The sequence below is a fragment of the Sphingomonas sp. CCH5-D11 genome, from assembly GCF_001557395.1.
In the GTDB taxonomy this organism is placed as follows: Bacteria; Pseudomonadota; Alphaproteobacteria; order Sphingomonadales; family Sphingomonadaceae; genus Sphingomonas.
Map to the genome: position 1 here is coordinate 1 of NZ_LSKH01000108.1, position 56215 is coordinate 56215.

Annotated in this window: 53 protein-coding genes, 4 tRNA genes and 1 pseudogene (1 of these 58 cut by a window edge); 36 read left to right on the forward strand and 22 right to left on the reverse strand. The window is 66.3% G+C overall.

What is annotated here, in order from left to right; all coding sequences use genetic code 11:
• The first annotated feature begins 138 nt into the window (after window positions 1-138).
• From AX702_RS06940 to AX702_RS06955, 4 genes are read left to right on the forward strand one after another with little or no spacing between them, the layout of a single operon-like run.
• Complete coding sequence (locus AX702_RS06940; RefSeq protein ID WP_066778039.1) at window positions 139-897, forward strand: sulfite exporter TauE/SafE family protein; 759 nt, start codon at window positions 139-141, stop codon at window positions 895-897.
• Between the two features lie 54 nt (window positions 898-951).
• The gene (locus AX702_RS06945) at window positions 952-1650 is read left to right on the forward strand and encodes a cytochrome b/b6 domain-containing protein (protein ID WP_066777896.1); all 699 of its coding nucleotides are present in this window, start codon (window positions 952-954) and stop codon (window positions 1648-1650) included.
• Window positions 1647-2393 (forward strand): molybdopterin-dependent oxidoreductase, encoded by a 747-nt coding sequence (locus AX702_RS06950; RefSeq protein WP_066777899.1) that lies wholly within the window; start codon window positions 1647-1649, stop codon window positions 2391-2393. The genes AX702_RS06945 and AX702_RS06950 overlap by 4 nt, the downstream gene beginning before the upstream one ends.
• 18 nt (window positions 2394-2411) lie before the next feature.
• Window positions 2412-3641, forward strand: coding sequence for an SAM-dependent methyltransferase (locus tag AX702_RS06955; protein WP_066777901.1), 1230 nt, complete (start codon window positions 2412-2414; stop codon window positions 3639-3641).
• 394 nt (window positions 3642-4035) lie between these two features.
• Here AX702_RS06955 and AX702_RS06960 read toward each other — a convergent pair whose 3' ends face one another.
• Window positions 4036-4821 carry an SDR family NAD(P)-dependent oxidoreductase gene (locus AX702_RS06960; protein WP_066777903.1) on the reverse strand — a complete coding sequence of 262 codons (786 nt, stop codon included), beginning with the start codon at window positions 4819-4821 and terminating at the stop codon, window positions 4036-4038.
• The gene (locus AX702_RS06965) at window positions 4818-5645 is read right to left on the reverse strand and encodes an enoyl-CoA hydratase/isomerase family protein (RefSeq protein WP_066777905.1); all 828 of its coding nucleotides are present in this window, start codon (window positions 5643-5645) and stop codon (window positions 4818-4820) included. Before AX702_RS06965 ends, AX702_RS06960 begins: the two co-directional genes overlap by 4 nt.
• 120 nt (window positions 5646-5765) lie before the next feature.
• Here AX702_RS06965 and AX702_RS06970 point away from each other — a divergent pair, with 120 nt between their 5' ends.
• From AX702_RS06970 to AX702_RS06980, 3 genes are all read left to right on the forward strand, one after another.
• Entirely contained in the window at window positions 5766-6554 is a 789-nt protein-coding gene (locus AX702_RS06970) for an SDR family NAD(P)-dependent oxidoreductase (RefSeq protein ID WP_066777908.1), read from the forward strand.
• Between the two features lie 113 nt (window positions 6555-6667).
• The gene (locus tag AX702_RS06975; protein WP_066777911.1) at window positions 6668-7765 is read left to right on the forward strand and encodes an acyl-CoA dehydrogenase family protein; all 1098 of its coding nucleotides are present in this window, start codon (window positions 6668-6670) and stop codon (window positions 7763-7765) included.
• 90 nt (window positions 7766-7855) lie between these two features.
• Window positions 7856-9055, forward strand: coding sequence for an acyl-CoA dehydrogenase family protein (locus tag AX702_RS06980; protein ID WP_066777913.1), 1200 nt, complete (start codon window positions 7856-7858; stop codon window positions 9053-9055).
• A 486-nt stretch (window positions 9056-9541) separates the two neighbouring features.
• Here the strand turns inward: AX702_RS06980 and AX702_RS06985 are convergent, their stop codons facing one another.
• The 4 genes from AX702_RS06985 to AX702_RS07000 all read right to left on the reverse strand — a co-directional run bounded on the left by AX702_RS06985 (window position 9542) and on the right by AX702_RS07000 (window position 11651).
• On the reverse strand, window positions 9542-9727 hold the full coding sequence (locus AX702_RS06985; protein WP_066777917.1) for a hypothetical protein: 186 nt from the start codon (window positions 9725-9727) through the stop codon (window positions 9542-9544).
• A 2-nt stretch (window positions 9728-9729) separates the two neighbouring features.
• Window positions 9730-10866, reverse strand: a complete 1137-nt coding sequence (tgt, locus tag AX702_RS06990; RefSeq protein WP_066777919.1) for a tRNA guanosine(34) transglycosylase Tgt — start codon at window positions 10864-10866, stop codon at window positions 9730-9732.
• A complete protein-coding gene (locus tag AX702_RS06995; protein WP_231731760.1) occupies window positions 10863-11375 on the reverse strand; it encodes an EF-hand domain-containing protein in 513 nt (170 codons plus the stop codon). Before AX702_RS06995 ends, tgt begins: the two co-directional genes overlap by 4 nt.
• Window positions 11376-11577: 202 nt before the next feature.
• Window positions 11578-11651: transfer RNA gene (locus AX702_RS07000), tRNA-Gln, on the reverse strand.
• Window positions 11652-11832: 181 nt separating this feature from the next.
• On the opposite strand from AX702_RS07000, the gene AX702_RS07005 reads away from it, so the two are divergent.
• Both AX702_RS07005 and AX702_RS07010 read left to right on the forward strand, forming a co-directional pair.
• Window positions 11833-12876 (forward strand): Ppx/GppA phosphatase family protein, encoded by a 1044-nt coding sequence (locus AX702_RS07005; protein ID WP_093065080.1) that lies wholly within the window; start codon window positions 11833-11835, stop codon window positions 12874-12876.
• Window positions 12873-13541 carry an RlmE family RNA methyltransferase gene (locus AX702_RS07010; protein ID WP_066777921.1) on the forward strand — a complete coding sequence of 223 codons (669 nt, stop codon included), beginning with the start codon at window positions 12873-12875 and terminating at the stop codon, window positions 13539-13541. The genes AX702_RS07005 and AX702_RS07010 overlap by 4 nt, the downstream gene beginning before the upstream one ends.
• 119 nt (window positions 13542-13660) lie before the next feature.
• Here AX702_RS07010 and rpoZ read toward each other — a convergent pair whose 3' ends face one another.
• Window positions 13661-14005, reverse strand: a complete 345-nt coding sequence (gene rpoZ, locus AX702_RS07015; protein WP_066777924.1) for a DNA-directed RNA polymerase subunit omega — start codon at window positions 14003-14005, stop codon at window positions 13661-13663.
• Between the two features lie 119 nt (window positions 14006-14124).
• Here rpoZ and AX702_RS07020 point away from each other — a divergent pair, with 119 nt between their 5' ends.
• The 20 genes from AX702_RS07020 to AX702_RS07115 all read left to right on the forward strand — a co-directional run bounded on the left by AX702_RS07020 (window position 14125) and on the right by AX702_RS07115 (window position 34770).
• Window positions 14125-15291, forward strand: a complete 1167-nt coding sequence (locus AX702_RS07020) for a phospholipase D-like domain-containing protein (protein ID WP_066778046.1) — start codon at window positions 14125-14127, stop codon at window positions 15289-15291.
• Between the two features lie 195 nt (window positions 15292-15486).
• Window positions 15487-17121 carry a hypothetical protein gene (locus AX702_RS07025; RefSeq protein WP_066777927.1) on the forward strand — a complete coding sequence of 545 codons (1635 nt, stop codon included), beginning with the start codon at window positions 15487-15489 and terminating at the stop codon, window positions 17119-17121.
• Window positions 17122-17214: 93 nt separating this feature from the next.
• Window positions 17215-20055: a TonB-dependent receptor domain-containing protein gene (locus tag AX702_RS07030; RefSeq protein ID WP_066777937.1), complete on the forward strand. Its 2841-nt coding sequence runs from the start codon at window positions 17215-17217 to the stop codon at window positions 20053-20055.
• A 223-nt stretch (window positions 20056-20278) separates the two neighbouring features.
• Window positions 20279-21112, forward strand: a complete 834-nt coding sequence (locus AX702_RS07035) for a type II secretion system protein N (protein WP_066777940.1) — start codon at window positions 20279-20281, stop codon at window positions 21110-21112.
• A complete protein-coding gene (gene gspD, locus AX702_RS07040) occupies window positions 21109-23301 on the forward strand; it encodes a type II secretion system secretin GspD (RefSeq protein ID WP_066777942.1) in 2193 nt (730 codons plus the stop codon). The genes AX702_RS07035 and gspD overlap by 4 nt, the downstream gene beginning before the upstream one ends.
• A gap of 128 nt (window positions 23302-23429) precedes the next feature.
• Window positions 23430-24878, forward strand: a complete 1449-nt coding sequence (locus AX702_RS07045; protein WP_269450379.1) for a GspE/PulE family protein — start codon at window positions 23430-23432, stop codon at window positions 24876-24878.
• A gap of 82 nt (window positions 24879-24960) precedes the next feature.
• Complete coding sequence (gene gspF / locus AX702_RS07050; protein ID WP_066777945.1) at window positions 24961-26184, forward strand: type II secretion system inner membrane protein GspF; 1224 nt, start codon at window positions 24961-24963, stop codon at window positions 26182-26184.
• Between the two features lie 8 nt (window positions 26185-26192).
• A complete protein-coding gene (gene gspG / locus AX702_RS07055) occupies window positions 26193-26633 on the forward strand; it encodes a type II secretion system major pseudopilin GspG (protein WP_066778052.1) in 441 nt (146 codons plus the stop codon).
• A 9-nt stretch (window positions 26634-26642) separates the two neighbouring features.
• Window positions 26643-27131 (forward strand): GspH/FimT family pseudopilin, encoded by a 489-nt coding sequence (locus tag AX702_RS07060; protein WP_269450377.1) that lies wholly within the window; start codon window positions 26643-26645, stop codon window positions 27129-27131.
• Window positions 27124-27555 (forward strand): type II secretion system minor pseudopilin GspI, encoded by a 432-nt coding sequence (gene gspI, locus AX702_RS07065; RefSeq protein WP_082746114.1) that lies wholly within the window; start codon window positions 27124-27126, stop codon window positions 27553-27555. The genes AX702_RS07060 and gspI overlap by 8 nt, the downstream gene beginning before the upstream one ends.
• Window positions 27552-28211: a type II secretion system minor pseudopilin GspJ gene (gspJ, locus tag AX702_RS07070; RefSeq protein ID WP_197420518.1), complete on the forward strand. Its 660-nt coding sequence runs from the start codon at window positions 27552-27554 to the stop codon at window positions 28209-28211. The genes gspI and gspJ overlap by 4 nt, the downstream gene beginning before the upstream one ends.
• Entirely contained in the window at window positions 28201-29175 is a 975-nt protein-coding gene (gene gspK, locus AX702_RS07075; protein ID WP_066777947.1) for a type II secretion system minor pseudopilin GspK, read from the forward strand. The genes gspJ and gspK overlap by 11 nt, the downstream gene beginning before the upstream one ends.
• A complete protein-coding gene (gene gspL, locus AX702_RS07080; RefSeq protein WP_066777948.1) occupies window positions 29172-30254 on the forward strand; it encodes a type II secretion system protein GspL in 1083 nt (360 codons plus the stop codon). The genes gspK and gspL overlap by 4 nt, the downstream gene beginning before the upstream one ends.
• Window positions 30251-30724 (forward strand): type II secretion system protein GspM, encoded by a 474-nt coding sequence (gene gspM, locus AX702_RS07085; protein WP_066777951.1) that lies wholly within the window; start codon window positions 30251-30253, stop codon window positions 30722-30724. The genes gspL and gspM overlap by 4 nt, the downstream gene beginning before the upstream one ends.
• Window positions 30721-31452: a type II secretion system protein N gene (gspN, locus tag AX702_RS07090; protein WP_066777955.1), complete on the forward strand. Its 732-nt coding sequence runs from the start codon at window positions 30721-30723 to the stop codon at window positions 31450-31452. Before gspM ends, gspN begins: the two co-directional genes overlap by 4 nt.
• A 139-nt stretch (window positions 31453-31591) precedes the next feature.
• Window positions 31592-31668: transfer RNA gene (locus AX702_RS07095), tRNA-His, on the forward strand.
• Between the two features lie 20 nt (window positions 31669-31688).
• Window positions 31689-32738 (forward strand): Glu/Leu/Phe/Val family dehydrogenase, encoded by a 1050-nt coding sequence (locus AX702_RS07100; RefSeq protein ID WP_066777957.1) that lies wholly within the window; start codon window positions 31689-31691, stop codon window positions 32736-32738.
• A 130-nt stretch (window positions 32739-32868) separates the two neighbouring features.
• Complete coding sequence (gene ccmC / locus AX702_RS07105; protein WP_066777960.1) at window positions 32869-33594, forward strand: heme ABC transporter permease CcmC; 726 nt, start codon at window positions 32869-32871, stop codon at window positions 33592-33594.
• A gap of 106 nt (window positions 33595-33700) precedes the next feature.
• Window positions 33701-34135 carry a cytochrome c maturation protein CcmE gene (gene ccmE, locus AX702_RS07110; RefSeq protein WP_066778065.1) on the forward strand — a complete coding sequence of 145 codons (435 nt, stop codon included), beginning with the start codon at window positions 33701-33703 and terminating at the stop codon, window positions 34133-34135.
• The gene (locus AX702_RS07115) at window positions 34135-34770 is read left to right on the forward strand and encodes a hypothetical protein (RefSeq protein ID WP_066777963.1); all 636 of its coding nucleotides are present in this window, start codon (window positions 34135-34137) and stop codon (window positions 34768-34770) included. The genes ccmE and AX702_RS07115 overlap by 1 nt, the downstream gene beginning before the upstream one ends.
• A gap of 59 nt (window positions 34771-34829) precedes the next feature.
• Here AX702_RS07115 and AX702_RS07120 read toward each other — a convergent pair whose 3' ends face one another.
• Complete coding sequence (locus AX702_RS07120) at window positions 34830-35045, reverse strand: DUF3072 domain-containing protein (RefSeq protein ID WP_066778072.1); 216 nt, start codon at window positions 35043-35045, stop codon at window positions 34830-34832.
• A gap of 141 nt (window positions 35046-35186) precedes the next feature.
• Between AX702_RS07120 and AX702_RS07125 the strand changes: the two genes are divergently transcribed.
• Together AX702_RS07125 and AX702_RS07130 are read left to right on the forward strand one after the other, a co-directional pair.
• On the forward strand, window positions 35187-37097 hold the full coding sequence (locus AX702_RS07125) for a potassium transporter Kup (RefSeq protein ID WP_066777966.1): 1911 nt from the start codon (window positions 35187-35189) through the stop codon (window positions 37095-37097).
• Window positions 37094-37615: a 2'-5' RNA ligase family protein gene (locus AX702_RS07130; protein ID WP_066777969.1), complete on the forward strand. Its 522-nt coding sequence runs from the start codon at window positions 37094-37096 to the stop codon at window positions 37613-37615. Before AX702_RS07125 ends, AX702_RS07130 begins: the two co-directional genes overlap by 4 nt.
• A 64-nt stretch (window positions 37616-37679) precedes the next feature.
• Here the strand turns inward: AX702_RS07130 and AX702_RS07135 are convergent.
• Together AX702_RS07135 and rimO are read right to left on the reverse strand one after the other, a co-directional pair.
• A tRNA-Met gene (locus tag AX702_RS07135) sits at window positions 37680-37756 on the reverse strand.
• Window positions 37757-37822: 66 nt separating this feature from the next.
• The gene (gene rimO, locus AX702_RS07140) at window positions 37823-39151 is read right to left on the reverse strand and encodes a 30S ribosomal protein S12 methylthiotransferase RimO (RefSeq protein ID WP_066777972.1); all 1329 of its coding nucleotides are present in this window, start codon (window positions 39149-39151) and stop codon (window positions 37823-37825) included.
• 117 nt (window positions 39152-39268) lie between these two features.
• Here rimO and AX702_RS07145 point away from each other — a divergent pair, with 117 nt between their 5' ends.
• On the forward strand, window positions 39269-40372 hold the full coding sequence (locus AX702_RS07145; RefSeq protein ID WP_066777975.1) for an anhydro-N-acetylmuramic acid kinase: 1104 nt from the start codon (window positions 39269-39271) through the stop codon (window positions 40370-40372).
• A 30-nt stretch (window positions 40373-40402) separates the two neighbouring features.
• Here AX702_RS07145 and AX702_RS07150 read toward each other — a convergent pair whose 3' ends face one another.
• The 8 genes and pseudogenes from AX702_RS07150 to AX702_RS07185 form a co-directional block, all read right to left on the reverse strand.
• Window positions 40403-40825 (reverse strand): DUF4112 domain-containing protein, encoded by a 423-nt coding sequence (locus tag AX702_RS07150; RefSeq protein ID WP_066777977.1) that lies wholly within the window; start codon window positions 40823-40825, stop codon window positions 40403-40405.
• Window positions 40826-40830: 5 nt separating this feature from the next.
• Window positions 40831-42267, reverse strand: coding sequence for an ABC transporter substrate-binding protein (locus tag AX702_RS07155; RefSeq protein WP_066778074.1), 1437 nt, complete (start codon window positions 42265-42267; stop codon window positions 40831-40833).
• A gap of 2 nt (window positions 42268-42269) precedes the next feature.
• Window positions 42270-42356 (reverse strand) — tRNA-Leu (locus AX702_RS07160).
• 47 nt (window positions 42357-42403) lie between these two features.
• Entirely contained in the window at window positions 42404-42682 is a 279-nt protein-coding gene (locus AX702_RS07165) for an integration host factor subunit beta (protein ID WP_066777980.1), read from the reverse strand.
• Between the two features lie 181 nt (window positions 42683-42863).
• The gene (gene rpsA, locus AX702_RS07170; protein WP_066777982.1) at window positions 42864-44579 is read right to left on the reverse strand and encodes a 30S ribosomal protein S1; all 1716 of its coding nucleotides are present in this window, start codon (window positions 44577-44579) and stop codon (window positions 42864-42866) included.
• 296 nt (window positions 44580-44875) lie between these two features.
• On the reverse strand, window positions 44876-45502 hold the full coding sequence (cmk, locus tag AX702_RS07175) for a (d)CMP kinase (RefSeq protein WP_066777984.1): 627 nt from the start codon (window positions 45500-45502) through the stop codon (window positions 44876-44878).
• On the reverse strand, window positions 45499-46500 hold the full coding sequence (locus AX702_RS07180) for an alpha/beta fold hydrolase (RefSeq protein ID WP_231731761.1): 1002 nt from the start codon (window positions 46498-46500) through the stop codon (window positions 45499-45501). Before AX702_RS07180 ends, cmk begins: the two co-directional genes overlap by 4 nt.
• Window positions 46491-47153 (reverse strand): annotated as a pseudogene (locus AX702_RS07185) (3-phosphoshikimate 1-carboxyvinyltransferase); the annotation flags it as partial. The gene AX702_RS07180 and the pseudogene AX702_RS07185, both read right to left, overlap by 10 nt.
• Before the next feature lie 10 nt (window positions 47154-47163).
• Here AX702_RS07185 and AX702_RS07190 point away from each other — a divergent pair.
• Window positions 47164-47736 (forward strand): tyrosine-type recombinase/integrase, encoded by a 573-nt coding sequence (locus tag AX702_RS07190; RefSeq protein WP_443026286.1) that lies wholly within the window; start codon window positions 47164-47166, stop codon window positions 47734-47736.
• Here the strand turns inward: AX702_RS07190 and AX702_RS07195 are convergent.
• Window positions 47714-47998 (reverse strand): helix-turn-helix transcriptional regulator, encoded by a 285-nt coding sequence (locus tag AX702_RS07195; protein ID WP_066777986.1) that lies wholly within the window; start codon window positions 47996-47998, stop codon window positions 47714-47716. The two genes, AX702_RS07190 and AX702_RS07195, sit on opposite strands and share 23 nt — an antisense overlap.
• A 158-nt stretch (window positions 47999-48156) precedes the next feature.
• Window positions 48157-48786 carry a hypothetical protein gene (locus AX702_RS07200; protein WP_066777988.1) on the reverse strand — a complete coding sequence of 210 codons (630 nt, stop codon included), beginning with the start codon at window positions 48784-48786 and terminating at the stop codon, window positions 48157-48159.
• A gap of 115 nt (window positions 48787-48901) precedes the next feature.
• On the opposite strand from AX702_RS07200, the gene AX702_RS07205 reads away from it, so the two are divergent.
• The 3 genes from AX702_RS07205 to AX702_RS07215 are packed head-to-tail and all read left to right on the forward strand — an operon-like array spanning window position 48902 to window position 52300.
• Window positions 48902-50470: a recombinase family protein gene (locus tag AX702_RS07205; protein WP_082746118.1), complete on the forward strand. Its 1569-nt coding sequence runs from the start codon at window positions 48902-48904 to the stop codon at window positions 50468-50470.
• Window positions 50470-51372 (forward strand): plasmid partitioning protein RepB C-terminal domain-containing protein, encoded by a 903-nt coding sequence (locus AX702_RS07210; protein WP_066777992.1) that lies wholly within the window; start codon window positions 50470-50472, stop codon window positions 51370-51372. The genes AX702_RS07205 and AX702_RS07210 overlap by 1 nt, the downstream gene beginning before the upstream one ends.
• Window positions 51365-52300 (forward strand): plasmid partitioning protein RepB C-terminal domain-containing protein, encoded by a 936-nt coding sequence (locus tag AX702_RS07215; RefSeq protein WP_066777994.1) that lies wholly within the window; start codon window positions 51365-51367, stop codon window positions 52298-52300. The genes AX702_RS07210 and AX702_RS07215 overlap by 8 nt, the downstream gene beginning before the upstream one ends.
• Window positions 52301-52502: 202 nt before the next feature.
• Here AX702_RS07215 and AX702_RS07220 read toward each other — a convergent pair whose 3' ends face one another.
• Window positions 52503-55511 (reverse strand): helicase, encoded by a 3009-nt coding sequence (locus tag AX702_RS07220; protein ID WP_066777996.1) that lies wholly within the window; start codon window positions 55509-55511, stop codon window positions 52503-52505.
• Window positions 55508-56215: the 3' end of a phospholipase D family protein gene (locus tag AX702_RS07225; RefSeq protein WP_066777998.1), read on the reverse strand. 1098 nt of this gene lie beyond the right edge of the window; 708 of the gene's 1806 nt are visible here — the last part of the coding sequence; its start codon lies beyond the right edge, outside the window; its stop codon occupies window positions 55508-55510. Before AX702_RS07225 ends, AX702_RS07220 begins: the two co-directional genes overlap by 4 nt.

The following is a 56215-nucleotide window of genomic DNA, read 5'->3' on the forward strand; positions in this document are numbered from 1 at the left end:
AGCACGCGCGGCTCATTGCGCCATGCGGCCGAAATGTCGAGTTGCGGGCGCGCGCGGCGCCCGCCACGGGGGCGGCGGAAGGCGATCGCGTCGCGCCCGCAACTCGACATTTCGGCCGCATGGCGCAATGAGCCGCGCGTGCTTGATCTTACCTCAATATCGCTCGTCGCCATCGCCGGTCTGGTAGGGGGCGCGATGAACGCGCTTGCCGGAGGCGGTTCCTTTGCCACCATGCCGGCCCTGCTCGCCATCGGGCAGCCGGCGAATATCGCCAATGCGACCTCGAATTTCGCGCTGCTGCCCGGTGCGGGGATGAGCAGTTGGGCGTTCCGCAAGGAGCTGGCGCCGGTCGGGGGCGTGAGCCTGCGCGTGCTGGCCGGGGTGACATTCGTCGCCGGGCTGGTCGGCAGCCTGCTGCTGGTGGTGACGCCGAGCCGGACCTTCGACGTGATCGTGCCGTGGCTGGTGCTGTACGCCTTTGTCGTGCTGGCGTTCGGCAAGCGTGCCTCCGCCTGGCTTTCCCGCCGCGTGACGATCGGTTCGGGCACGTTGATCGCGGTGCAGGCGCTGCTGGGCGTTTATGGCGGCTATTTCGGCGGCGGGGTCGGGCTGATGATCACGGCCACTTATGGCTTGTTGGCCGGCGTACACCCACGCGCGATGTTCGCGCCGCGAACCCTGATGCTGACCATCGCCAACACGGCGGCGGCGATCATCTTCATCGGCTTTGGCATGATCGCCTGGGCCGCATGCATCCCGATGCTGCTTGGCGGGCTGATCGGCGGCTGGGCAGGGGCGCATATCGGCAAGCGCCTGCCACCGGGCGCGGTGCGCGTGTGGACGCTTCTGGTATCGGGCGGGACCACCATCGTCTTCTTCTGGCGGGCTTATGGATAAGGTCTCGCCCAGAGCAGCGTGCGAAGCGGTCTGATCCATGATAGCCTGTCTACGATGCCAGCTGTTTTCCGACATCGCTTCACGACCCGCTTGTGGCACTGGATCAACGCGGTCGCGATCATCATCCTGATCGGATCGGGGCTGGGCATCTCCAACGCGCATCCGCGCCTTTATTGGGGCAGCTATGGCGCGAACTTCGATCCGGCCTGGCTGGAGCTGCCGCGCTTTCCGGCGTGGCTGACCATCCCCGCCAGCTACAATCTGGCGATCTCGCGGCGCTGGCACCTGTTCTTCGCGCTGGTGCTCGGCTTCGGGCTGCTGGCGTATATGGTCGTGAGCCTACTCAACCGGCATTTCGCCCGCGACCTGCGGGTGCGGCGGCGCGAGCTTTCGCGCGGGCACTTGCTGGCGGACCTGCGCGCGCACCTTTCGCTGCGTTTCCACGATCCGGCGCATCCGACCGCGTACAATATCTTCCAGAAGCTGTCCTATGTGGCGGTAATCTTCGTGCTGCTGCCGCTGGTGATCCTAAGCGGGATCGCGCTTTCGCCAGGAATGAATGCGGGCTTTCCGTGGCTGCTCGACCTGTTCGGCGGGCGGCAGTCGGCGCGGTCGATCCATTTCCTGTGCATGGTCGGGCTGGCGCTGTTCACCCTCGTCCACCTGACGCTGGTCATCCTGGCGGGCGCGATCAACGAGACTCGATCGATGATCACCGGCTGGTGGCGCGTGCCCGAGGAGCCGAAGCCATGATCCTCGGACGACGCGGCCTGATCGCCGGGGGCGCCGCGACGCTGCTGGCGGGATGCGACAAGGTGATCGAGCACCCCGGCGCGCGGCGCATCCTGTTCATGGGCGAGGACATGCATCGCGGGCTGCAGCGCGCGCTGGTGAACCGCAATGCGCTGGCGCCGGAATATGCGCCCGAGGAGCGATCGCCCTTCTTCCGGCCGAACGGGACGCGCGATCCGGGAACGGCGGACTATGCCGCGCTGCGGACGGGCAGGTTTGCGGACTGGCGGCTTCGGATCGATGGGCTGGTGGCCCGGCCGCTGGCGCTGAGCCTCCGTGACCTTGGCGCCTTTCCGCAGCGCGCGCAGATCACGCGGCACGATTGCGTCGAGGGTTGGAGCGCGATCGGCAAGTGGCAGGGGCCGAAGCTGGGCGATGTGCTGAAGGCGGCCGGGGTGCGCGAGGCGGCCCGCTACATCGTCTTCAGCTGCGCGGACTATTATGGCGGCGCGCCTTATTATGAGTCGGTCGACCTGGTGGATGCCTTTCACCCGCAGACGATCCTTGCCTGGGCGCTGAACGACCGGTTCCTGCCGGTGATGAACGGTGCGCCCTGCCGCCTGCGGGTGGAGCGGCAGCTGGGCTACAAACATGCCAAATATCTGATGCGCGCGACCGCCGTGGCGAGCCTGGCCGGAATCGGCAATGGGCGGGGCGGCTATTGGGAGGACAATGTCGATTACGATTGGTATGCCGGCATCTGATTGTTACGGGTGCGGCCGATGGCATTGATCGACTTGTTTCTCTCCCGCGCGGTCAAGCGGGGCACGCTCACGCTACACCGGCCCAAGGCAGCCACCCGCACCTTCGGCACGCCCGATCCCGCCTTTCCCGATGTGACGATCCGCTTTGCCGACAATGGTGTGGCGCTGGCGATCGCGCGCAACCCGGCGCTTGGCGCGGGCGAATGCTACATGGACGGCCGCCTGATCATCGAGCAGGGCGACATCCGCGATCTGGTCGAACTGCTGAAGCGAAACGACGCATGGGAGAAGGGGCAGAAGAACCTGCAACCCGGCCTCGCCGCGCGCACGTTCAACGCGGTGAAATATCGCGCCGACCGGATCAACATGGAGCGTCGCTCCAAGCGCAACGTGGCGCATCATTATGACCTGTCGGGGCGATTGTACGACCTCTTCCTCGATCGCGACAAGCAATATAGCTGCGCCTATTTCACCGATCCGGGCAACAGCCTGGAACAGGCGCAAGAGGACAAGAAGGCGCATATCGCCGCAAAGCTGGCGCCCAAGCCGGGGATGCGCGTGCTCGACATCGGCTGCGGCTGGGGTGGCATGGCGCTGTACCTCCACAAGCATTTCGACGTCGATGTGCTGGGCGTGACACTATCCGAGGAGCAGCTGAAAGTGGCGCGCGATCGGGCCGCGAAGGCGGGCGTGGCGGACCGGGTGAAGTTCGAGCTGATCGATTACCGCCGGGTCGAGGGAAGTTTCGACCGGATCGTCTCGGTGGGTATGTTCGAGCATGTCGGCCCGCCGCAATATCGCACTTTCTTCCGCAAATGCCGTGAGCTGCTGGCCGACGACGGCGTGATGCTGCTGCACACGATCGGGCGGATGGGCGGCCCCGGAATCACCGACGACTGGACCGCGAAATATATCTTCCCTGGCGGCTACAATCCCGCGCTGAGCGAGATCGTGACGGCTTACGAAGGGCTGAAGCTGTTTCCCACCGACATCGAGGTGCTGCGCGTCCATTACGCCTATACGCTCGATCATTGGTACGACCGGACGATGGCGGCGAAGGACGCGATCGTCGCGCTTTACGATGAGCGGTTCTTCCGCATGTGGACCTTCTACCTCGCCGGCGCGGCGGCGGCGTTCCGCAACGGGGGGCTTTGCAATTACCAGGTGCAGCTGACCAAGGGGCGTTATGCCGTGCCGCTGACGCGCGATTACATGATCGAGGGCGAGCGGGCGCTGCGCGAGGGTTGATGCGGTAGGCCGGGATTGTCCTGGCATCCACCGTGCCGCTGGGGCCGCCATTGTTGAGATTGCGGATGGCTGGATGCCGGGACGAGCCCGGCATGACGGTGGCACTTAGCGGATCGCCTTTCGATCAATCCTCGTCATCCCGACTCGATCGGGGATCCATCGTGCCGCGGGCGGTGTGCTTGGAGGAGCAAGCGGTAGCGTGCGCGGAGGGTTGGATCCCGGCGCGAGGCCGGGATCACGGTGCGGTTTTTGCATCGTTGGTTCCTGATCAACCGTTGTCATCCCGGACTTGATCCGGGATCCATGGTGCCGCGAGCGGTGCGCTTGGAGGAACAAGCGGCAGCGTGCGCGGACGGTTGGATCCCGGCGCGAGGCCGGGATGACGGGCGCTGGCTTAGCCGCCGCCGTGGAGGTTGATCTTCTGCCCGTTGGCATATTCGCCGTCCGCCGAGACAAAATAGGCGACCGCTGCCGCCACGTCTGCCGGCGTGGAGACGCGGCCGAAGGGCGAGCCGGCGGCGAGATCGTGAATGTCGGCGACGCCGCGGGTCGCCTTTGCCAGCCGTTCACCCATGTCGGTGACGGTAAGGCCTGGGGCGACGATATTGGTGCGGATGTTGTTCGCGCGCTCCTCCTTCGACAGGACCAGCGCAAGTGCCTCCGACGCGGCCTTGCCCATCGAATAAGGTGCGCCGTTCGGGGCATGATAAAGCGTCGCGACGCTGGAGATCATGATGATGTCGCCGCGCCCCTTCTCCTTGGCGCGTTGGCGCAACGAGGGGAGGACGAGCTTCGACATATAGTGCGGCGCGAAGCAGTGGGTGCGCATGACCCGCTCGAACTCGACCGGATCGGTGTCCGCGACGCTCTGGCCACGGCTGGCGATACCGGCGTTGTTGACGAGGATGTCGATGCCGCCGAAATCGGCGACGACCGCATCGACCAGCTTCTCGCAATCCTCGAAGCGGTCGACCGAGGCGGCATAGGCCTTCGCGCGGCGACCGAGCCCTTCGATCTCGCGCACGACTTCCTCGGCGGCGTCGGCGTCGCGGCGGTAGTTGACCGCCACGTCCGCGCCGTCGCGCGCGAGGCGAAGCGCGATCTCGCGGCCGATGCCGCGGCCGCCGCCGGTTACCAGTGCAACGCGCCCCTCAAGTCCCCTCTCGCTCTTGGCACTCATGCAGCCTGCTCCTTGCTCTTCTTGCTGTAATCCGGGCGGCGCTTCTCGAAGAACGCCTTGATGCCCTCGCCGAAATCCGGGGCGGTGGCGCACAGGATCTGGTTGCGATCCTCCATTGCCACGGCCGCTTCGAGGCTCGGCGCGTCGATCGACATGCGCAGGCATTCCTTGGTGAGCCGGAGGCCCATCGGCGACGTGGTGAGCATCTGCTCGATCAGCGGCGCGGCGGCTTCCTCCATCTGATCGTCGGGCACGACGCGGCTGACGAGGCCGGTCGCCAGCGCGCGATCGGCGGTGATGAAATTGCCGGTCAGCATGAACTCCGCCGCCACGCTGGCGCCGACGAGGCGGGGCAGGAAGTAGCTGACGCCGATGTCGCACGCGGAAAGCCCGATGCGGATGAAGGCGGCGTTCATGCGGACCGATTCGCCAGCGATGCGGATGTCCGAGGCCAGCGCCATGGCAAAGCCGCCGCCGCATGCCGGGCCATGGACCAGGCTGATGATCGGCTGCGGGCAATAACGCATCTTCATCACGATCTCTGCGATCGAGCGCTGGTGCGCGAGGCGATCGATCGTGTCGAATTCGGAGCGGCCGCCCTCCTGCAGATCGAGCCCAGCGCAATAGGCGCGGCCCGCGCCCTTCAGCACCACGACCCGGCAGTCGCGATCCTTGTGCAGCGCGCCGAAATAATGGTTCAGCTCCTCGACGTGCCGGTCGTTCAACGCGTTCAGGACGTGCGGGCGGTTCATCGTCACCCAATCGACTTCGCCCCGGCGCTCGACCGAGATCATCTCATATTCCACGGTGCCTCTCCCACTCATGCTTGTTGTGCACACGCCTGTTGGCGGATGTCTGTTGACGAGGCACTCTACATAACTAAAGTTATCCTGCAATCGCGGAAGGCCGACGGGGTCGCCGCCAAAGGGTGAGGGGAGAGGGGCGTGAAGCTCGGACCGGATATTGCTGCCGTTATTACCGGAGGTGCCTCGGGGCTGGGGCTGGCCACCGCCAAGGCGCTGCGCGCGCATGGCGTGAAGGTCGCGCTGTTCGACAAGAATGCGGAGATCGGCCCGGGCGTCGCGGAGGAGATCGGCGCGGTGTTCTGCGAAGTGGACGTGATGGACCAGGCGTCGGTCGATGCGGGCTTCGCCAAGGCGCGCGCCGCCAACGGGCAGGAGCGCGCGTTGGTGAACTGTGCCGGCGGCGGCTTCGGCGGGCCCAACAAGACGGTGGCGCGATCCAAGGAAGACGGATCGATCGTTCCGTATCCGATCGAGAATTTCCAGAAGACGCTCGAGCTGAACCTTGTTGGCTCGTTCCGCTGCATCGTTGGGTCCGTCGCGGGCATGATGACGCTGGACCCGACCGAGGACGGGGACCGCGGGGCGATCGTCAACACCGCCAGCGTCGCGGGCGAGGAAGGGCAGATGGGGCAGGTCGCCTATGCGTCCGCCAAGGCGGGCGTGATCGGCATGACGCTGAACGTCGCGCGCGACCTGTCGAGCGAGGGCGTGCGCTGCAACACGATCCTGCCAGGCATCTTCGACACGCCGCTGCTGGCGCGCGCGAAACCGCAGGTGAAGGCCGCGCTGTCCGCCATGGTGCCGTTCCCCAAGCGGCTCGGCGCGGCGGAGGAATATGCCGCGCTGGCGGTGGAAATGCTGCGCAACGGCTATTTCAACGGCGAGGACGTGCGGCTGGACGGCGCGATCCGGATGCAGCCTAGGTGAACACTTCTCCCTCTCCCCTCTGGGGAGAGGGCCGGGGAGAGGGGCAGGGACGAGCGGCTTATGACGGCCCCTCTCCCCAACCCTCTCCCCTGAAGGGGAGAGGGAGATTTTAGATGAACTTCGATTATTCCGACGACCAGAAGATGCTGAAGGAAGAGGCGCGCAAGTTCCTCTCCGCCAAATGCGACGCCAAGGTGGTGCGCGGCGTGCTCGACAATGACGATCGCGCATATGACGAGGCGTTGTGGAAGGGCGTGGCCGAACAGGGCTGGCTGGGCGCCGCGATCCCCGAGGAATTCGGCGGGCTTGGTCTGGGCCATGTCGAACTGTGCGCGCTGGCAGAGGAATTGGGCCGCGCCTGTGCGCCGATCCCCTTCGCCTCGACCGTATATTTCGTCGCCGAGGCGCTGATGAAATTCGGCTCGCAGGAACAGAAGGCCAAGTGGCTGCCCAAGATCGCTGCGGGCGAAGTGATCGGCGCCTTTGCCACCAGCGAGGGCAAGGGACCGGTGGCGGCGCGCTCGATCGGGACGACCGTGTCGGGCGGCAAGCTTTCGGGCGAGAAGATCCCGGTAACGGACGGCGACGTTGCCGACCTGATCGTCGTGCTGGCCAAGGACGGGCTGTACCTGGTCGAAAAGGGCGAGGGCGTTTCGGCCGAGGTGCTGACGACGCTGGATCCGACGCGATCGGCGGCCAAGCTGACCTTTGCCAACGCGCCGGCCGAGAAGCTGGGCAGTGAGGACGGTATCGCCGCGATGCAGGCGGTGTTCGACCGGGCAGCGGTGCTGCTGGCGTTCGAACAGGTCGGTGGCGCGGACAAGAGCCTGGAGATGGCCAAGGCTTATGCCTTTGAGCGGCAGGCGTTCGGCCGTGCCATCGCGGGCTATCAGGCGATCAAGCACAAGCTGGCCGACATGTATGTGAAGAACGAGATCGCCCGGTCCAACGCTTATTTCGGCGCCTGGGCGCTCAACACCGATGCGGGCGAGCTGCCGCTGGCGGCGGCCACCGCGCGCGTTGCGGCGAGCGAGGCGTTCTGGTTCGCGTCCAAGGAAAACATCCAGACGCACGGCGGCATCGGCTTCACCTGGGAAGCGGACCCGCAGCTCTACTACCGCCGCTCGCGGCAGCTTTCGCTGGTGGCGGGTGCGCCCGCGACGTGGCGCGAGCGGCTGGTGAGCCAGCTCGAGATGAAGAACGCGGCCTAATTACCACCGTTCGTACTGAGCTTGTCGAAGTACGTGCCCGGAACACGCCCTTCCACAAGCTCAGGGCGAACGGGTTGAGGAGCAGGAACAATGGACTTCAACGATTCCCCCGAAGAAGCCGAATATCGCACCACGGCGCGCGCCTGGCTTGAGAAGAATTCCGCCGAGCACAAGACGATGAACCACGCGGACGACATGGCCGCCGGCAAGGCGTGGCAGAAGCGCAAGGCCGAGGCCGGCTATGCGCAGATCACCTGGCCCAAGGAATGGGGCGGGGCCGGCGGCACGCCGATACAGTCGGTGATCTTCGGCCAGGAAGAGGCCAAGTTCCCGGTGCAATATGGCTATTTCACCATTGGTCTTGGCATGTGCGTGCCGACGGTGATGGCCTTTGCGAACGACGAGACGAAGAAGCGCTTCGTCGGTCCCGCGCTGCGCGGCGAGGAGATCTGGTCGCAGCTGTTCTCCGAACCCGCCGGCGGCTCGGACGTGGCGGCGATCCGCGCCCGCGCGGTGCGTGACGGCGACGATTGGGTGGTGAACGGCCAGAAGGTGTGGACCTCGGGCGCGCATTATTCCGACTATGGCATTGTGCTGGTGCGGACGAACCCGGACGTGCCCAAGCACAAGGGCCTGACAATGTTCTGGCTCGACCTGAAATCGCCGGGCGTCGAGATCCGGCCGATCCACCAGATGTCGGGCGGCTCGAACTTCAACGAAGTCTATTTTACCGACGTGCGCATCCCGGATTCGCAGCGGCTCGGCGCGGTGGACGATGGCTGGAAGGTCGCGCTGGTCACGCTGATGAACGAGCGTCTCGCGGTCGGCGGGGCGAGCGGCGCCAGCCCCAAGGAGATCCTGGCGCTGGCCAAGGACCTGGACGCGGCGGACGGTCCGCTGGTGAAGGACAGCGCGTTTCGCCAGCGGCTCGCCGACTGGTACGTCCAGTCCGAAGGGCTCAAGAACACCCGTATGCGCACCATGACGGCGCTGAGCCGCGGGCAGACGCCGGGGCCGGAAAGCTCGATCGGCAAGATCATCGCGGCGAACGTGCTGCAGGATCTGGGCAATGCTGCCGTCGAGGCGGAGGATCAATATGGGATCATCAACGATCCGGCGTTGCTGCCGCTGAAGGGGCTGTTCCAGGCGTCGGTGATGAGCGCGCCGGGGCTGCGCATCGCCGGCGGCACGGACGAAATCCTGAAGAACATCATCGCCGAGCGCGTGCTTGGCCTGCCGGGCGAGATCCGTACGGACAAGGATGCGGCGTTCAAGGACCTGGCCGGCTGAGCCATCGGGTTCGCTGGCGCGCAATCGCCGGCGCGTGGCGGCGGGGAGCATAGGCGTCGACGCTGCGGCGTGATTGCAGCGGTCCGCGTCTATGGATCCCCGCAGACGCGGGGATGACGGTTGTTTCGGGCTGGTTTTCGCGCCGCAGCGCATGCGGCGCGTTGGATCCCCGCGTGCGCGGGGATGACGGGTTTTGGTTGAGCGGCTTTCTGCCTTGCCCCAGGTCATCCCGGACCTGATCCGGGATACATGGTGCCCGGGCGTTACGGCTGGTGAGGGAGCGCAGCGCCTGCTGCACGTTGGATCCCCGCTTTCGCGGGAATGACTGGGGTTGGGGAGGGCTTTTGCCCCGCGTTCCTGGGACTTTGTCCGGAATCCATGCCGGTGTTTGCTGAACTGCTTAGCTGTTCCGGCACGCTTGGCTTGGTGGATGCCGGAACCAGCCCGGCTAGACCTTCAGGCGCGGGGCGCGAGTGCCCCGACCCTTCAATCCTTCTTGCGGGTGAACAGTACCGCGGCAGCGACGGCGGCGGACCCGATGCCGACGCCAAGGCCGATCTTGCCGAGATCCCAACCACGCTTCTGGCGTGCCTTTTCAGCGCCTTTGGCAGCGTTTTCGTGCTGCTTGGCGGCGGCTGCTGCGGCGAGGATCTCATTGGGTTCGTCGGACACGCTTACTCTCCTTTGCCGCGCTGGTACCGTGCCCGGAACGCATCGGCAAAGGCTTTGAGCCGTCCGTCGGCGATTGCCGCGCGCAGATCCGCCATCAGCGTCTCATAGAAAAAGATGTTGTGCTCGGTCATCAGCATGGCGCCCAAGATCTCCCCCGCGCGCACCAGATGGTGGAGGTAAGCGCGGCTCCATGTCGAGCAGGTGGGGCAGGCGCATTCGGGATCGAGCTGCCGTTGATCCTCGTTGAAGCGCGCGTTGCGGATGTTGATCGGGCCCGAACGGGTGAAGGCCTGACCGGTGCGGCCCGAACGCGTGGGAAGCACGCAATCGAACATGTCGACGCCGCGCTCTACCGCGCCGACGATATCGTCGGGCTTGCCCACACCCATCAGATAGCGCGGGCGATCGGCCGGAAGCTGGCCGGGCGCGAAGTCAAGGCAGGCGAACATCGCCTCCTGACCCTCGCCCACCGCTAGACCGCCAATGGCATAGCCGTCGAAGCCGATATCGATCAGCGCATCGGCGCTGGACTTGCGCAATCCCTGGTCCAGTGCGCCCTGCTGGATGCCGAAGATAGCGTTCTGCGCGGCATGATCGCCGCCGCCGTCGAAAGCGTCGCGGCTGCGGCGGGCCCAGCGCATCGAGCGCTCCATCGCCGCGGCCTGCACCTCGCGCGTGGAGGTGGTCGGCACCAGTTCGTCAAAGGCCATGACGATATTGGAGCCGAGCAGCCGCTGAATTTCGATCGACCGTTCCGGGCTGAGCAGGTGTCGCGTGCCGTCGAGGTGCGATTTGAAGGTGATGCCTTCCTCGGACCGCTTGGTCAGTTCGGACAGGCTCATCACCTGATAGCCGCCCGAATCGGTCAGGATCGGCTTGTCCCAACCCATGAAGCGGTGAAGTCCGCCAAGCCGGGCCACGCGCTCCGCGCCGGGGCGGAGCATGAGGTGATAGGTGTTGCCAAGGATGATGTCCGCGCCGGCGGCCTCGACATCGGCCGGCTTCATCGCCTTGACGGTCGCTGCCGTGCCGACCGGCATGAAGGCGGGGGTGCGGATCGTGCCGCGGTGCATGGCGATGCTGCCGGTGCGGGCGGCGCCGTCCGTCGCGGCAATGGTGAAGGCGAAACGGTCAGTCATCGGCGGGGTGGCTTCCGCTTCTTTCCATCATTGGGGGAGGGTTCATCGCCGAACACGCGCGCGCGAATCGTCAGGAGCTCCGCGCGGGTAAGGACGCCGTCGCGATCGCGATCATAGCGCGTGAAATATTCGGAGAAGCGGTTCTGAAGCTCCCGCAAAGCAACGCGATTGTCGCCGTCACGGTCGACCTCGAAGGGGCTGGGAAGGGCGTTGCGATCGCCCAGGAACCGTTCGGCCCAGTCGGCGAAGTCGATATAGCCGAGCGTTCCGGCCTTGGCCCTGTCGATCGCGGCGAAGGAGGCGGCCAGGCCGTCCTCCATCTCCTCGCGGGTCACGCGGGCGTCCGCATCCGCATCGCACGTCGCGACCAGCATGGCGGCCGGTTCGTACGCCATGGTCGCCGGCGGCTGCGCCGCGCCGGGCTGCGGGCCGGTCACCACGATCGGGCCGGCCTGGAGGAGGAGGGAGAGGATCAGCATGTCACGCAGGTACCAGGAAAGCCTCGCCATCGCGGGTGAAGGGGCGGTGCGTCAATGGCGTGTCGCGATTTTGCGGTTCCGGCGAAGGCGCCTGTGGTGCGCGGCCGGCCGGAAAGTCGCCTCTCCTGGTCAGCAGTAGCGATCCATCGGGCACGTCGGCGTAAAAGCCTGACGCGAGGTCAGCCGGCTATCGAGGGACCGCGTGACTGGATCTGGATGAAGCTGGTGGTGCTGGATGCCCGACAAGGATTCGAACCTTGATTGACGGAGTCAGAGTCCGCTCTCTTACCATTAGAGGATCGGGCAGCAGCCGCGTCGCAGCGGTGAAGCGGCGACAGGTCGGCGGCTCTAGTCTGGCAGATTGAACAGGTCAAGCACCTGTTTGCGCACGCGGGTTGCAGTGGGTTGCGGTGCGCGCTAGCTTCCCTGCCAAGCACCGAGCGGGGTTCATCCCGTGACGGAAGAAAAGAAGAAAGAACGACGGCACGTGGCGCATCATCACGCCGACCTGCCGTACCGGCGCGATCGCCGCGCCCGTCCGGCAAGCGAGGGCTCGCAAAACGCCCCCTTTCGCCAGCATTACGCGCGTCATTATGCCGCGCTGGATCTCGGCACCAACAATTGCAGGCTGCTTATCGCGCGTCCGCAAGGCGACGGATTTGCCGTGGTGGACGCTTTTTCCCGCATCGTCCGGCTGGGCGAGGGGCTGGCGACCAGCGGCAAATTGTCCGACGCGGCGGTCGAGCGGACGATCGCAGCGCTGCGGATCTGTGCCGACAAGCTGAAGCGTCGCAACGTGACACTGGCGCGATCGGTCGCTACCGAAGCGTGCCGCCGCGCGACCAATGGCGCGGCTTTCATCGAACGCGCCTATCGGGAGACGGGCATCCACCTCGACGTCATCTCGGCGGAAGAAGAGGCGCGGCTGGCCGTGCTGGGTTGCCATGTGCTGCTGGAGCCGGGCAATGCGCCGGCGCTTGTCTTCGACATCGGTGGCGGTTCGACGGAGCTGGTGCTGATCGATACCGCGTCAACCGTGCCCACCGTCATTGACTGGCATTCGGCGCCCTGGGGAGTTGTTTCATTGACCGAAAGCGCCGGTGGCGGAGACGGGCCGGATGGCCTTGCCGCAGCCTATGAGCGGATGCGCAATCTGGTGCGCGACAGCTTCGCGCCATTCGCGGCGCGATTGCCGCGGGTCGACGGCCCGCGCCGGCTGCTGGGTACGTCGGGCACCGTGACGACGCTGGCGAGCGTTCACCTGGGGCTGGATCGATATGACCGCACGCAGGTGGATGGCCTGATCGCCCCGGCCGATTCGATGCGCGCGATCAGCCAGCGGCTGGCGCATCTGTCGATCGGGGAGCGTGCCAAGCTGCCGTGCATCGGCCGCGAGCGCGCCGATCTGGTGGTAGCCGGCTGCGCGATCCTGGAGACGATCCTTGATCTGTGGCCGGCCGAACGGCTGGGGATAGCCGACCGCGGCATCCGCGAGGGTATCCTGCGTCGCCTGATGGCGAGTGCGGCATGAGGGGCGGGGGTGGCCTGCGTACGCGGGTGAAAACCGCGCGCGGCCGGACGGCGCAATCGACGCGCTGGCTGGAGCGGCAGCTGAACGATCCTTATGTGAAGCGCGCCAAGGCGGAGGGCTATCGCAGTCGCGCGGCCTATAAGCTGATCGAGCTGGACGAGCGCTTCAGCTTCCTGCGCGGCGCGAAGCGGATCGTGGACCTGGGCATGGCACCGGGCGGCTGGAGCCAAGTGGTGCGGCGCAAGGTGCCCGGCAGCGCGGTGGTCGGCATCGACCTGTTGCCGGTAGATCCGCTGGACGGCGTGACGATCCTTCAGATGGACTTCATGGCCGATGAAGCGCCCGAGCGGTTGATCGAGGAACTGGGCGGCGCGCCCGATATCGTCCTGTCCGACATGGCGGCGAATACGGTGGGCCATCCGCAGACCGATGCCTTGCGCACCATGGGGCTGGTGGAGGCGGCGAGCGATTTCGCCATATCCGTGCTGCGGCCGGGCGGGACCTTTGTGGCAAAGGTCTTCGCGGGCGGCGCGGATTCGACGCTGGTCGCGCTGCTCAAGCGGAACTTCAACACGGTCAAACACGCCAAGCCGCCGTCGAGCCGCAAGGGATCGGTGGAATGGTTCGTCGTGGCGCAGGGCTTTAAGGGGCGGCCCGAGGAATAAGCAGCCGTGCGTCGACCGGTATTTGGCGACGCACAAACGAAAGGCCGCAGCGGTGACGCTGCGGCCTTTCGTTTGTTGCGGGCCGGATCGGCAAGGCGCCCGGTGACCGGGCGCCGCAATCAGCCGTCGTAATCGGCGCCGAGGTTCTGGTTACGCGGCGGGGCAGCGGCGGTGAGGCGAAGCGCCTCCGCCGATGCGGCCAGCGAACCGACGGCATCCGCCTCTTCCTCGTCGTCGATCTGGACGCGCTGCAGGCTCTGCACCACGCCTTCCTTCAGATCTGCCGGCTTGATCGTCTGCTCGGCAATCTCGCGCAGCGCGACGACCGGGTTCTTGTCGCGATCGCGATCAATCGTCAGTTCGGCGCCACCTGACACCTGCCGCGCGCGCTGCGCTGCGAGCAGAACCAGATCGAACCGGTTGGGGATCTTGTCGACGCAATCCTCGACCGTGACGCGCGCCATAGACGCTTCCTTCGCTAAACTACTGCTGGATGAAGGCAGGCGATCTAGGCGCAAGCCTTCGCCAAGTCAAGAAATCCGCATCCTTGCCGCGGTGCGTCGTCCGGTCCAAGTCGCGCGGGATGAACAGCGCCTCTTCCTTCACCGTCGCCGGCAACCGGCTGACCCTGCTGATCGAAGGTCCGGAGCGGCTAGATGCGCTGATTGGCCTGATCGAGGGTGCGCGCCGCTCGCTGCGGATGCTTTATTATATCTATGCCGACGATCACGCGGGCGAGCGGGTCAACCATGCCCTGATCGCCGCCGCCGGGCGCGGGGTCGAGGTGTCGCTGATCGTGGACGGGTTCGGCAGCGATGATGCGGCGGATCGGCGCTTCTTCGACCCGCTGGAAGCGGCCGGGGTGTCCGTATGCCGGTTCGCGCCGCGCCTGGGCCGGCGATACCTGTTGCGCAACCATCAGAAGCTCGCCCTTGCCGACGCAGAGGAGGAGGCGCCCCGGATCATCATTGGTGGCTTCAACATCGAGGACGATTATTTCGGGACCGCCGGCGATCAGGCATGGCGCGACCTGGGGCTGCTGGTCGAGGGGCAGGCCGCGGCGCGGATCGCCGGCTATTTCGATGCGCTGAATAGCTGGGTGCGGACGCCCAAGGGCAAGCTTCGCCACCTCAATCGCGCCTTGTCACAATGGAGCGAGCGGGAGGGAGACGTGCGCTGGCTGATTGGGGGGCCGACACGCCGGCTTTCCCCCTGGGCGCGAGCGGTGCGCGCTGACATGCGACGCGCCGAGCGGATCGACCTGATCGCAGGCTATTTCACCCCCAGCCCGACGATGCTGCGCCGAATCGACCGAGCCGGGCGAAAGGGCAGGGCCGTGCGCGTGGTGACGGCGCGCAAATCGGACAATAACGCCACGATCGCGGCAGCGCGCTTCACCTATCGCGGGTTGCTGAAGCGGGGGATCAGGGTGTTCGAGTACCTGCCGACCAAGCTTCACACCAAATTATATGCGGTGGACAGCGCGGTGCACATCGGCAGCGCCAATTTCGACATGCGCAGCCTGTTCATCAACCTGGAGCTCATGCTGCGGATCGAAGACGACGCCTTCGCCGACCATGTCCGCACCTATATCGACGGCGAGATCGCGCAGTCCGAGGAGATCACCATGGACCAGTATCTCGCCGCTACCGGGCTGTGGCAGCGGGCAAAGCAGTTTGTCGCCTATCTGCTGGTCGGGGTGGCGGACCCGGTGGTTTCCCGGACGCTGAACTTCGGCATCGACGATTGAAGCTGCGGCGGGGCGGCGCGATCGCCTGACGGGAGCGATTGTCACGTTACCGCAACATCTCCGTCACTTCAGAGTCTCTGAACATCCATTTGGCTGTCATCTCCCGCGCCTAGCGGCTCTTTCCGAGGGGGACGGGCGATTGGCCCGCTCGCCCGCGGTCCTGGGGAGGACCGATCAGTTCAACGGGAGTGAGACATGCCCAGCTTCAGCCGCCACCAGTTTCTTGTGGGCACCGCCTGCCTTCTGCTTGCCGGATGCGGCGCGGACGATGTCGCATCGCCGGGTGCCGGCAACATCGACGTGATCGTCAATCCGACGCCGACCCCGTCGCCGTCGCCGACCACGCCGACCCCGTCGCCGATCACGGCAGCGGAATTCGCCCTCGCCACCACGCAGAGCGGCGTCACCATCACCGCTGACGAGCAGTTCGCGCTGGTCAACGCCGGCTCCAACAACAATGTGAGCGGCGCTGCGGGCCTGAACGGCATCTATCCGGTCAGCACCACCTCGCTCGCCACGCCGACCAATGCCTCGACGCTGGGCAGCTTCTTCACGGCGACCAACTTCGTCGGCGCGGTGAACGGCCCGAACGACACGGCATTCCAGGGCTGGACCTGCAATTCCTCCTCCGCGAACTTCGGTGGCAGCACCGCAGCCTGCACCGCGGTGCCGAGCGTCGGCACGCCGGCGGCGGGCGTCGCCTGCCCGACCGGCACGACCGACGACGGCACGGTGGCGGGCTTCCGCGCCTGCCGCCTTCCGGCGGTGATCAGCGCCAGCATGACGCTGCCGAAGATCGCGGGCGTGTTCTATCGCTTCCGCGGCCAGACCGAAGTGGGCACGGACGTGGGCTCGCAGGGCGCCGACTCGGGCGTCACGCTGACCATCGAGCCGGGCGTTGTGCTCGCCGCCGATACCAGCGAGGCATCGAACGACCTCCTGCTCGTGAACCGCGGCAGCCGCATCAATGCGGTGGGCACCGCAGCGGCGCCGATCATCTTCACCTCGCAGCAGAACCTGACCAACAACGGCGTGTCCGATTCGACGCAGGGTCAGTGGGGCGGCCTTATCCTGCTCGGCCGTGCGCCGACCGCGGTCTGCGCGGCAGGCACCGGCGGCAACAACCAGGGCGGCACCACCGGCAATGACGCCAACGGCACCAGCACGACGTGCCAGGCGCCGATCGAGGGCGTGCCCGGTCGCTTCTATGGTGGCACCAGCCAGGCCGACAATTCCGGCACGCTTCAGTATGTGCAGATCCGCTACACCGGCATCGCGATCAGCGAAGGTAACGAGCTGCAGGGCCTGACCCTCGGCGGCACCGGCAGCGGCACCACGATCGACCACGTCCAGAGCCACAATTCGGCCGACGACGGTGTCGAGATCTTCGGTGGCACCACCAACATGAAGTATTTCGTGGTGACCGGCTCGGACGACGACGCGTTCGACGTCGACAACGGCTGGCGCGGCTTCATGCAGTTCATCATCGCCGCGCAGAAGGCCGGCGGCGCGACGGCTGACTCGTTCGCCACCGAGATCGACTCGAACGGCGCCGAGGATCTGCTGCCGCGGACCTATGGCCGCTACGCCAACTTCACCTTCATCCAGACGGCACCGTCGGCACCCGCCGCGATCCGCCTGCGTGGCGGTGCGGACTTCGCCTTCGTGAACGGCGTGGTGAAGACCGGTACGGGCCAGGCCTGCGTCAACCTGATCGCCGGCGCCGGTTCGGGTGATACCCGCACCACCATCCGCCCGGCGGATGCGGCCCTGCAGGATGTCGGCCCGCCGACCTTCAACTCGGTCTACTTCCAGTGCCAGGGCCGCTGATCCCCGGCCCACAATCGTGACCGTAGCGGGCCCCTGCGCGCACCATGCGCCGCGGCGGGCCCGCTCCTTGCAAAATCACCGGAAGACCTGATCATGCGCCAGCGCGCCCTTTATGCCTCCCTGCTCCTCGTGACGACGACGCTCGTCACCCCAGCCGCGCTGGCGCAGGTCGCGCCTTCGGGCGGGGCGCCGGCAACCGCCGGGCCGAGCACCGCCACCATCGCACCCGCCGAAGAGGCCACGAGCACCGACCAGGGCACGATCGCGCAGCCGGCCGATCCCCAGGCCGCCGGGGTGCCGGGGCAGCAGGAGCAGGAAGCGGAAGTTTCCGCGCCGGGCGTGGATGCCGCGGCGGGCGGCGACATCGTGGTGGTCGGCCGCAACATTCCCAACACCGTGCGGTCCACCGCGCAGGTGATCAGCGTCCTTTCCACCGCGGACATCGCACGAACCGGTGAGGGCGACATCGCCGGTGCACTGACCCGCGTGACCGGCCTGTCGGTCGTCGGCAACGGTTATGTCTTCGTGCGCGGCCTTGGCGACCGTTACTCCTCCGCGCTGCTCAACGGTTCGCCCCTGCCGAGCCCGGAGCCGCTGCGCCGGACGGTGCCGCTGGACATCTTTCCCACCACCATCGTCGGTTCGGCGCTGGTCCAGAAGACCTATTCGGTCAATTACCCCGGCGAGTTCGGTGGCGGTGTCATCAACCTGACCACCAAGGCCATCCCGGACGAGAATTTCGTCACGTTCGGCGGCTCGCTGGGCGTCGATACCCAGACCACGGGCAAGCTCGGCAACACCTATTACGGCTCCAAGACCGACTGGCTCGGCTATGATTCGGGCGAGCGCGACGTGCCCGATTTCCTGCGCAACGCGCCGACCGGCTCGGGCGTGATCCCCACGGCGCAGGTGGCGCAGCTGTCCAACGCGCGCACCACGCTGCTCCAGCGCAACAACGACATTCCGCCGAACTGGTCGGCGGATCTGAACCTTGGCCTGGTGGGCGAGCTGGGTGCGGGCCGGATCGGCATGATCGCCACCGGCAGCGTGTCGAACACCTGGCGCACGCGCGCCACGACGCAGCAGGACACGATCAGCAACGACGGAACGCTGCGCAACGATTTCGATACGTTGATCACCGACAATCGCGCGGTGGTGAACGGGCTGCTCGGATTCGGATATGAGTTCGACGAGAACCGCATCCGGTGGACCAACGTCTATATTCACGACACGCTGAAGCAGGGGCGCGCCTCCGCCGCGACGGTGTACAACAACTCGTCGGGCAACCCGATCTTCCAGCAGAACACCAACTGGTTCGAGCGGCAGCTGATCGAAACGCAGCTGGTGGGCGAGTTCAAGCCGATCGACGATCTGTCGATCGACGTGCGCGGTGCCTATGCCAACTCCAAGCGCAACTCGCCCTACGAGCGTCAGTTCGTTTATACCTGCAACACTGGCCTGAACGTCCAGGTGACGGAGCCGGTGAACGGCAGTGGGGTGAGCTGCCCGGGCGTGTGGCAGGCGACCAACGCCTTTGATCGCTTCGCGACGGTCGTGTTCAGCGAACTGAACGAGGATCTGTATTCCGGCCAGGCGGATGTCGCCTACAAGCTGCCGGGCGACCGGCCCTTCACGCTGTCTGCCGGCTATTATTACTCGCAGAACGAACGCTCGTCGCTGCGCCTGCCGTTTACCTATCAGACGGCGACCGGCGGGGCGATCCCGTTCCCGTGCAACCTCTTCCGCCCGGACTATCTGCTGTCACCTGACGTGCTGAACGGCTGCCCCGTGGCGACGACCGGCACGCCTGCCGACAATTCTGTGCAGCTGCGCTTCGACTCCGGCCTGAACGGCTCCTACGCTTATGACGCGAGCCTCAAGATCCATGCCGGCTACGTCCAGGCTGAAGCGGAGGCGATCGACGGCATCCGTGCGATCATCGGTGTCCGCTACGAGACGGCCAAGCAGGAAGTGACGCCGATCGGCGCGCTCTCCACCCGGCTGGACAATGATTACTTCCTGCCGGCGGCAACGCTTACCTGGAATTTCGCGTCCGACATGCAGCTTCGCCTCGCGGCGGCGAAGACCATCGCCCGCCCGCAGTTCCGCGAACTGGCACCGCAGGCGTTCCGCGACTTCGAATCGGATCGCCTGTTCTTCGGTAACCCCAACCTGCGCGACTCGAAGCTCTACAATCTCGAAGCGCGGTATGAGTGGTTCTTCGATCGCGATCAGCGCCTGACCGCGGCCGGCTTCTACAAGCGGATCGACAATCCGATCGAGCAGGTCGGCTTCTATCCGACGCCTGACGCGCGCCTGCAGACCGGCTTCACCTATCTGCCCCGCGCGACCCTGTGGGGCGGCGAGGTCGAGGTGCAGAAGTACATCCCGCTCGACTTCATTTCGGACGGCATGGCCGGCAAGCGGGCGGTGATCATCGCCAATTACACCTACACCCAGTCCAAGATCACCGCGGACGAACAGTGCGTTCCAAGCGTGCTGGGCATCACGCTGGGCGGCTGCGGCGACGGGTTCGCACCGGCTAACCTCCAGTTCCGCGACGGCGCGCCGCTGACCGGCCAGTCGGATCACCTCGTGAACCTCCAGCTTGGCTATGAGGATCGCGACAATGACCTGCAGGCGACGCTGCTGTTCAACTATGCCAGCGAGCGAGTGACCAATCGTGGCCCGTCGCTGCTGTCCGGTGTCGGGTTCCAGCCCGACATCATTGAACGGCCGGGCATCCGCCTGGACTTCGTGGTGCGCCAGACGGTTGATTTCCTCGGCACCCGGCTCGAGCTGAAGGGCGAGGCGCGCAACCTGACGGGCACACGCTATCAGGAAAGCCAGACCTTCGATGATGGCCAGCGCGTCTTCATCAACCGCTATGAGCAGGGCCGGATGATCACGCTGGGCGCCAGCGTCACCTTCTGACCTGCCGGCAATCGGGTCGCGATCGCGCCGGCCCGTGCCAGCATCGCGACCAATATCGCCCCGGATCCGCCCAAGCGGTCCGGGGCGAACTTGTGTCCGGACGAAGCGGCGGGCAGGGGCGCGCGTGAGGCATGGCCGGCGGGCGCGCGACATATTACACTGATGTGCAATGTCGCTGTAACATCGCGGACATAGCGGCGGCTGCGCGGGGATTGGCAGATACATGCGATTGAACTTCGACGCCCGCGCGAAGGCGATCCTGCGGCGGGTGCCCGTCGTGAACGTCTATTCGCTGGCGGAACTGGTCTTGCTCGGCGCGCTGGCGATCCAGTGCGCGCGGCTGGTGTGGACGGTGGTGACGCCGGTATCGCCACTTGGTGAGTGGCGACCGGCGGGCGTCGTGCTGCCGGCTGCGCCTGGCGAGGTGTTGCGCGGCTTCGATCCGTTCTTCCGGATCAGCGGCGCCGCGACGCAGAGCGGCGCCGGAGTCGTGACCTCGCTGCAACTCACCCTCTTTGGAACGCGGATCGACGAAGCGACCGGCCGCGGCTCGGCGATCCTCGCCGGCCCCGACAATGTGCAGCAGAGCGTGGCGGTGGGCGAGGAGATCATGCCCGGCGTCGTGCTCCGGCAAGTCGCCTTCGATCATGTCACCATTGAGCGAAGCGGCGCGCGCGAGGATCTTTTCCTTGACCAATCGGCGGGTGCCGCCACGCCAGTCCCCGTGCCCGGCGAGGCCGATCAGCCCGCAGCGCCACCACCACCCAGTGCAGGAATAACAGTGCAGCAGTTTCAGCGTGAAATCGGCTTTGTGCCGCGGGTGGAAGGGGGACGGATCAGCGGACTGGTCGTGCGGCCAGTGGGCCCCGGCGCCGCATTCCGTGCGGCGGGCCTGAAGGAAGGCGACATCGTCACGGAGATCGGCGGGCGTGCCGTTCAGGGCCCAGGCGACATAGAGCGGCTGGCCACGCAATATGCTGATGGCGGCGCGATCGCGATCACGGTGGAACGGGGCGGCCAGACGCTGCCGCTCAGCGTGCAGGTGAGCGCACAATGAAGCGCTGGATGCTCGCGCCGGCGCTGGCGCTCGTCCTTGCCGCTCAGGCGCAAGCGCAAACGACGCTGAACGTGCGCGACGCCGATATCCGCGCCTTTATCGCCGATGCGGCAAAGGTGACGGGGCGCACCTTCATCATCGACAGCCGGGTGCAGGGAAAGGTGACGGTGGTCACTGACCGGCCGCTCAGCCGGTCCGAATATTTCGAGGTGTTCCTCTCCACCTTGCGGGCCAACGGGCTCGTCACCGTGCCGACGGCGAATGGCGCGCTGCGCGTCCAGCCGATCGAGAATGCCGCCTCGCAGCCGGGCCGGATCGGCTCCAGCGGCGCGGCACGTAACCAGTTCGTGACGGAGATCGTGCGGCTGCGGGCGATCGATGCGCAGTCGGCGGTCGATACGGTGCGCCCGCTGGTTTCGGCGCAGGGCTCCGTCAGCGCCAATCGCGCGGGCAGTTCGATCGTGATCGCCGATTTCGCCGACAATGTGCGCCGGGTGCGCGAGGTGCTGCGGCGGATCGACATGGACAATAATTCGACGCGAGTGATCGCGCTGAAGAACGCCGGCGCGCGCGACATCGCGACCGCGCTGCAGGGGCTGCTGGGAACGCCAGCGCAGGGGCAGACCGCCAGCGCCAGCGTGGTGCCGGTGGAAGGCGCGAACTCGATTGCCCTGCGCGGCGATCCATCCACGGTCGCACGGCTGGCACAGGTGGCGCTTGATCTCGATCAAAAGGCCAAGAGCGGCACAGAAATCCGCGTGGTCTTCCTGGAACATGCCGATGCCGCGCAGCTGCTGCCGGTTCTCCAGCAGCTTGTCGGGCAGACGCCCGATTCGGTGCCGCAGAACCAGCTCAGCCAATCGAACTTCGGCGCCTCCACCAGCAGCAACGGCACGAGCGGTCAGCCCAGCGTTAGCACCGGCAGCCAGACGCAAAGCCAGAGCGCGCCCGGCGGCGGATCCAGCGGGCAGGCGGCGGTGCAGGCGCAGGGCGGCCGGGCGCCCGCCGTCGTCACCCGCTTCGTCGGCGCGAATGCAATCGTGATCGCCGCCCCGGCCGACATCCAGCGCCAGCTTGCCGAAGTGGTGCGTCAGCTCGACACGCGGCGCGAACAGGTGCTGGTGGAGGCGATCGTCGCCGAGGTATCCGACGTGACGGCGAGCCGGCTGGGATTCCAGTTCCTGCTCGGCAGCCTGTCCGGCGGTGCTTTTGGCGCGACGAGCTTTTCCAATTCGGCGCCCAATCTGCTGACCATCGCCGGCGCGATCGGCGCGCGCGAGATCGGTGGCACGACCACGACGGTGGTGGGCGCCGATGGCACGCGGACGACGACCAGCACCGGCAATACCGCCAGCGACGCACTGGCCCAGCAGGCGATCAATTCCATCCTGGGCGCAGGCGGCGGCTTTGCCGGGTTTGGCGGCAATATCGGCGGGGACACGATCTTCGGCACGATCATCAATGCCGTGAAGAGCGACACGACGTCGAACCTGCTGCAGGCACCGAGCCTCATCACGCTCGACAATCAGGAAGCGCGCATCCTGGTGGGCCAGGAAATCCCGATCACCACCGGCCAGGCGCTGAGCCAGAATTTCGACAATGCGTTTCGCACGGTGCAGCGCGAGAATGTCGGCATCCAGCTTGAGGTGCGGCCGCAGGTCAATTCCTCAGGCTCGATCAAGCTGTTCCTGCACCAGCAGGTGAGCTCGATTGCCGGGCCGGTCAGCGACGACAATTCGGATCTGATCCTGAACAAGCGCGAGGTGGAAACCACGCTGACCGTCGATGACGGGCAGATCGCGATCATCGGCGGGCTTTTGAGCGATGACGAGCGGCGCACACTGGAAAAGCTGCCGCTGCTGGGCGACATACCGGTGATCGGCAACCTGTTCCGCTCCAAGGCGCGGCAGCGATCGAAGACGAACCTCATGGTGTTCATCCGACCAACAATCCTGCGTTCCTCCGACGACAATCGCCGGGTGACGGAGCAGCGGTATGGCTATCTGCGGCTTCAGCAAGGCCAGCATGATCCGGCGCGCGAGCCGTCGATCGACGAACTGGTGCGCGATTACATGGGGGCCGCGGCGCCTATCCCCTCGGCACCGGTGCCAGGCAATATCGAGGATCCGCGAGTGAACGTGCCGGTGCAGCGCAATTCCACCGTGACCATCAAGCGACGGGACAAGTGATCAGGACCGGCCGAGACCTGTCGTCGCCCGCGCCGCTGCCGGCGACGTTGGCAGCGGAGGGCGCGATCATCCCGGCAGAGGGCGCGGGCGGCCCGTCTCCGATCAGCGGCCTGGAGAATGAGCCCGCGCTGGTCGCTTTGCCTTATGCCTTCGCGCGCAGGTTCGGCGTGACGCTGTCTGGCGAGGCGGTGGCGTTGCGGGAAGGCGCGGATCCCAGGGCGTTGATCGAAGTGCGCCGGGTGCTTGGGCGTCCGTTCGACGTGACGGTGCTGGAGCCGGCGGCGTTCGATCGGCTGCTTGGTGACAATTACGCGATGGACGGCCAGGCGACGGCGCTCGCGGCCGTAGGCATGGGCGATGAGCTGGACCTGCTGGCGGACGGCATTCCCACGGCTGAAGACCTGCTGGATACGGCGGACGATGCGCCTGCCATCCGGCTGATCAATGGCGTGATCGCCGATGCCGCTCGCAACGGCGTGTCCGACATTCACATCGAGCCCTATGAGACCGGCTTGGTCGTGCGGATGCGCGTGGATGGCGTGCTGCGCGAGACGCTGCGCATGCCGCCGCATGTCGCGCCGGTCGTGGTGAGCCGCATCAAGGTGATGGCGCGGCTGGATATTGCCGAGCGCCGGGTGCCGCAGGACGGGCGCATGGGCCTGACGCTGGGCGGCAAGCTGCTGGACGTGCGCGTCTCCACGCTACCGAGCCGCGCCGGCGAGCGTGTCGTGCTGCGTATTCTGGACAAGGACAATGCCGGGATCGACCTCGATGCCCTGGGCATGTCCCGGCCGATGCACGCGATGCTGGAAGCGGCCGTCAACGAGCCCAATGGCATCGTGCTGGTCACCGGGCCGACCGGCAGCGGCAAGACCACGACGCTATATGCCGCGCTACGCCTGTTGAACGACGGCAGCCGCAACATCCTGACGGTCGAAGACCCGGTCGAATATGCGGTGGAAGGGGTCGGCCAGACTCAGGTGAACGCCAAGGTGGGGCTGACCTTTGCCGCGGGCCTGCGGGCGATCCTGCGACAGGATCCCGACGTCGTGATGGTGGGCGAGATCCGCGACCGGGAAACAGCGGAGATCGCGGTGCAGGCGTCGCTAACGGGCCACCTGGTGCTCTCCACGGTGCACACCAATGACGCGATCGGCGCCATTACGCGCATGCGCGACATGAAGGTGGAGCCTTTTCTGCTGGCCTCCACGCTGCGCGCGGTCATCGCGCAGCGGCTGGTGCGGCGGCTGTGCCCGGCGTGCCGGCGGCCGCTGCCGGCCGGGGAGACGGTGGCGCCGCTGCTGGGCATCGCACGCGACGCGACGGTGTTTGAACCCGCTGGTTGTGCCGAGTGCAACCACAGCGGCTTCAAGGGACGCGTCGGCGTGTTCGAGGCGGTGCGGATCGACGAAACGGTGCGGCGGATGATCAATGATGGCGCTGACGAAGCGTCCATATCGGCCCATGCCTTTGCCCGTTCCGAGACGCTGAGCGCGGCGGCCCGGCGGATGGTGGAAGAAGGCGTCACGACTCCCGAGGAAGCCGTCCGCGTGTCGCGGCGGGAAGACAATGATTGATCGTTTACAGGTTCTTGTGCCCGCATCTTGCTGCATCGTGACAGCTTCGGGCGCGATGCACGGCGATCGGGAGTGAGGCGCAGTGCCTGACTTCGACTATCTGGCGATCGACACGCGGGGACAGGAGACGCGCGGGCATGTTGCCGCGGCCGACGCGGAGGCGGCGCGCGCCGTGCTGGGCCGACGGCGGCTCTACGTGGTGCGGATCGAGCCCGGCAGCGCACCGGCAGCGCGGGGGCGCCCTTTGTTCGGCCTGCAGGTCGGCCGCCCGAAGATGTCGGGCAAGCAGCTTACCCTGTTCACCCGCCAGCTCGCCACGCTTTCGCGCGTGTCGCCGCTGGAGGAATCGCTGCGCACCATCACGCGCCAGACCGAGCAGGAAAAGGTGCGCACCGTCGTCCAGACCGTTCACGCAGGCGTGGTGGAAGGGCGCCGGCTGGCCGACGCGATGAGGCGGGAGCCGAAGAGCTTTCCGCCTTTGTATCGCGCGATGGTGGCCGCCGGCGAAAGCTCCGGCACGCTGCCCGCGATCCTGGAGCGGCTTTCCGCCCTGCTAGAACGACAGGCAGAGATACGTGGCAAGCTGCTGACAGCGCTTGCTTATCCGTCGATCCTCGCCTGTGTCGCCATGGGCGTGGTGGCGGCCCTGATGATCTTTGTTGTTCCGCAGGTGGTGGAGCAGTTCGATACCGTCGGACAGGAGCTGCCGGTGCTGACCCGCATCGTGATCGGTATCTCCGACGTGCTGGTCGGATGGTGGTGGCTGATGCTGCTGGTGATGGCGCTGATGATCGGTGGGTTCGTGGTCGCGCTTCGGCAACCGCCGGTTCGCCTGGCATTCGACACCTGGCTGCTGCGTATTCCGCTGCTGGGGCGGTTGCTGCGTGACCTTCATGCAGCGCGCATGGCGCGCACGCTGGCGACCATGGTGGCCAGCCGCCTGCCACTGCTGGAGGGACTGGCGCTGACTGCGGGCACGATCCACAACCGCCGGCTGAAGCTCGCGTCGGACCAGATCACGGAGGCGATCCGTGGCGGTGGCAGCCTTTCATCGGCGATGCGGCGGGCGGCGGTGTTCCCCCCCTTGCTCACCTATCTCGCGGCATCCGGCGAAGCGGCCGGGCGGCTGGACGAGATGCTGGAGCGTGCCGCCGATTACCTGGAGCGCGAATTCGACCGCTTCACCGCCACCGCCATGTCGCTGCTGGAGCCGGCCATCATTGTGGTGATGGGCGGCATCGTGGCGACGATCGTGCTATCTATCCTGCTCCCCATCCTGCAGCTCAACACGCTTGCCGGGCAATGAGAGACATCATGCGTAAAGAATTGAAAAAGCGTAACAAGAGGAACGGCTTCACGCTGGTCGAGCTGATGGTGGTGATCGTCATCATCGGTCTGCTCGCCACCATCGTGGCGCTGAACGTCATCCCGTCGGGCGACACGGCGAAGGTGCAGAAGGCGAAGGCCGATATTGCCACAATCGAGCAGGCGCTCGAAATGTATCGTCTGCAGCAGAACAGCTATCCGACAACCGCGCAGGGGCTGGAGGCACTGGTGACCGCGCCCGCCGGTCTCTCCAATCCCGCGGCCTATCAGGCGGGCGGCTATATCAAGCGGCTGCCGGACGATCCCTGGGGCCGAGCCTATCTTTATGCTTCGCCGGGCAAGCACGGTGCTGCGGACATCTGGAGCAATGGTGCGGACGGCCAGGAAGGTGGCGAGGGCATCAACGCCGACATCGGTTCCTGGCAGTAAGGACGGGAGTTGGCCGCTCGTGCCGCCTTGCGCCTGTGTGACCGCCTGAAGGTGGGTCGGCGGACGGCGGAGCGTGGCTTCACCCTTGTCGAGCTGATGATCGTGATCGCCGTGATCGGCCTTGCCTCCGCCGCCGCGGTGCTCGCCATGCCCGACCCGCGCGGGCGGCTGGTGGACGAAGGCGCGCGCTTTGCCACGCGAGTCCGGGCGGCCCGCGATGCGGCGGTGATCGGCGGGCGACCGGTGAGCGTGTGGGTCACGCCTGCCGGCTATGGCTTTGACGAGCGGCGCGGCGGACAGTGGATCGCGATCGCGGAAAAGCCGCTGCGCGTTGCGCAATGGAGCGACGGGACGCAGGCGATCCTGTCGGAACGTGCGCGCGTGACGTTCGACTCGACCGGCATGGCTGACCGGATGCTGGAGGTGTCGCTTCGCCGGGATCGGACGCGGATCACGGTGAGGGTGGGCGATCAGACGGGCGCGCGGGTGAATGGCTGAGCCGTATCTGCCGGCCGTCGCACGCGACCGCTGCCGCCAGCCGCTGAATGGGGCGAGCGGCTTTACCCTGATCGAAGTGATGGTGGCGCTGGCGGTGTTCAGCCTGGCCGCGCTGGCGCTGATCCGGCTGGAGGGCGCGACGATCCGCTCCACCGCACTGCTGAGCGATACGGTGCTGGCGCAGATGGTGGCGCGCAACGTGGCCGTGGAGGCGATCACGGCGCCGAGCCCGCCCGCTCTGGGTCGGGCGGGCGGCGTGGAGCAGAATGGCGGCCGGGCATGGCGCTGGATCCGCGATGTGCGACGTACCGGCGATTCGCAGGTTCTGCGCATCGACGTGGCGGTGCTGGATACGGGCGGTCGGGCGCTGGGCCGGTTGACCATGATCCGCGGGCCGCAGCCGCCAACGGCGACCGTGTCGTGAGGCGGAACAGGGGCACACGCAAGGTGCCGCAGGAGCGGGGCGAGGCTGGCTTCACACTGGTCGAGGTGATGGTCGCCCTGATGATTTTCGGGCTGATCGCGTCGGCGGGCGTCGCGCTTCTGGCGTTCAGCGTGCGGGCGCAGGGCGCGACCACCGCGCGGCTGGACGACATGGGGGCGCTGGCGCGGCAATCGTCGTTGATGGCCGCCGATCTCGCTCAGGCGATGAATCGTCCTGCCCGCGATGGGCGGGGCACGACTTTTCCCGCGTTCGTCGGAGACGCGACCAGCGTCACCTTCGTTCGCGCGGGCTGGAGTAACATCGATTCGGACGCGCGCTCGACCTTGCAGAAGGTGAGCTATCGCCTGTCGGACGGGGTGTTCCAGCGGATCGCCTGGCCAATGGTCGATGGCGCCGAGCCGTTGCCGGCCGCGCCCGCGCTGACCGGACTTGCCGGTGCCAAGCTGCGCTATCGCATCGCCGGCGCCTGGAGCGACAGCTGGAACGGCAGCGAGGGCGCGGCTCTGCCACAAGCGCTGGAACTGACGCTGCAACGGCGGGACGGCGTGAGCTTTCGCCAGTTGTTCCTGGTGGGGACCGGCGCGCTGCCTGTGGTGAAGATTCCCAATCCGGCGGAGACGCCCGATGCGAGCTAAGCGCCAAGGGGAGCGCGGGGCGGCGCTGCTGACGGTATTGCTGCTGGTGGCGATCGTTGCCGTCATGGCGGCGACCGCACTGGAACGCCTGCGCCTCTCGACGCGGCTGACCGCCAACGCGGTCGCGCTGGATCAGGCGCGCGGCCTTGCTCTGGCTGCCGAGACGCTGGCGACCGGCAGGATCACGCAATTGCTGCGGCAAAGCCCCGATCGCGTCACGCTGGCGGGCGGCTGGAGCAACCAGCCGTACACGCTTCCCTTGCCCGGCGGCGCCGCCGTCCTGCGGGTGAGTGACGGCGGAAACTGTTTCAACCTCAATGGCCTGGTGACCGAACTTGACGGCAAATATGTCGCCGACCCGACCGCGGTGGCGCAGATGGCGCGCCTCGCCCGATTGCTCAACGTGCCGGGAGGAGAGGGGATCGCTGCCGCGGCGGCCGACTGGATCGACAGCGACGATCTGGCGCTTGGCACCGGGGCGGAGGATGGCGCCTATCAGGGGCTGGCGACACCCTACCGCACGGCCGGCACGCTGATGGTCGATCCCAGCGAATTGCGCGCCGTCGCCGGCGTCACCAGCGACGCTTACGCCAAGTTGCGCCCGTGGCTCTGCACTTTGCCAGAGGCGAAGCGGGCGATGATCAACGTCAACACGCTCACCCCTGAGCAGGCGCCGCTGGTAGCCATGCTGCTGCCCGACACGCTGAGCGTGCAGGCGGCGGCCGCGGGCCTGCTGCGCCGCCCGCCCAACGGCTTTTCGGACACGCAGGATTTCTGGAAGATCTTCGCCGCGTCCGGCATTACCGATCCGCTTGCCGAGCAGCAGACGGGCGTCGTGTCGACCTGGTTCGACGTGCGCATCGACGTTACCGTTGCGGGCAGCGAGTTGCAGGAAAGGGCGTTGGTTGACGCAACAACGCTTCCGGCGCGGCTCGTCTCGCGGCAATGGGGCGAAATCCTATGAACGCGACGATCCTCTTCCTACCTGCCCATGTCGATCAGCCCTGGCGATGGCTGCGCGTGGAGAATGACGCCGTGACCGGGCGGGGCGAAGGCACCCCGGAAGCGGGCGCGGATCCGACGATCGCAATCGCGCCAGCGGATGCGGTAACGCTCCATTGGTCCAGCCTTCCGGCCCGGTCGCCGGCGCAGGCGCAGGCCGCCGCCCGGATCGTGATCGCAGAGGCGAGCGCAGCACCTCTCGATGGGCTGCACGTGGCCGTGGGCGACGAGGCGGAGGACGAGCGGCCGATCGGCGTGGTGGCGAACGGGCGAATGCGCGACTGGCTCGGCACTCTCGCCAGCCTTGGCATCGATCCGGCCGTGATCTTGCCGGCTCCGCTGCTGCTGCCAGCGCCAGCCGAAGGATATGTTCGTGCCGAGCTGGGCGGGCAATCGGTGGTTCGCGGGCGAACCAGCGGGTTTGCCGATGAGGCGCGGATCACCGATCTGGTCACCGGCGGCAGTTCGCCGGAAACCCTGGGCCGGGACGCGGTGGAAGCCGCGATCGTCGCGAATGTGGCGCAGCCGCTGCTGAACCTTCGCCAGGGCCCGTTCGCCAGGCGCAAGCGGCGGGCGATCGACTGGCCGCTGATACGCCGGCTGGCGGTTCTGGCGGGCATGATCCTGCTGGTGACGCTGGCCATCGATCTGACCAGGATCGCGCGCTACGCGATGGCGGCCGATGCGGCGGAGGCGCAGGCCGATGCGCTGGCCCGCGAAGGGCTGCCGCGCGGGGCGGATCAGGGCGATGCGGGACGCCTGCTCACCGAGCGGCTGTCGCGACTGCGGGGGCCGGGTGCCGGCTTCAGCGCGACGGTTGCGGCATTGACCAGCGCCACGCGCGAAGTTGACGGCACGGAGGTGATTGCAGTGGCGTTCGAACCGACGGGCGAGCTGCGCGCGACGATTGCGGCGAGTGGCGAGGCACAGGCCAACCAACTCATCGATCGGTTGAGGGAAGCGGGGTTTGCAGTGACGGCGAGCACGTTCCAATCGGATGGTCAGCGCGTTCGCGGCGACGTGACCGTGGCGCTGCCATGACCGCCTTGTTGACCTGGTTTCGCGGCCGCAGCGTGCGCGAACAACGCCTGCTGGTGGTGATGGCGGCCCTGTTCGTGATCACATTGGTGTTTGCCGGTATCGTGCGCCCGGTGCGCGATGGGCTCGAATCGACGCGCCAGCGCCATGCCAGTGCCGAGGTTCGGCTGGGCGAGGTGAAGGCGCAGGTCGCGCAGGTGAAGGCGATCCAACGCGGGCGTCCGCGCACGCCGGAGGGCGCGCTGGCCGATGCGGTGCGCGCTCGTGCCGACGAATCCGGCTTCGTGCTCGCCAATCTGGAGCCCGACGGCGACCGGATCAGGATCGGGATCGCCACGGCGCGCCCGGGCCCACTGCTGAGCTGGATTGCTGGCCTCGAAGCTGATGGGCTGCTGGTGGACGCCTCCACCATCACCGGGAACGGCGACGGCACGGTCGCGGCCACGCTGACGTTGAAGGGAAGGGCGCCATGAGGCGGATCCGACTGGCCACGGGGCCGAGCGCGCTGTTTCTGGCGCTTTTCGTAGCGGCGCTGATCATCTTCCTGCCGCTTCGGCTGGCGCTTGGATGGTTCGGGCTGGCAGCGCAGGGCATGACCGCACGAGAGGTGACGGGGAGCATTTGGGCGGGAGAGCTGCGCGAAGCGTCGTTCGGCCGGATCGCGCTGGGTGATTTGTCGGCCGGAGTGTCGCCGGTACAGCTCTTCGTCGGACGCGCGCGCGTCAATCTGGAGGGGCTGGCCGACGCGCCGGAAGCGGCGTCGCGTCTTACCGGAGCGATCGGGGTCAGCCGGCACAGTTTCGGCATCGATGACCTGACCGCTTCGCTGCCGGTGGGCGGGACTTTTCGGCCCGTTCCGGTGACTCTCCTGGACTTGCAGGACGTTAGCGTCCGCTTTCGCGGTGACACGTGCGAGCAGGCGGAGGGGCGGGTGCGCGCCACCATGGGCAGCGAGATCGGCGGCATCGCCGTGCCGGCGGCGCTCAATGGCAATGCGCGGTGCGATGCCGGCGCGCTGCTGCTGCCGCTGGTGAGTGCGGCCGGGAACGAGGGAAGCACCATCCGGATCTGGCCCGACGGGCGCTATCGCGCGGAGCTGACCCTGCAACCGTCCGACCCCGCATCTGGCACCAAGCTGCAAGCGATCGGCTTCATTCAAACGCAGCGCGGCATGGAACTGGCAATCGAGGGCCGCTTCTGAGCAGGCCCCGGCCGCTTTCGGGATGGTTTCAGCCTGCAATCCCCGTCGCAAACGTCCTGAACCTTCGAAAACGCGAAGGAAATTGCTGATCGAACCTTGACGCCTCGACCCCCTAGCCGTAGGGGCGCGCTTTCTCACGGCGATCGTAGCTCAGTTGGTTAGAGCATCGGTTTGTGGTACCGAGGGTCGCGGGTTCAAGTCCCGTCGATCGCCCCATTCTTTTCCCCGGGAATGACATGACCGCGTGGGGCTTCCCCGACTTTGACGACCATGAGGGCGTCCACCTCTTCACTGATCCTGCATCCGGCCTGCGTGCCGTAATTGCGGTTCATTCCACGGCGCTTGGGCCGGCAGCGGGCGGCGTCCGTTTCTGGCACTATGCCGATCACACGGCCGCGATCACCGACGCGCTTCGGCTGTCGCGCGGCATGAGCTTCAAGAACGCCATGGCGGGCCTGGAGCTTGGCGGTGGCAAGGGCGTGGTGCTGGCCGACGCGCCGGGCGCGACGATCAGCGAGGCGCAGCTGCGCGCGTTTGGCCGTGCGGTCGAATCGCTGGGCGGCCGTTATGTCACGGCGGAAGACGTCGGCATGTCCGAAGCCCGCATGAAGGTGATTTCGGAAGAAACGCGCTACGTATCCGGCCTGCCGGTGGCGAGCGGCGCGGCCGGCGGCGATTCGGGCCCGTACACGGCGCTTGGCGTCTATCTGGGCGTGAAAGCAGCGGCGCAGCGCGGCCTGGGTGCCACCGACATGAAGGGCGTGCGGGTTGCCATCCAGGGCGTCGGCTCGGTCGGCGGCGGGCTCGCCCGGCTGCTGGCGGCGGACGGCGCGGTGCTGACGCTGGCCGATGTGAACAAGGAGCGCGCCGCGGCGCTTGCCGCAGAGCTTGGCGCGACCACGGTACCGACGGAGGAGATCCTGTCGGCCGATGTCGATCTGGTGAGCCCCAATGCGCTTGGCGCGGTGCTGACCGAGCAGTCGATCGGAGCGGTGAAGGCCAAGGTGATCGCCGGTGGCGCCAACAACCAGCTGGCCACCCGCGACGACGGGCGCCGCGTTCATGAGCGCGGCATCCTGTTCGCGCCGGATTATGTGATCAATGCCGGCGGCATCATCAACGTCGGCCTGGAGTATCTGGGCCATGGCGACGAGGCAGAGGTGAAGGCGCGGATCGCCCGCATTCCGGATCGCCTGATCGAGGTGTGGGACGAGAGCGACGCCAGCGGCGATCCCGCAGCGGATGTGGCGGACCGGATCGCGCGGCGACTGATCGGCCGGGGTTGAGCCCTGGGCCGTGAGCGGGGCGGCATGGATCGCCCGCCGCGGCCCATGGCTGCTGTTGAGAGAGGAGCGGGGGAACGCGCCAGTCAATCGATGACGACAGGCGATTTTGCCCATATGGGATAACACCATCGTGCCCGCGCTTCATGCCCTTGCCAATCCTGCGCGCTTCCTGAAGATCGCGCGACCGCTGACCGCCGTGCTCGGCTGGGCAGGGCTGGCGCTGATCGTGATCGGTTGCTGGGCCGGGCTGACGCAGACGCCGCCCGATTACCTGCAGGGCGAATCAGTGCGCATCATGTACGTTCACGTGCCGTCCGCCTGGCTGGGGATGGGCGGATGGAGCGGGATTGCACTTTCCAGCATCGCCTATCTTGTCTGGCGCCATCCGCTGGCCGACGTGGCGGCGCGCGCGATCGCGGTGCCGGGCGCGGCCTTTGCCGCAGTCTGCCTGATCACCGGCGCGATCTGGGGACGCCCGACGTGGGGCACCTATTGGCAGTGGGACGGCCGACTGACCTCCATGCTGCTGCTGTTCTTCGTGTACCTGGGTTATATCGCGCTGGCGCGGGCCGATCGCGAGCGCGGCGGCGACGGCCGGATCGCGGCTTTGTTCGGCATTGCCGGCACGGTGCTGCTGCCCATCATCCGCTATTCCGTGATCTGGTGGAACACGCTGCACCAGGGGCCGAGCATCGGACTGACCCGGTCCACCATCGACGCCTCCATTCTCTGGCCGCTGCCGATCATGCTGAGCGGTTTCAGTTTCCTGTTCGGGGCCATTGTCCTGATGCGGATGCGCGCCCTGCTGGCGATCGCGAAGGCAGAAGCGCGGCTGCGGCGGAGGGCGACGGCGTGAACGCCTGGCCGTTCGTTATCGCTGCCTATGCGGTGGCGCTGGGCACATGCGCGATCATCGCGCTGGCGAGCCTATGGGCGATGCGGCGCGCCGAGAAGGACAGACGATGAAGGCGAAGCATCAGCGGCTCTGGCTCGCGGGCGCCGCGCTGCTGGCGGTTGCCGTGGCGGCGTTGCTCGCGCTGTCCGGCCTGAAGGATCAGGCCGCGTTCTTCTATGCGCCGTCCGATGTTACCCCGGAAGTGCTGGTCGCCGGCCGCGCCGTTCGCCTTGGCGGGATGGTGGCAGGCGGATCGGTGGTCCGGGCGGCGGATGGCGTCACCGTCCACTTCCGCGTCACGGACGGACGAGCGACGACGCCGGTCAGCTTCGCCGGCATCGTGCCGGACCTGTTCCGCGAAAATTCCGGCGTGGTGGCGGAGGGACGTTTCCAGCGCGACGGTTCGTTCATCGCCTCCAACCTGCTGGCCAAGCACGACGAGAAATACATGCCGCCCGAACTTGCGGGCAAGATGCACGAGACCAAGAGCCTGGACCAGTGATGGGCTATGTCGCCCTGGCGGTGATCGGCGCGCTGGCCTTTGCCGCCCTGCTGCTGCTTCGGCTGCCGCGGCTGGTCTGGTCCTTCGCAGGCGCGGCGCTGTTCCTCGGCGCCGCCGGCTATGCCTGGCAGGGCCGGCCGGCGCTCGCGGCAGCACCGGCAAGGCCCGCGGCGAGCCCCGTGCCGGTGGAACCGGAAAGCGTGATCCTGCGCGAGCGGCTGATGGGCCGGTTCACGGCGGACACCGCTTATCTTGTCGCGTCGGATGCGATGCTGCGCGCCGGTGATCGGCGTGCCGCAGCGCAGGTGGTGATGGGCGGCGTTCGCGCGATCCCGCGCAGCTTCATCCTGTGGACGCAGCTTGGCAGCAATCTCGTGATCCTCGATGGCGACCAAGTATCGCCGGCGGCGAAGCTGGCGTTCGGGCGCGCCATGCAGCTAGCGCCCGAGCATCCGGCACCGCCATATTATGCCGCAATCTCCTATATTCGGGCAGGCGATCTGCCGATGGCGCGGCGGCTGATGGCGCGCGCCGTGTCGCTGTCACGCGACGGCACCGAATATAAGCGGCAGCTCGCCGGCCAGTTGCTCGTGCTCGAACGCTATATGGCAGCCGTGGAGCAGACCGGACGATAGTCCCCGACCGGGCGGGACGGATCCGCCGGTCAATCTGCTCGTTCGGCAGCCTGATGCCGTTACTTGCCCCGACCGGTCTTGTCCTGAAGCGCATCGATCCGTTTCGATGCCTCGGCCTTGGTCAGCTCTTCATCGAACTGCTCATGCGCCTCTTCGCTCAAGGTCTTGAGATAGCTGGCCTGCGCGCCCGTCATCGGCTCATCGCCAGTGGTCCAATCGTCCGGGTCCTTTTCCGCGTTCGAGAACGGCTCACTCTTGGGGTTGTTGTCCGACATGTCGGTCTCCTTCAAACGTGGAACTCATCCGTTCCGGTAATGTTCCCCTTGCGGCGCAGGTGCGAAGTGCTAGGCGCGCCCAGGCTTTTACAGGATGACGGTGGTTTTCTTCCCCTTGAACCTGGCGCTGGTTGACTGTCGGTGAGCACAGTTGCTCCCCCCGTCACGCCGGCCATCACGCCACATCACCATCACGGTGATGGGCTGGGCAAGCTGGCGCTCGGCGCGATCGGCGTCGTCTATGGCGACATCGGCACCAGCCCGCTTTACGCGATGAAGGAAGTGTTTGTCGGTCACCACCCGCTTGCGGTGGACCGGCTCCACATCTTCGGCGTGCTGAGCCTCGTCTTCTGGTCGCTCGTGCTGATCGTGACGTTCAAATACGTGATGGTCATCCTGCGCGCCGACAACAACGGAGAAGGCGGGAGCCTGGCGCTGCTCGCCCTGATCCAGCGGCGGAGCGGCGCGGGGAAGCGATGGGGGCCGAGCCTCGTCATGCTCGGCGTGCTCGCAACGGCCATGTTCTTCGGCGATTGCATGATCACGCCCGCCATGTCGGTGCTGTCCGCTGTGGAGGGGCTGGCGACGGTGGAGCAGACGTTCGACAGTTTCGTCATCCCCATCGCGGTGACGATCCTGATCGGCCTGTTCTATCTCCAGTCGGTCGGCACGGCGCGGGTCGGCAAGTTGTTCGGCCCGATCATGGTGGTCTATTTCATCACCTTGTCGGTGCTCGGCCTCATTCACGTGATCGCGCAGCCGGAGATCCTGCTGGCGCTCGATCCGCGATGGGCGGTGCGCTTCGCCGCGACGGACGGGACGTTGGCGTTTCTGGCGCTCGGCTCGGTGGTGCTGGCAGTGACGGGGGCGGAAGCGCTGTACGCCGACATGGGGCATTTCGGACGCAAGCCGATCGCCTTTGCCTGGCTGTGGTTCGTCTTCCCTGCGCTGATGCTCAATTACCTGGGGCAGGGCGCGTTGATGCTGGCTGACCCGGCCAGCGCCAAGAACCCGTTCTTCCTGATGGCGCCGGAGGAATGGCGCCTGCCTCTGGTCATCCTCGCCACCATGGCGACCGTGATCGCCAGCCAGGCGGTGATCACCGGCGCTTATTCGGTGGTGCAGCAGGCGGTGCAGCTTGGCCTCATGCCGCGGTTGCGGATCGACCACACCAGCGCGTCGGCGGCCGGGCAGATCTACATTCCGTCGATCAACTGGGCGTTGATGGCGATGGTGCTGCTGCTGATCCTGGGCTTTCAGGAATCGTCGAACCTTGCCGCCGCTTATGGCATCGCGGTGACGGGCACGATGTTCATCTCGACCTGCATGGTGGCGGTGCTGATCCAGCGCGTCTGGCACTGGCCGCTGGCGGCGGTGCTGCCGTTCGTCGCCAGCTTCCTGCTGATCGATGGCCTGTACCTGTCGTCGAACCTGACGAAGGTGCCGGACGGCGGCTGGTTCCCGCTGCTGGTGGCGATCATCGTCTTCATCCTGCTCACCACCTGGGCGACCGGGCGCAAGCTGATGCTGGAGCGGATGCGCGAGGGCGCGATGCCGATCAAGGTGTTCATCGGCTCCGCGGCCAACAGCGCGACCCGGGTGTCAGGGACGGCGGTGTTCATGACCTCAACGCCAGAAGGCGTGCCGCCGGCGCTGCTGCACAATCTGAAGCACAATCGGGTGCTGCACGATCGCGTGATCCTGCTGACGGTGAAGGTGACGGACATGCCGTTCTTCCCGGAGCAGGACCGGTTCAACCATGAGGCGCTGGGCGAGGGCTTCCACCGCGTGATCCTGCGTTACGGCTTCATGGAATCGCCGGATATCCCGGCGGCGCTCAAGTCCTTTGATCGCTGCGGCGGCGAGTTCCGGATGATGGAGACGAGCTTCTTCCTCTCCCGCCAGACGCTGCTGGCCTCCGCGCATCCGGGCATGGCGCTATGGCGCGAGAAGCTGTTCGCGTGGATGCTGCGCAATGCGGAAAGCGCGATGGAGTTCTTCCGCCTGCCGACGAACCGCGTGGTCGAACTCGGGAGCCAGATCGAGATTTGAGCGGCCAGCCTCCGGCTCCGATCATCGTGACCGCCGTGTTCGGGCGGTCCGACCAGGCGTGGTTCGACGATCTGCGGCAACGGCACTTCCCGCCCGAGCGCAACGTGCTGGCCGCGCATCTGACGATGTTCCACCACCTGCCGCCCAGCGCGGCCGACGAGCTGAAATGGCGGCTGGCAGAGGAAACGCGCGGCGTGCCCGCGCCGGCCGCGGCGCTTGCGGGCCCGTTCTCGCTCGGGCGCGGCGTTGCCTATCGCATTGACAGCGCCGGCCTGGAGGCGGTGCGCGCGCGGATTGCCGAGGCGTTTGCCGGCCTGCTGACGCCGCAGGACCAGGCTGGCTGGCGGCCGCATGTGACGGTTCAGAACAAGGTGGAGCCAGCAACGGCAAAGGTGCTGCTGGCGGACCTCAAAGCTGCGTTCCGGCCGCGCCCGCTCATCATCGATGGGCTGGCGACATGGTGGTATCGCGGGGGGCCTTGGGAGCCGCTTTCCCAGCACCGCTTCCGGCGGGATTAGCGCGCAGGCGCATCGGCGCGCCACCCCGGCGAGGGTGCGATCAGGCGTTGCTGTTGTCGGAAAATGGTAGCGGAGGAGGGACTTGAACCCCCGACACGCGGATTATGATTCCGCTGCTCTAACCAGCTGAGCTACTCCGCCCCAAGGGCATTCACCGCGACAATTCCGCCGGGCGAGGCGCGCCTGATAGCAGCGCTTTCGCCCGGGTCAAGCGGGAACGCCAAAGAGATCGTGTTCGTCCGCATCCTCGATCGTGACGCTGACGATATCGCCTTCCGAAAGATGGCCGGCGTCACGCAGGTGCACCTCGCCGTCGATCTCCGGCGCATCGGCATAGGAGCGGCCAGACGCGCCCTCCTCACCGACCGAATCGATGATGACCTGCAGCGTGCGGCCGACCTTCGCCTGAAGCTTGGCAGCGCTGATCGCGGCCGTTCGCTCCATGATGCGGGCGTAGCGTTCTTCCTTCACCTCCTCGGGCACCGGATCGGGCAGGGCGTTGGCGCTGGCGCCTTCCACCGGCTCGAACCGGAACGCGCCGACGCGATCGAGCTGGGCTTCGTCGAGCCAATCGAGGAGATACTCGAAATCGGCCTCCGTCTCGCCCGGAAAGCCAACGACGAAGGTCGAGCGGATCGCGATGTCCGGGCAGACCTCTCGCCAGGCGCGCAGCCGGGCGAGGACCTTTGCGTCATTCGCCGGTCGCTTCATGGCGCGCAGCACATTGGGTGCGGCGTGTTGGAAGGGAATGTCGAGGTAGGGAAGCACCAGCCCCTCGGCCATCAGCGGGATGACCTGATCGACGTGCGGATAGGGGTACACATAGTGGAGCCGCACCCAGGGGGCGATACGGCCCAGCTCCCGGGCGAGATCGGTCATGTGCGCCCGCACCTCGCCGCCGCCCTTCAGCGGATAGGCTGCGTGGCGCAGGTCCAGCCCATAAGCGGACGTGTCCTGGCTGATGACGAGCAGTTCCTTCGTGCCCGCCGCGACCAGCTTCTCCGCCTCGCGCAGGATCGCGTCCGGCCGGCGGCTGACGAGATCACCCCGCAGCGACGGGATGATGCAGAACGAGCAGCGGTGATTGCAGCCTTCGGAAATCTTGAGATAGCTGTAGTGCCGCGGCGTCAGCTTCAGCCCGGCGTCGGGCACCAGATCGATATAGGGCGAAAGGTTCGCGGGCGCGGCCTCGTGCACCGCTTCGACCACCTGTTCATATTCATGAGCGCCGGTGATCGCGAGCACGTTGGGGAAGCGGGCGCGAATCACCTCGGCTTCCTTGCCCATGCAGCCGGTGACAATGACGCGGCCGTTCTCCGCGATCGCCTCGCCGATCGCCTCCAGGCTTTCTTCCTTGGCCGAGTCGAGAAAGCCGCAGGTGTTAACGAGCACGACGTCCGCACCCGCATAATCGGGAGACATGTGATAGCCGTCAGCACGCAGCTGGGTGAGGATGCGCTCACTGTCCACCAGGTTCTTGGGACAGCCGAGCGACACCATGCCCACGCGGGGCGGTGAAGGAAGACGCGTTGCCATGAGTGCGCGCGCACATAGTGCGGGACGAGCCGTTTTGCCATATGCTCGCCGAATCAATCATCTTGCGCTACCCGGTTCGCCTCGCAGGGGCGCGAGGAGTAGCGTGGGGGTGATGCGATGCTGGCGATCGGGCTGATGTCCGGGACGTCACTCGATGGAGTGGACGCGGCGCTGATCGAAACGGACGGCGAGCAATCCGTGCGCTCGATCGCGTTCCGCGGGGAAGCCTATTCGGATGCCGCGCGGGCGCAACTGGCGGCGGCGACGGCGCTGGCGCTGACCTTTGAACGGCCGCGCGCCAACCCCGAAGTGATGGCGGCGGCCGAACTCATCACCCGAACCCATGTGCTGGCCGTGCAGAAGCTGCTGCGCGACGCAGGGCTGCGGGCGGGCGAGGTCGATGTGATCGGCTTTCATGGGCAAACCGTCGCGCACCGGCCGGATCGTCGGTGGACGTGGCAGATCGGCGATGGCCAGGCGCTTGCCGATGCGACGGGTATTCCGACGGTCGCGGATCTGCGCAGCGCTGACGTCGCCGCGGGCGGGCAGGGCGCGCCCCTTCTGCCGGTGTATCATGCCGCGCTGACCGCCGGGCTGGATCGGCCGCTGGCGGTGCTGAACCTCGGCGGCGTGGCCAATATCACCTGGATCGGCAGCGACGGTACATTGCTCGCGTTCGACACCGGCCCGGCCAACGGACTGATCGACAGCTGGGTGGAAGCGGAGACGGGCGCACGGTTTGATGCGGGCGGGGCGCTTGCCGCCGCGGGGCGGGTCGATGAGTCAGTGCTGACCGCGATGCTGGACCACCCTTTCTTCGCCCAGCCGGCGCCCAAGTCCCTGGACCGCAACGACTTCACCATCCAGCCAGCGCGCGGCCTGAGCGCAGCGGACGGCGCCGCGACGCTGACCGCCTTCACCGCCGCGAGCGTCGCCGAGGCGTTTCTGCTGCTGCCAGAGCGGCCGAAACGCCTGCTGGTCGCGGGCGGCGGCCGGCACAACCCAGTCATGCTGCGGATGATTTCGGACAGAATCGGCCTGGATCCGGAGCCGGTGGATGCCCTTGGCTGGAACGGCGACGCGATCGAGGCGGAGGGCTTCGCCTATATGGCCGTGCGGAATCTGAAGGGGCTGCCGATCTCATTCCCGGGCACAACCGGCGTGCCCGGGCCGATGACCGGCGGCGTGCTCCACCAACCGCAAAGCCGCGCCGAGCCGTAAGCTGGCGTTCGCCGCTGCCGCAGGAACGGATCAGCGATCGACGGTGACGGTGGCGGGGTGGTGCCGATCGAGGTGGCGCTTGATTGTCTTCAGGTTGCGGGTGTTGGACCGGAAGAAGAAGTCGGCAGCGTCGCCGACGATGGGGACGAGGCCGAGCAGCGCATCGAAGCCGACGCGCGCGCCCATTCGGGTAAGCTGCAGCTTGCTCATGCCCAGATTGCGCGCCTCCCAGACGATATAGGCGCCCATGGCGGCGGCTACGGCATCGCCGATCACCGGAACGAAGCCGAGCAGCACGTCCAGCCCGACCTTTCGGTTCAGGCCCGGAACGGTGACCATGCCCTCCAGCAGCTGCTCCATCGCCTCCACGCGGCGGCGAATGGAGGCCGGATCACGGCCGAGCGGCAGGCTGGCCATGTAATCGGGCGCTGGACGGAAATCGGCGTTGGTCATTGAGATCAATTGGGGTCGCGGCGAACCCCATTCAACGGGTGCCACGCTCGTTCATTCGGCTGCCAGGTGCGAAGGCGTGGCGCCACCAGCGACCAGCGCAGCGGCCGGGCGATCGGCACGAAGGCGACGTCGTCCGCCAGCAGCCGATCCGCCGCGGCAATCGCGCGCGCGCGTTCGGCCAGGGAAGGGGCGAGGCGGGCAGCCTCGATCGCCTGGGTCGCGGCCTCGCTGCAGGTCTGGCACGCATGGCCGAGATACCAACGGCCGCTGTCGAACGGCGCAACGGCATCGATCAGGCGAAGGTCCGCTTCGTCATCGGGCGCGACCCGGACCGGCCGGATGCCGACGGCGTAAAGGTCCGCGGCGATACGGGCCCAGAGCAGCGTGCCGCCCGCGCCGGCGGGCAAGGCGATCCGGATGGTGGGCGTGTCATTACCCGCCTCCCGCCATGCCGCCACCCGTGCGCGGGCCGTGGCCTGCCTGTCCTGCGCCGCCACCGCCTGCCATGGCGCCTTGGCCGGCGGAGACGCGGAATCAAGCGCAGCGGGCAGCAGATCCTCCGTTGCCTGCCAGCCGGGCGCGAACGCCTGCACCAGAGCGCCGCGATCGATGGCCAGCGCAATCGCCGCCCGGTTCTCCGCCGCTGCGAGGAATCCCTCAGGGCGAGAAACGGCCAGGCCGAACAGCCCCGCTGCCGGATCAAGCCGGACATCGGCATTTTCGATCCCGGCAGCGGCAACAAGCGGCCATTCGGCAATCGTGCCGCCGGTAAACAGATCGGAGCGGCGCGCCGAGAAGCGGGCGATCCCGGCGGCGGGACGTTCCGCGATCAGCAGGACGTCATCCTCCGGCTGCGGCTCTTCCTGCTCGTCGGCGGCGCGATCGGGATCGGGGATCGGCCGCAGCCTGGTGATTTGGCCGCTCTTACCCACGATACGCATCGGGCCGCTGCCGATGCTGCGCCGGGGATGAACGATGGCCATGTCGGGCTGGGCGAAGAGCTTCAGAAGGTCCGGGCGCGGCCGGGACAATTCGATCTGGATCACCTCCGGCGTCATCTCAACGATCGAGTCGAGCGCCGTCAGATAGGGGGACAGCGGATTGCGTGCCCGCTGCTGGAGCCGGCGACGAAGGATCGCAACCACCTCCGCGGCCCGCATCGGGCGACCATCAGCCCAAGGCGTATCACGCAGGCGGAAGATGTAGGTGCGCCCTTCGTCCGTGACGATCCAGCGCGCTGCCACGCCCGGCACGATCTGACCGGCGGCGTCGAACCGGACGAGGCCCTGCGCGACGCTGTCGGTGAGCAGCCGGCGCGCCATGTCGTTATCGTCAATCGGCGCAAGCGACAGTTCGGGTTCCGCGCCATTGGCGCTGACGATCACCGCGCCGACATCCGGCCGGCGTTCGCATCCGGCCGTCGCCACGGCCAGCGCAAGCATGATGGTGCGGACGGCGGGACTCGAACCCGCACGCCCATACGGGCAGAAGATTTTAAGTCTCCGGCGTCTACCGGTTCCGCCACGTCCGCGCATCACGTGCGCCGAAAAGCGGCACGGAAGCGCCGCCGTCAAGCGTTCAGACGTTCAAACGCTGACGCATTTCCTTGCCCGGCTTGAAATAGGGCACGCGCTTCGCCGTGACTTCGACCACCTCGCCGGTGCGCGGGTTGCGGCCGGTGCGTGCGTCGCGCGCCCGAGTCGAGAAGGCGCCGAAGCCACGCAATTCGACGCGGCCGTCCTCCGCCAGGCGCCGGACGATCTCATCGAAGAAGGTGGAAACGATAGCCTCGACCTCGCGCACCGACAGACCAGGGTTGGTCTCTGCCAGATGCTGCACCAGTTCCGATCGGATCATTTGCCCCGCCCTTGAAGTGCCACCGAGCCTACGTGGCGTGTGGCGTTCTTAATACAGGTAAAGTTTGCGCGGAATAGGAGCGACAAGCGATTATCGACCAAAAGAATGGTTTATACCGCAAAAAAGAAGGGCCGGGCGGCTGATGCCACCCGGCCCCACGGCCCAAAGAAGGCCGCAGCAATTACTGCTTGTTCTGACGAGCCTTCAGCGCCTCGCCGAGAATGTCGCCGAGCGACGCGCCCGAGTCGGACGAACCGTACTGCGCCACGGCCTGCTTCTCTTCGGCGATCTGCATTGCCTTGACCGAGAAGGTCGGCTTCTTGGAACGATCGAAGCCGGTGACCATCGCGTCGAACTTCTGGCCGACCTGGAAACGCTCCGGACGCTGCTCGTCACGGTCGCGGCCGAGATCGGTGCGCTTGATGAAGCCGGTCGCGCCATCGTCGCCCGCCTGAACCTCGAGGCCCGCATCGCGGACTTCGAGAACGGTAACGGTGACGACCTGGTTCTTGCCCAGGTTGCCGGCCGAAGCCGCTGCGCCGCCCGCAACCGGGGCACCACGCTCGAGCTGCTTCATGCCGAGGCTGATGCGCTCCTTCTCCGGATCGACGTCAAGCACGATGGCCTGAACCGTCTCGCCCTTGCGATGCAGGTTGAGCGCGTCCTCACCCGAAACACCCCATGCGATGTCGGACATGTGAACCATGCCGTCGACATCGTTGTCGAGGCCGATGAACAGGCCGAACTCGGTGGCGTTCTTGACTTCGCCCTCGACCGTCGTGCCGACCGGATGCTCGGCGGCGAAGCGCTCCCACGGGTTCTGCTGCGCCTGCTTCAGGCCCAGCGAGATGCGACGCTTGTCGGCATCGACCTCGAGCACCACCACGTCGACTTCCTGCGAGGTCGAGACGATCTTGCCCGGGTGGACGTTCTTCTTGGTCCAGGACATTTCGGACACGTGGACGAGGCCCTCGATGCCCGGCTCCAGCTCAACGAACGCACCATATTCGGTGATGTTCGTGACGCGGCCCGACAGCTTCGCGCCGACCGGATACTTCTGGCTGGCGCCATCCCACGGATCGCTCTCGAGCTGCTTCATGCCGAGCGAGATGCGCTGCGTGTCCTTGTTGATGCGGATGATCTGCACCTTCACCGTGTCGCCGATGTTGATCATCTCCGACGGGTGCTGGACGCGCTTGTAGGAGAGGTCGGTGACGTGCAGCAGGCCGTCGATGCCGCCCAGGTCCACGAAGGCGCCGTAGTCGGTGATGTTCTTCACCACGCCGTCGATGATCTGACCCTCGGCCAGGCTCTGGATCAGGCCCGAGCGCTGCTCGGCGCGGGTCTCTTCCAGCACGGCGCGGCGCGAGACGACGATGTTGCCGCGCTTGCGGTCCATCTTCAGGATCTGGAACGGCTGCGGGATATCCATCAGCGGCGTGACGTCACGCACCGGACGGATGTCGACCTGCGAGCCCGGCAGAAAGGCCACGGCGCCGTTCAGGTCGACGGTGAAGCCGCCCTTCACGCGGCCGAAGATCACGCCCTCGACGCGCGCGGTCTTGGCGAATTCGGTCTCCAGCTTGTCCCATGCGGCTTCGCGGCGTGCGCGGTCGCGCGACAGCATCGCTTCGCCATGCATGTTTTCCACGCGGTCGACATAGACTTCGACTTCGTCACCGATCTTGAGATCGGCCTTCTGACCCGGCGCCGGCGCGAATTCGCGCAGCGGCACGCGGCCTTCGCTCTTCAGGCCGACGTCAATGACGGCGAGGTCATTCTCGATGCCGGTGACGGTGCCGAGCACCACGCGGCCCTCGAAGCTGTCGGCGCCGCCGAACATGTCATCGAGCATTGCCGCGAAATCGTCACGCGTGGGATTTGGCTGTGTGGCCATAAAAATGGTTTGTCCTAATCAGTTCGTTTCCGGCCAAGCGGTTGGTTCCGCTGGTCTTGGCCTTCACCGCCGCGCCGGCCGCACGCCGGAGCAGCATCCAGACAGAAAGGGGAGCGAGGGCTTCGATGCGCTTACGCGAAAAGGGCGCGCGAGACGCCGCTCCGCACCATGCCTCCGCGAGCCCCAGCCCGCCGGACGGCGCGCCTTACTGCAAAGCGGCGTCTGGAGCAAGGTACACAGGCGTTCCCCAAGGGGCATAGGCCATTCCGGTGCACGGGCGGGGAAATGCGCCCCCGTCAGTCCCGCGGGCGGCGCGACTCGACAAGGCTGATCGCCTTGTCGATCGACGCTTCGATCGACAGGAAGCTCGTATCCAGCAGCGCCGCATCAGGGGCGAGCACGAGCGGCGCGGTGGAGCGCGAACTGTCGCGCTGATCCCGGGCACGGATGTCGGCCAGCACCTGATCGAAGGTGGCGGTGGAGCCGCGCGCCTGCAGTTCGGCGTGGCGGCGGCGCGCCCGGATCGTCGGCGTGGCGCGGACAAAGAGCTTGGCGTCAGCGTCGGGTGCTATCACTGTGCCGATGTCGCGCCCGTCCAGAACGGCGCCGCCCTCCTGATGGGCAAAGCGCTTCTGCCTCTGGAGCAGCGCCGCTCGGACAAGGGGATGGGCCGAGACGATCGAGGCAAGCTTGCCGATCTCATCCTCGCGCAGCACCGGATCGGCGAGCGTCAGTTCGTCAAAGTCGCAGGCGGCCACCGCATCCGCCTCTCGCGTGGGGTCAAGGTCGAGCCGCTTCACCGTGGCGGCGACGGCGCGGTACAGCAGCCCGGTGTCGAGGTGGGGCAGGTTATAGTGTCTGGCCAGCGCTCGGGCGACCGTTCCCTTGCCGGAGGCGGCGGGGCCATCAACCGCGATGATCATGCGATCGCGTCCTGACGCGCGAGCCAGCCGCGCAGCAGGGCGATGGTTTCCGCCGGGCGATCGTTGAACAGGCCGTGCGCGGCGCCTGGCGCGACGGCGAACTCGGCGCCGGGCACGCGGGCGGCAAAGGCGCCGGTGGTGACGGGTCGCGCCTCATCATACTGGCCACACAGGAACAAGGTACGCTTTCCTTCCAGCTTCGCGAGCAACGGCTCGCCATCATAATCCTTCAGCGAGCCGGAGGAGACGAATTCGCTCGCCCCCCACATCGCCTGGTACATGTCGCGATTGCCGCTGACGCCTTGGCTATAGGCGGCGACATCCGCGGCGGCGGGCAGGCGCCGGTTGAACGCGGCATAGAAGGCGCGGGTCGGCGCGTCGCATGTCACGGGCGGCTGGGCGAGGGTGAGCGCGCCGCATCGCTCAAGCTCCTGCCGGATCGCGGGCGGAAGGTCGCCGATCAGCGCCGTGGCATCGGCCAGCCAGCTTCGCGTCGAGACCAGCGGGCTGGCGAGGGCGAGCCCGGCGAGCGCGGCGGGGCGGCGGGCGCCATATTCCAGCGCGATCGTGCCGCCCCAGCTGGCGCCCAGCACATGCCAGCGTGCGACGCCCAGCCCGGAGCGGATCGCCTCCAGCTCATCGACGAAGCGCGGAATGCGCCAGTTCGCGCGATTGCCCGGGCGATCGGAGCGGCCGGTATCGAGCTGATCGTACAGGATAACCGCGCGCTCGTCGGCGAGTGGCAGCGCCTCCAGGAAGCTGGCATGCGTGCCGCCGGGGCCCCCATGGATCATCACGATCGGCGCGCGCGGTCCGGCGAGATCGCCATTCACCCGCACATAGACCCGGCCGCCGCCAGGCACCGACACCATCAGTTCGCGTGCGGGCGGGGCGAGCGTGCGGGCCGGCGTGCGAGCGGGCGGGCGGGCGAAAGCCGGCACGGCGAGCAGGCTGGCGCCCGCACCGGCAATCAGCGATCGGCGATCGATCAGCCCCAAGTAGCGCGTCCCCCCAGCGTATCGAGCAGGTCGAAGAAGCCGGGAAAGCTCGTCGCGACCGGGCTCGCATCATCAATGGTGATAGCGGCGCGGGCGTGAAGTCCAGCGATCGCCATGCTCATTGCGATACGATGATCGAGTTTCGAGGCGACCTGCGCGCCGCCGGCGATCGGCTCCCCGCCGCTGCCGGTGATCGTCAGCCCGTCCTCATGCTCCTCACAAGGCACGCCATTCGCTTCCAGCGCTGCCTTCATGACGGCGATACGGTCCGATTCCTTGACTCGCAATTCGTCGGCGCCGCGCGCGATCGTGCGTCCCTCGGCAAGAGCGGCGGCGACGAACAGCGCGGGATATTCGTCGATCATGGCGGGCGCGAGATCGTGCGGCACTTCGATGCCGCGCAGGGATGCGTGACGCACCCGCAGGTCGGCGACCGGTTCGCCGCCGACCACACGCGCATCAAGCTCCGCGATGTCAGCGCCCATCAGGCGCAGCGCCGTCACCAACCCCGCGCGCGTCGCGTTTAGCCCGACATTCTCGATCACCACGTCGCTGCCCGGCACGATGCTGGCGGCGACCATCCAGAAGGCGGCGGAGGAGGGATCGCCCGGTACGACGATCGACTGGGGCTTCAATTCGGCCTCGCCGACGATCCGGCTCGGCATGAGGCTGTTCCTGCTTTCGATGGTGCGGAAGAGCGAATTGCAGGATGCGGTCTGGGATGAGGTTGATTTCGAGAATGCCGTCTGGTCCATCCCGAAAGAGCGCATGAAGCGCTCGAAGCCACACAACGTCTATCTGTCGCAGCAGATGCTGGACATCTTCATCGCGCTCAAGACCTGCGCCGGTAACTCGAAATATGTCCTTCCCTCCCGCTATGATGCCGACGCGCCGATGTCGCGGGCGACGTTCAACCGGATCACGACGGCGGTGGTGGAGCGGGCCAAGAAGGAGGGGCTGCCGTTAGCGCCCTTTACGGTCCACGATCTCCGACGAACGGGCTCGACCTTGCTGAATGAGTTGGGCTTCAACAGCGACTGGATCGAGAAGTGTCTCGCGCACGAAGACGGGCGCTCTTCGCGGGGCATCTACAACAAGGCTGAATATGAACATCAGCGCCGGCACATGATGCAGGAATGGTCCAATCTGGTGGACGCCTGGGTCGCGGGTCAGAAATACACCCCGACGCTCTATCCGCCGACAATGGAGCTGGTCACGCCCGAGCCGAATGTTTGATGGGGCGGGTCTTGCGAAGCTGGACATCGGGAATGGGCGCGCGTTTCACAGCCTTGGCGCGTGACGCGCGACGCCGTTCATCCAGCCAGGTCTCGACCTCGGCCAGATCCCAGACCACGCAGCGGGAGGTGAGATAGAAGCGCTGCGGAAATTCGCCGCGTTGCTCCATGTCGTAGATGGTCGTGTCGGCTAACGGGACGATTTGGCGAAGCTCATGGCGCCGTATGGTCCGTGTCACGGCGGGCGGTTCCTGTTGTTTCATCTGAAGACTCCTTCAGCCATCGTGTCCCGGTAGATAGAAGTCGATAGACGACGGCGAAGGAAGGCCCGGATTGCGGGGCGTAGAACTGCGTCGCGCTCTGGCGTGCATATCGGACAAGACGCAGTCGACGTCGCGTCCGACCAGGTCTGCGGTTCGGTTCACTTCTGTGATCGTCGATACCGTCCCTTCCGGCGTGAGCCGACGTAGCATATGAGACCTGCCGCCTTGAGCGCGGCGATGTCCCGTCGCGCGGTTTTCAGGCTGACCCCCCACACCGCCGCGATCTCCCGGGCGTCACTTCGACCTCCTTCGACTCGGTCGAGAAACCAGTGCTGCCGCTCGTTCAGTTCGGCTCGATCAGGGACATTTATAGGGTCGCGTTCAGGGACACGTTTAGGGTCACTTTTCCGCGCGCCCGTTGCCGCCCGCCCACCGGCGGCTTCCCCGGCCGTATAGGCTTCACGGGCTCTGGCCAAGGAAATGCGGTCCACCGGGCCGGTCATCGGGATAGCCGCCGGACCATCGACCAGGCCGAGAACGAAGGCCCTGATGACCGGGGACGAGACCACAAGCCGCAGGAAATGCACGCTGTCAGGTCCGTGCTGCCCTGAGAGCCAATGCTTGACGGTTCGCTCGCTCGCATCCGTCTGGCGCATGAGCTGCTTGATCGCGCGGCGGCTGTCGCCATGCTCTTTGCGCAGCAGCTCGGCGATGGCCCGCGCATAGGTTTCGCGTCCGCCAAGCACGCCTGTCCATTGGGGAAATTTCCTGCCCGTTTTCGGCAACATCTTCCGTTTTCTCCGCAGCTAAACTGTTTCCGTGCGGAGTGGCGGCAGAGGCCCGTCATGCGCTGCGGCGGTAGGTCGCCCGGACCGCCGCAGGCAAGTTCGCGAGGGCGTAGGAATGAGCCGGAGACGTTACGATGATGATCGGCCAGGACAGCCCGAACGTCCTCTTCGGGCTGCCGAATACGTCCGCATGTCGACGGATCATCAGAAGTATTCGACGGAAAACCAATCCGACGCGATCCAGCAATATGCCGAAGCGCGCGGAATCGAGATCGTCAAAACCTATGCCGATGCGGGCAAGAGCGGCCTCAAGATCGAGGGTCGCGATGCGCTGAGGCAGCTCATTGAGGACGTGCAGTCCGGAAGCGCCGATTTCGACCTGGTGCTTGTCTATGACGTCAGCCGCTGGGGCCGCTTTCAGGATGCCGACGAGAGCGCCTATTACGAATATATCTGCCGACGCGCCGGCATTGCCGTGGAGTATTGCGCCGAGCAATTCGACAATGACGGCAGTCCGATCTCGACCATCGTCAAAGGCGTCAAGCGCGCGATGGCCGGCGAATATAGCCGCGAGCTGTCAACCAAGGTGTTCGCCGGTCAGGGGCGGCTTATCGAGAAGGGCTACCGCCAGGGCGGACCTGCGGGCTTCGGCCTGCGCCGGACCCTGATCGACGAGCATGGCGTCATCAAGGGGCATCTTGGCCGGGGCGAGCACAAGAGCATCCAGACCGATCGGGTGATCCTGACCCTCGGCCCGGAGGAGGAAGTCGCGCTGGTGCGCGACATCTATCAGGCTTTCGTCCACCAGGGATACAGCGAGCGGGACATTGCCGCTGATCTCAACGCGCGGGGCGTGCCCACCGATCTCGGCCGGCCCTGGACCAGAGGGACGGTCCATCAGATTTTGATCAACGAGAAGTATGTCGGCGACAACGTCTGGAACCGGCGCTCCTTCAAGCTGAAGAAAAAGCGCGTCCAGAACGACCCCGAGATGTGGATCAGGTCGCAGGATGCCTTTGCGGCTGTCGTCCAACGCGAACTGTTCGAGGCGGCCAAAACAATCATCAGCGCGCGCTCCTTTCGCCTGAGCGACGAGGAGATGCTGAAATCGCTGAGGGACCTCTACCAGCAGAAGGGGCTGCTATCCGGCCTGGTCATCGACGAATGCGACGGGATGCCATCGAGCAGCGCCTACAGCTCCCGCTTTGGCAGCCTGCTTCGGGCCTACAACCTTGTCGGCTTCACGCCGGATCGCGATTACCGCTATGTCGAAATCAACCGCGAACTGCGCAAGCTTCATCCCGATATTCTCCGTGAGTTGCTCGACGGATTGCGGGCGACCGGAAGCGACGCCTGGCAGGATGTCCAGACCGACCGGGTGATCGTCAACGGCGAGTTCAGCCTCTCAGTTGTAATCGCCCGGTGCATCGAGCTGCCGACCGGGCTGCTGCGTTGGAACCTGCGCTTCGACACCTCGCTCTCGCCCGACATCACCGTCGTCGTGCGGATGGACAGCGCCAATCGCGCCCCGCTCGATTACTACCTGTTCCCGTGCATCGACATGCTCTCCGAAAAGTTGCGGCTCGGAGAGGACAATGCTCTCGGGCTCGACGCCTACCGCTTCGACGGCCTCGATCTTCTCTACGACATCGCGGTGCCGATACCGCTGCGGGAGGCTGCCTGATGCCCGCCGTTCGGCCAACCAAGATCGAAATGATCCCCATCTCGCGGATCACGGTGCTGAACCCGCGTGCGCGCAACAAGCGCCAGCATCGGGAGATCGTGAACAATATCGAGGCGATCGGCCTGAAGCGGCCGATCACGGTCAGCCGCCGGGACGGCGCCGGGGGACCGCGCTACGATCTCGTCTGCGGCGAAGGCCGGCTGGAAGCCTTCCAGATGCTGGGCCAGACCGAGATTCCCGCCGTGGTGATCGAGGCCAGCGAGAGCGAATGCCTCGTGATGAGCCTGGTCGAAAACATCGCGCGGCGCATCCCGCGCCCCATCGACCTTATGAAGGAGATCGGCGCTCTGCGCTCTCGGGGCTACAGCGATGCCGAGATCGCCGAGAAGATCGGCGTCGGGGCGTCCTGGGTGAATATGATCGCTTCGCTTCTCGAGCGCGGCGAAGAACGGCTCGTCGCGGCGGTCGAAACCGGGCTTATCCCGATTACGCTGGCGATGGAGATTTCCAAGGCCGAGACGGAGGAGGCGCAGAATCTGCTCCTCGACGCCTATGAGACCGGTAAGCTGAGGGGCAAGAAGCTGGCCGCTGTCCGCCGCCTGCTGGAAATGCGTATGCAAAGCCAGCGCCGGGGAAGCTTACCGGCGGGACGCCTGGGCCGGAAAGCCAGCAGCAAGAGAATGACGGCTGCCGATCTTATGCAGGTCTATCAGCGAGAGGCGGAAAAGCAGCGGCTGCTCGTCAAGAAGTCCGATTTCACCCAGACCCGTTTGCTGTTCGTCGTCGAGGCCCTGAAAGACCTGCTCGCCGATGACGGCTTCGTCAACCTGTTGAGGGCGGAGGGGCTTGCCACCATGCCGCGGGCGCTGACGGTCCGCGTATCAGGAGACGAGCATGGCTGACAGTATGAAAGGCCGGGACGACGGCCAGATCCATCTCGCCTTCGACCGCGACTTTCTAACCGTCCCGGTCGCATCGATCGTTCCGCTCAAGACGCTGCCGGACGGCGCCCGAGCGAGCCGGTCCTATGCTCAGGTGCTCTCCTCGATCAAGGCGATCGGCCTGATCGAAGCGCCCGTCGTGATGGCTGACCCGAAAAAGCCCGGAATCTGGTTTCTGCTTGATGGCCATCTGCGGCTTGAGGCGCTGAAGGAGCTCGGCATTGCCGAGGTGGAGTGCCTGCTCGCCGCTGACGACGACACCTACACCTATAACAAGCGCGTCAACCGCATTCCGCCGATCCAAGAACATCGGATGATCGCGCGCGCGATGGACCGGGGCGTGCCATCGGCCGACATCGCGGCCGCCTTGAACCTCCAGGTCGAGTCCGTGCTGCGCCGGTTTCGGCTGCTGGAAGGTATCAGCCCCGAGGCGGCCGAGATGCTCAAGGACACGCCCTGTTCGATGAAAGTGTTCGACATTCTGCGCCAGATGACGTCGGTCAGGCAGATCGAAGCCGCGGATCTGATGATCGGTCAGAACAATTTCACGGTCTTGTTCGCGCGCGCGTTGCGCGCAGCGACATCCGAAAATCAGCTCGCCACAACCCGTAAAGGTAAGGGTGGCGGCAAGCCAACGCCTTCGGGCCAGCAGATCGCCCGCATGGAGCGCGAGCTGGCCACGCTCCAGACCCAGGTGAAATCGGTCGAGGAAACCTACGGTATCGACAATCTGCATCTGACCGTCGCGCGCGGCTATATCGCCAAGCTGCTGGCGAATAGCCGGGTGGTGCGTTGGCTGACGACCCACCAGCAGGACTATCTCGGCGAGTTTCAGAAGATCGCCGGGATCGACACGCTGGGTTCCGTCGCAGAGCCGCCGGCGGGCTGAAAGGACTTGGGGACCCGGACCCGATAAGCGCGGGGACCATGGGAGACGCCGCACTTTGGGGCGGATCGAGCATGGCGGTGGGAATGGCGGCGAACCCGCAGGAAGCCCACCAGGCCGGTCGTCATATGATCCGGCCGCATGAGGGGCTGCTTGCTCCGCATGAACAGGGCGGGCGTGCTGGGGGCGCCGACCGGCACGCCCGCTATTCTTCGAGGTTCTTCCGCCTTGAGAATGCGGACAGATCGAGGGTCAACGCCCGTAGCGACCGTGTCGTTTCCAGGTCGTGATGCGTCAAGAGATCGACCAGATCTTCCTGGTCCGGCTGCCCCAGGGCAAGGCGATAGAGCAGCCTCTGCGTCCTCAACTTCGCAAAGCGATCAATGTCGCGACTTTGGGGAAGCGCGAACAAATGTCGCTTTAGATCCGCGCCTTCCATCGCCCACCACGGGCTGAGGCCGGTTTTGTCATCCGCGAACACCGTGTCGGCGTCGCGTGCGATGATGTCCCACGGCGACGCTGATTGGCCGCGTGCCTGCGCCAAGGCCTGTTCGCCTAGTTTTCGGGCGAGCGGTTGTCGGACAGTCAGCCCGCCGAAGCGCTGAATGCGACCTTCTCGTTGCTCCAGGTCAACAGGGCTGGAACAAAGGTCCCAGTGGCCGAGCCTGTCGCACCAGCTATGGAAGTCGAGACCTTCCTGTCCGACCGAGGTCGTCGCCAGGACATGGGGCCAGAACGGCGTATTGAACGCGCTGCGGATTTCCTCGGAGCGCGCTGGCGGCGGTTCATCGACGTCATGGTCATGCCGATGCGTCTCGGTCTCGGTGCCGCCAAACGGCACCGCGGCATGACAGCGGATACGGATCTTGTCCTTTTTCTTCGCGCCCTTGAATCCGAAGGTGCCGACGTTCGCTGCGAGCGCCGCCGATAGATCCTCGATGAGCCCATCAGGGTTGACCTTGGATTTGCGCAGCCAGAAATGTTCGTCGAGGACGGCTTCCAGGCAGCCGTCGATGCACGCATTCTGATATTTCTGCGTGGCGTCCTCGCCGGGCAAGACCGACCAGAAAACGGGGCGATCCAGATAGGTGCGCAGCCGCGTCCAGCAGAAGCGCACAAGCCGCGCGAAATGCTGCTCCTGGAAATCGAATAGGTCCGGCAGGTGGCGAAAAAGTGCCCGGCCCGTCACCACGCCGGGGGCGGCGAGCGCCATATCCACCAGGGCGTCCAGCTCCCATTGGCTTAGCCAGGTGATCGGCTCGGCCTCCTGGCGCTGTTTGAGCAAGGTTTGAAGCGTTGCATCCTTCGGGGCGACCCGCCCCCAGTTCTTCTGGACCGCCGCGAACTCCCGAGCCAGCGGCGCCTTCTGTGCGCGCTCGATGGCCGCGAGGATCGCCCAGGCCGGCCTGCGCCGTCGGTTGCTGCGCGCATTTGGAGCTTCCGGCGCGATGGACGGGGGGAGTGCCCGAACAATCTGCTGCCGCGCCCTGGCCTTGATCTGCTTCATCGCCGCTTTTCCCTTCACATCGAGGGGATCGACAGCGCGGATCAGGAAGGGGCTCGGATGAAACAGGGCGAGCGTGGGGCCTTGGTTCGGCTTCGGATTAAGGTGGCGCTTCTTCCACGCGGCGGCGTAGGGAAGATTGCTTTTCGCCACGCATTTGCGTTCGACCTCAAGGCTAACAAGGGCCGCCAGGCTTTGGGGCGTGGCCCTGAACCGGCTGAAGATCAGCATCTTGGGCGATTGCGTCACCTTCGCCCACGGGCCGGACGGCGCCCACCAGGTCAGCGAGGGCAACACCCATGGGAGGGCAAGGGCCTCTGTCGGCACGAGGCTGTTGAGGGCGCGGAGCTTGGCGCTTCCCCAGCCATCTTTCGGCGGCTTGAAGCAATTGGTGACTCCGAGCCGGGGGACGCTGCGCGTGGCCGGAAAATCTACGTCGCGAGAGATCTGGTATCGGTCCCCCAACGCCTGCGCGGGGAGAGGCACCGAAAGCCAGTAGGCGATCGCGCTGCCTGCGAGCTTGGGCGACACATGGTCGGTGAAATGGCGATAGACGTCGAGATCGTGGGGCTCGATCTTTACGGACGGCGGCGCAGGCTCTCCGGCATGGTCGGAAACCGGACGCTCTGTCCGCGACATAAGCGGTGTGAGAAGCGCTTCGAGAAGATGCTTGAGCGCCTGCGCCTCTTCGATCACCGTCTGCCGGCTATCTGGCGGCAGGTGGCCGATCAAATGCAGAAGATCGCCAAAACGACGGAACTGGGTTTCGGCCTTTTTGCGTACAGCCGACCCGCCCAGAAATTCGATAATCTCGAAAAATTCGACGTGAGGAGCAGACCCAGCGCCGTTTTCCCACCGCTCGGCGTAGAAACGGTAGGGCGTGGCGGACAGGAGGAGAATCGGCGGCGGTGCCCCTTCATCCTTTCCTGCCAGCAGTTGAAGCGCCAAGGGATTATCGGCGCCTGCGTTGAGCAGCTCGCGATAGCATTGGAACTCGTCGAAAATCACGAGGTCGGGCGGCGCGGAATCCAAGGCGGCTTGAGCGAGCGCCTTCCGCATCCGGCCCAAGCTCTGGCCATGCTTGCTCGTATCGATCGCGTGCAGAATGTTTTCGCGGGCCGGCCTGCCAAATTCCGCGCGTAACGCTCGGCCATAGGCCGCCTTGAAGACGGCGGAGACATTGTCGAACCTGGCCTGAGCTTCCTCGTACGCCCATGGCCAGCCGGACGTTGCGCCATATTCGATATAGCCTTCAGGAAAGGCTGCGGTTAGGCCGGGGTATAGGTCGTCCAACAGGAGCTTGATAAACGCGCGTTCGACAGCCTTTCCGCCGTAGAGGCGCTGCGAGCTGGAGAATGATGTGGTGGGTGTAAAGGCGTAGAGCCGCAGCTTTCCCTTGCGCTTTTCCTCGAACGGAATGAGCCCGACGCGGTCGATGGTGGAGAGCGCTTCCTTGGCGTCGTCCTTGTCGAGGAACCGCAGCAGCTCGACCTTGTTCTGATCCGCGACTTTGAGCCCGCTCGTAATATAATAGACCGTGAACTTACGCGCTTTGCTCGCCAAGGCCGCGAGCGTGTCTCGGGCGACGACGGTTTTTCCGAGGCCGACTTCGTCCGCGACAAGAAACCGGCGCAGCGGGTTGCCTCCCGACAGGGCGGCAGTTGCAGCCTTGACCGTCGCGGCCTGGAAGGGTTTCGATCTTGCGCTCATGAGACAAGCTGGGTCCGCGCAATGGCCCAGATCTGAGCGAGTTCGTTTAGGTCAGCCCTCTCCTTGTCGCTCAGGTTTTCGCCGTGGGCGAGAAGCGCATCCACATAGCGCGCAAAATGGCGATCGACCCGGCCGAAGGCTTTGCGATCGCGTGCCCAAGCCGTGAGAATATCCTCCAACGTCAGGCGGTCATAACCCAGGCCTTGGGCGCGGTTGCCCCGCGATCCGGCATCTTCATCCCATGCGCCGCCACCGACCGGAAGTGTGTCGCCGCCGAGCATCGCACGCATCCAGTCATGAAATGCGCGAAGCCCCATGTGGCTGGCCAGCGCGGCTAGATCCCGCTGCTCTTCGAGAGGCGGATCGACGGTGACTCGCTGCATCCATCGCAAATCCCCGTCTGGGCCGCTTATCCTCACCTGAATGAAGGCAGACTGAAGCGACAGGGGGATCGGTCCAAGACCGAGGCGGACGGCGTCGGCCGGCCAAGGCAGCAGGTCGCCATTTGCCGATCCGGCGTGCAGCACATGGTCAGGGTAGGCAAGCGAAGGAACCGCCCGCGCATCGATCGAGAAACATTCCCCGTCACGGTGTAGAACCGGGTCCCAGGAGGCCATGAGCGCCTTGCGCGACTCTTCCAGGGCATCGGCTGCACTCATGCCGCCCAGGTCCGTGGCGGCGAGTTCCTCTATGGTGACAGGCGT

What these genes read in the sequence shown, in the direction of transcription:
- AX702_RS07220 (WP_066777996.1), bottom strand. Translation starts at nt 55,511, where the DNA reads ATGAGCGCAAGATCGAAACCCTTCCAGGCCGCGACGGTCAAGGCTGCA.
- AX702_RS07025 (WP_066777927.1), top strand. Translation starts at nt 15,487, where the DNA reads ATGCCCAGCTTCAGCCGCCACCAGTTTCTTGTGGGCACCGCCTGCCTT.
- tgt (WP_066777919.1), bottom strand. Translation starts at nt 10,866, where the DNA reads ATGACTGACCGTTTCGCCTTCACCATTGCCGCGACGGACGGCGCCGCC.
- AX702_RS06950 (WP_066777899.1), top strand. Translation starts at nt 1,647, where the DNA reads ATGATCCTCGGACGACGCGGCCTGATCGCCGGGGGCGCCGCGACGCTG.
- AX702_RS07150 (WP_066777977.1), bottom strand. Translation starts at nt 40,825, where the DNA reads ATGACCAACGCCGATTTCCGTCCAGCGCCCGATTACATGGCCAGCCTG.
- AX702_RS07010 (WP_066777921.1), top strand. Translation starts at nt 12,873, where the DNA reads ATGAGGGGCGGGGGTGGCCTGCGTACGCGGGTGAAAACCGCGCGCGGC.
- gspI (WP_082746114.1), top strand. Translation starts at nt 27,124, where the DNA reads ATGGCTGAGCCGTATCTGCCGGCCGTCGCACGCGACCGCTGCCGCCAG.
- AX702_RS07035 (WP_066777940.1), top strand. Translation starts at nt 20,279, where the DNA reads ATGCGATTGAACTTCGACGCCCGCGCGAAGGCGATCCTGCGGCGGGTG.
- rimO (WP_066777972.1), bottom strand. Translation starts at nt 39,151, where the DNA reads ATGGCAACGCGTCTTCCTTCACCGCCCCGCGTGGGCATGGTGTCGCTC.
- AX702_RS07205 (WP_082746118.1), top strand. Translation starts at nt 48,902, where the DNA reads ATGAGCCGGAGACGTTACGATGATGATCGGCCAGGACAGCCCGAACGT.
- AX702_RS06965 (WP_066777905.1), bottom strand. Translation starts at nt 5,645, where the DNA reads ATGAGTGGGAGAGGCACCGTGGAATATGAGATGATCTCGGTCGAGCGC.
- AX702_RS06980 (WP_066777913.1), top strand. Translation starts at nt 7,856, where the DNA reads ATGGACTTCAACGATTCCCCCGAAGAAGCCGAATATCGCACCACGGCG.
- gspK (WP_066777947.1), top strand. Translation starts at nt 28,201, where the DNA reads ATGCGAGCTAAGCGCCAAGGGGAGCGCGGGGCGGCGCTGCTGACGGTA.
- AX702_RS06945 (WP_066777896.1), top strand. Translation starts at nt 952, where the DNA reads ATGCCAGCTGTTTTCCGACATCGCTTCACGACCCGCTTGTGGCACTGG.
- gspG (WP_066778052.1), top strand. Translation starts at nt 26,193, where the DNA reads ATGCGTAAAGAATTGAAAAAGCGTAACAAGAGGAACGGCTTCACGCTG.
- AX702_RS07100 (WP_066777957.1), top strand. Translation starts at nt 31,689, where the DNA reads ATGACCGCGTGGGGCTTCCCCGACTTTGACGACCATGAGGGCGTCCAC.
- AX702_RS07020 (WP_066778046.1), top strand. Translation starts at nt 14,125, where the DNA reads ATGAACAGCGCCTCTTCCTTCACCGTCGCCGGCAACCGGCTGACCCTG.
- gspN (WP_066777955.1), top strand. Translation starts at nt 30,721, where the DNA reads ATGAGGCGGATCCGACTGGCCACGGGGCCGAGCGCGCTGTTTCTGGCG.
- gspM (WP_066777951.1), top strand. Translation starts at nt 30,251, where the DNA reads ATGACCGCCTTGTTGACCTGGTTTCGCGGCCGCAGCGTGCGCGAACAA.
- gspL (WP_066777948.1), top strand. Translation starts at nt 29,172, where the DNA reads ATGAACGCGACGATCCTCTTCCTACCTGCCCATGTCGATCAGCCCTGG.
- AX702_RS07145 (WP_066777975.1), top strand. Translation starts at nt 39,269, where the DNA reads ATGCTGGCGATCGGGCTGATGTCCGGGACGTCACTCGATGGAGTGGAC.
- cmk (WP_066777984.1), bottom strand. Translation starts at nt 45,502, where the DNA reads ATGATCATCGCGGTTGATGGCCCCGCCGCCTCCGGCAAGGGAACGGTC.
- AX702_RS06960 (WP_066777903.1), bottom strand. Translation starts at nt 4,821, where the DNA reads ATGAGTGCCAAGAGCGAGAGGGGACTTGAGGGGCGCGTTGCACTGGTA.
- AX702_RS07215 (WP_066777994.1), top strand. Translation starts at nt 51,365, where the DNA reads ATGGCTGACAGTATGAAAGGCCGGGACGACGGCCAGATCCATCTCGCC.
- rpsA (WP_066777982.1), bottom strand. Translation starts at nt 44,579, where the DNA reads ATGGCCACACAGCCAAATCCCACGCGTGACGATTTCGCGGCAATGCTC.
- AX702_RS07030 (WP_066777937.1), top strand. Translation starts at nt 17,215, where the DNA reads ATGCGCCAGCGCGCCCTTTATGCCTCCCTGCTCCTCGTGACGACGACG.
- AX702_RS07200 (WP_066777988.1), bottom strand. Translation starts at nt 48,786, where the DNA reads ATGTTGCCGAAAACGGGCAGGAAATTTCCCCAATGGACAGGCGTGCTT.
- ccmE (WP_066778065.1), top strand. Translation starts at nt 33,701, where the DNA reads ATGAAGGCGAAGCATCAGCGGCTCTGGCTCGCGGGCGCCGCGCTGCTG.
- AX702_RS07120 (WP_066778072.1), bottom strand. Translation starts at nt 35,045, where the DNA reads ATGTCGGACAACAACCCCAAGAGTGAGCCGTTCTCGAACGCGGAAAAG.
- AX702_RS06995 (WP_231731760.1), bottom strand. Translation starts at nt 11,375, where the DNA reads ATGGCGAGGCTTTCCTGGTACCTGCGTGACATGCTGATCCTCTCCCTC.
- AX702_RS07190 (WP_443026286.1), top strand. Translation starts at nt 47,164, where the DNA reads ATGAGGCTGTTCCTGCTTTCGATGGTGCGGAAGAGCGAATTGCAGGAT.
- gspD (WP_066777942.1), top strand. Translation starts at nt 21,109, where the DNA reads ATGAAGCGCTGGATGCTCGCGCCGGCGCTGGCGCTCGTCCTTGCCGCT.
- rpoZ (WP_066777924.1), bottom strand. Translation starts at nt 14,005, where the DNA reads ATGGCGCGCGTCACGGTCGAGGATTGCGTCGACAAGATCCCCAACCGG.
- AX702_RS07155 (WP_066778074.1), bottom strand. Translation starts at nt 42,267, where the DNA reads ATGCTTGCGCTGGCCGTGGCGACGGCCGGATGCGAACGCCGGCCGGAT.
- AX702_RS07210 (WP_066777992.1), top strand. Translation starts at nt 50,470, where the DNA reads ATGCCCGCCGTTCGGCCAACCAAGATCGAAATGATCCCCATCTCGCGG.
- AX702_RS07165 (WP_066777980.1), bottom strand. Translation starts at nt 42,682, where the DNA reads ATGATCCGATCGGAACTGGTGCAGCATCTGGCAGAGACCAACCCTGGT.
- AX702_RS06975 (WP_066777911.1), top strand. Translation starts at nt 6,668, where the DNA reads ATGAACTTCGATTATTCCGACGACCAGAAGATGCTGAAGGAAGAGGCG.
- AX702_RS06955 (WP_066777901.1), top strand. Translation starts at nt 2,412, where the DNA reads ATGGCATTGATCGACTTGTTTCTCTCCCGCGCGGTCAAGCGGGGCACG.
- AX702_RS07195 (WP_066777986.1), bottom strand. Translation starts at nt 47,998, where the DNA reads ATGAAACAACAGGAACCGCCCGCCGTGACACGGACCATACGGCGCCAT.
- AX702_RS07115 (WP_066777963.1), top strand. Translation starts at nt 34,135, where the DNA reads ATGGGCTATGTCGCCCTGGCGGTGATCGGCGCGCTGGCCTTTGCCGCC.